Source organism: Bacillus testis (assembly GCF_001243895.1).
Taxonomy (GTDB): domain Bacteria; phylum Bacillota; class Bacilli; order Bacillales; family DSM-1321; genus Bacillus_AD; species Bacillus_AD testis.
In genome coordinates this window covers 3,685,420-3,743,090 of sequence record NZ_LN851186.1, presented here as the reverse complement: position 1 = coordinate 3,743,090, position 57,671 = coordinate 3,685,420, and the positions used below count along the sequence as shown (strand labels likewise).

At 42.8% G+C, this 57,671-nt stretch carries 41 protein-coding genes and 1 riboswitch; of the genes, 26 read left to right on the top strand and 15 right to left on the bottom strand.

Translation table 11 applies throughout. The features are described from left to right. Positions 1 to 373: 373 nt before the first annotated feature. Positions 374 to 1,018: a YflT domain-containing protein gene (locus tag BN1765_RS18530; RefSeq protein WP_050616506.1), complete on the bottom strand. Its 645-nt coding sequence runs from the start codon at positions 1,016 to 1,018 to the stop codon at positions 374 to 376. A gap of 259 nt (positions 1,019 to 1,277) precedes the next feature. Beyond that, positions 1,278 to 1,904 (bottom strand): HD domain-containing protein, encoded by a 627-nt coding sequence (locus BN1765_RS18525; protein ID WP_050616505.1) that lies wholly within the window; start codon positions 1,902 to 1,904, stop codon positions 1,278 to 1,280. Between the two features lie 383 nt (positions 1,905 to 2,287). On the opposite strand from BN1765_RS18525, the gene BN1765_RS18520 reads away from it, so the two are divergent. After that, entirely contained in the window at positions 2,288 to 4,672 is a 2,385-nt protein-coding gene (locus BN1765_RS18520) for a DUF6359 domain-containing protein (RefSeq protein WP_050616504.1), read from the top strand. Between the two features lie 24 nt (positions 4,673 to 4,696). Here BN1765_RS18520 and BN1765_RS18515 read toward each other — a convergent pair whose 3' ends face one another. Both BN1765_RS18515 and BN1765_RS18510 read right to left on the bottom strand, forming a co-directional pair. Continuing rightward, a complete protein-coding gene (locus BN1765_RS18515) occupies positions 4,697 to 5,302 on the bottom strand; it encodes a class D sortase (protein ID WP_069203051.1) in 606 nt (201 codons plus the stop codon). Beyond that, entirely contained in the window at positions 5,289 to 5,621 is a 333-nt protein-coding gene (locus tag BN1765_RS18510) for a helix-turn-helix domain-containing protein (protein ID WP_050616503.1), read from the bottom strand. The genes BN1765_RS18515 and BN1765_RS18510 overlap by 14 nt, the downstream gene beginning before the upstream one ends. 413 nt (positions 5,622 to 6,034) lie before the next feature. Between BN1765_RS18510 and BN1765_RS18505 the strand changes: the two genes are divergently transcribed. The 8 genes from BN1765_RS18505 to sinI all read left to right on the top strand — a co-directional run bounded on the left by BN1765_RS18505 (position 6,035) and on the right by sinI (position 11,089). Next, on the top strand, positions 6,035 to 6,595 hold the full coding sequence (locus tag BN1765_RS18505; protein WP_050616502.1) for a signal peptidase I: 561 nt from the start codon (positions 6,035 to 6,037) through the stop codon (positions 6,593 to 6,595). A gap of 126 nt (positions 6,596 to 6,721) precedes the next feature. Beyond that, positions 6,722 to 7,315, top strand: coding sequence for a hypothetical protein (locus BN1765_RS18500; RefSeq protein WP_050616501.1), 594 nt, complete (start codon positions 6,722 to 6,724; stop codon positions 7,313 to 7,315). Between the two features lie 80 nt (positions 7,316 to 7,395). After that, positions 7,396 to 7,977: a hypothetical protein gene (locus BN1765_RS18495; RefSeq protein WP_050616500.1), complete on the top strand. Its 582-nt coding sequence runs from the start codon at positions 7,396 to 7,398 to the stop codon at positions 7,975 to 7,977. Positions 7,978 to 8,004: 27 nt separating this feature from the next. Further along, positions 8,005 to 8,457: a hypothetical protein gene (locus BN1765_RS18490; protein ID WP_050616499.1), complete on the top strand. Its 453-nt coding sequence runs from the start codon at positions 8,005 to 8,007 to the stop codon at positions 8,455 to 8,457. Positions 8,458 to 8,716: 259 nt separating this feature from the next. Further along, entirely contained in the window at positions 8,717 to 9,436 is a 720-nt protein-coding gene (locus tag BN1765_RS18485; RefSeq protein WP_050616498.1) for a hypothetical protein, read from the top strand. 71 nt (positions 9,437 to 9,507) lie between these two features. Beyond that, a complete protein-coding gene (locus BN1765_RS18480) occupies positions 9,508 to 10,392 on the top strand; it encodes an LPXTG cell wall anchor domain-containing protein (protein ID WP_050616497.1) in 885 nt (294 codons plus the stop codon). Between the two features lie 11 nt (positions 10,393 to 10,403). Then, positions 10,404 to 10,595, top strand: coding sequence for a hypothetical protein (locus BN1765_RS18475; protein WP_050616496.1), 192 nt, complete (start codon positions 10,404 to 10,406; stop codon positions 10,593 to 10,595). Positions 10,596 to 10,803: 208 nt separating this feature from the next. Further along, positions 10,804 to 10,897: riboswitch (cyclic di-GMP riboswitch) on the top strand. 30 nt (positions 10,898 to 10,927) lie between these two features. Further along, positions 10,928 to 11,089, top strand: coding sequence for a DNA-binding anti-repressor SinI (gene sinI, locus BN1765_RS20205; RefSeq protein ID WP_147554230.1), 162 nt, complete (start codon positions 10,928 to 10,930; stop codon positions 11,087 to 11,089). Between the two features lie 48 nt (positions 11,090 to 11,137). Here the strand turns inward: sinI and BN1765_RS18470 are convergent, their stop codons facing one another. Further along, positions 11,138 to 11,467: a helix-turn-helix domain-containing protein gene (locus BN1765_RS18470; RefSeq protein ID WP_050616495.1), complete on the bottom strand. Its 330-nt coding sequence runs from the start codon at positions 11,465 to 11,467 to the stop codon at positions 11,138 to 11,140. Between the two features lie 325 nt (positions 11,468 to 11,792). Between BN1765_RS18470 and BN1765_RS18465 the strand changes: the two genes are divergently transcribed. From BN1765_RS18465 to BN1765_RS18420, 10 genes are all read left to right on the top strand, one after another. Next, complete coding sequence (locus BN1765_RS18465; protein WP_050616494.1) at positions 11,793 to 12,335, top strand: DUF2179 domain-containing protein; 543 nt, start codon at positions 11,793 to 11,795, stop codon at positions 12,333 to 12,335. Positions 12,336 to 12,891: 556 nt separating this feature from the next. Continuing rightward, on the top strand, positions 12,892 to 15,570 hold the full coding sequence (locus BN1765_RS18460; protein WP_050616493.1) for an S-layer homology domain-containing protein: 2,679 nt from the start codon (positions 12,892 to 12,894) through the stop codon (positions 15,568 to 15,570). 199 nt (positions 15,571 to 15,769) lie between these two features. Continuing rightward, entirely contained in the window at positions 15,770 to 16,186 is a 417-nt protein-coding gene (locus BN1765_RS18455) for a hypothetical protein (protein ID WP_050616492.1), read from the top strand. 343 nt (positions 16,187 to 16,529) lie between these two features. Beyond that, on the top strand, positions 16,530 to 19,076 hold the full coding sequence (locus BN1765_RS18450) for an S-layer homology domain-containing protein (protein WP_050616491.1): 2,547 nt from the start codon (positions 16,530 to 16,532) through the stop codon (positions 19,074 to 19,076). 894 nt (positions 19,077 to 19,970) lie between these two features. After that, positions 19,971 to 22,994 (top strand): S-layer homology domain-containing protein, encoded by a 3,024-nt coding sequence (locus tag BN1765_RS18445; RefSeq protein ID WP_050616490.1) that lies wholly within the window; start codon positions 19,971 to 19,973, stop codon positions 22,992 to 22,994. Between the two features lie 811 nt (positions 22,995 to 23,805). Further along, on the top strand, positions 23,806 to 24,123 hold the full coding sequence (locus tag BN1765_RS18440) for a hypothetical protein (protein WP_050616489.1): 318 nt from the start codon (positions 23,806 to 23,808) through the stop codon (positions 24,121 to 24,123). 458 nt (positions 24,124 to 24,581) lie between these two features. Continuing rightward, positions 24,582 to 27,389 (top strand): S-layer homology domain-containing protein, encoded by a 2,808-nt coding sequence (locus BN1765_RS19865; RefSeq protein ID WP_050616488.1) that lies wholly within the window; start codon positions 24,582 to 24,584, stop codon positions 27,387 to 27,389. A 186-nt stretch (positions 27,390 to 27,575) separates the two neighbouring features. Then, positions 27,576 to 28,934, top strand: coding sequence for an S-layer homology domain-containing protein (locus BN1765_RS18430; RefSeq protein WP_050616487.1), 1,359 nt, complete (start codon positions 27,576 to 27,578; stop codon positions 28,932 to 28,934). Between the two features lie 111 nt (positions 28,935 to 29,045). After that, entirely contained in the window at positions 29,046 to 29,882 is an 837-nt protein-coding gene (locus BN1765_RS18425) for a hypothetical protein (RefSeq protein WP_050616486.1), read from the top strand. 195 nt (positions 29,883 to 30,077) lie between these two features. Further along, the gene (locus BN1765_RS18420) at positions 30,078 to 33,590 is read left to right on the top strand and encodes a S8 family peptidase (RefSeq protein WP_050616485.1); all 3,513 of its coding nucleotides are present in this window, start codon (positions 30,078 to 30,080) and stop codon (positions 33,588 to 33,590) included. Between the two features lie 117 nt (positions 33,591 to 33,707). On the opposite strand, the gene BN1765_RS18415 is transcribed toward BN1765_RS18420, so the two are convergent. From BN1765_RS18415 to BN1765_RS18400, 4 genes are all read right to left on the bottom strand, one after another. Further along, positions 33,708 to 34,781, bottom strand: a complete 1,074-nt coding sequence (locus BN1765_RS18415) for a hypothetical protein (protein WP_050616484.1) — start codon at positions 34,779 to 34,781, stop codon at positions 33,708 to 33,710. 9 nt (positions 34,782 to 34,790) lie between these two features. Beyond that, the gene (locus BN1765_RS18410) at positions 34,791 to 36,230 is read right to left on the bottom strand and encodes an MBOAT family O-acyltransferase (RefSeq protein WP_050616483.1); all 1,440 of its coding nucleotides are present in this window, start codon (positions 36,228 to 36,230) and stop codon (positions 34,791 to 34,793) included. 145 nt (positions 36,231 to 36,375) lie between these two features. Further along, positions 36,376 to 37,446 (bottom strand): hypothetical protein, encoded by a 1,071-nt coding sequence (locus BN1765_RS18405; RefSeq protein ID WP_050616482.1) that lies wholly within the window; start codon positions 37,444 to 37,446, stop codon positions 36,376 to 36,378. Positions 37,447 to 37,455: 9 nt separating this feature from the next. Then, on the bottom strand, positions 37,456 to 38,892 hold the full coding sequence (locus BN1765_RS18400) for an MBOAT family O-acyltransferase (protein WP_050616481.1): 1,437 nt from the start codon (positions 38,890 to 38,892) through the stop codon (positions 37,456 to 37,458). A 546-nt stretch (positions 38,893 to 39,438) separates the two neighbouring features. On the opposite strand from BN1765_RS18400, the gene BN1765_RS18395 reads away from it, so the two are divergent. After that, on the top strand, positions 39,439 to 41,643 hold the full coding sequence (locus BN1765_RS18395) for a phosphodiester glycosidase family protein (RefSeq protein WP_050616480.1): 2,205 nt from the start codon (positions 39,439 to 39,441) through the stop codon (positions 41,641 to 41,643). A gap of 62 nt (positions 41,644 to 41,705) precedes the next feature. Here the strand turns inward: BN1765_RS18395 and BN1765_RS18390 are convergent, their stop codons facing one another. The 3 genes from BN1765_RS18390 to secA2 all read right to left on the bottom strand — a co-directional run bounded on the left by BN1765_RS18390 (position 41,706) and on the right by secA2 (position 45,975). Continuing rightward, positions 41,706 to 42,419, bottom strand: coding sequence for a TerC family protein (locus BN1765_RS18390; RefSeq protein ID WP_050616841.1), 714 nt, complete (start codon positions 42,417 to 42,419; stop codon positions 41,706 to 41,708). Between the two features lie 254 nt (positions 42,420 to 42,673). Next, positions 42,674 to 43,570, bottom strand: coding sequence for an accessory Sec system S-layer assembly protein (locus BN1765_RS18385; RefSeq protein ID WP_050616479.1), 897 nt, complete (start codon positions 43,568 to 43,570; stop codon positions 42,674 to 42,676). 56 nt (positions 43,571 to 43,626) lie between these two features. Next, complete coding sequence (gene secA2 / locus BN1765_RS18380) at positions 43,627 to 45,975, bottom strand: accessory Sec system translocase SecA2 (protein WP_050616478.1); 2,349 nt, start codon at positions 45,973 to 45,975, stop codon at positions 43,627 to 43,629. Positions 45,976 to 46,383: 408 nt separating this feature from the next. Between secA2 and BN1765_RS18375 the strand changes: the two genes are divergently transcribed. From BN1765_RS18375 to BN1765_RS18350, 6 genes are all read left to right on the top strand, one after another. After that, entirely contained in the window at positions 46,384 to 47,442 is a 1,059-nt protein-coding gene (locus BN1765_RS18375; RefSeq protein WP_050616477.1) for a glycosyltransferase family 4 protein, read from the top strand. 140 nt (positions 47,443 to 47,582) lie between these two features. Beyond that, entirely contained in the window at positions 47,583 to 48,020 is a 438-nt protein-coding gene (gene hutP, locus BN1765_RS18370) for a hut operon transcriptional regulator HutP (RefSeq protein ID WP_261797565.1), read from the top strand. A gap of 250 nt (positions 48,021 to 48,270) precedes the next feature. Further along, complete coding sequence (hutH, locus tag BN1765_RS18365) at positions 48,271 to 49,755, top strand: histidine ammonia-lyase (protein ID WP_050616839.1); 1,485 nt, start codon at positions 48,271 to 48,273, stop codon at positions 49,753 to 49,755. Positions 49,756 to 49,782: 27 nt separating this feature from the next. After that, a complete protein-coding gene (gene hutU / locus BN1765_RS18360) occupies positions 49,783 to 51,441 on the top strand; it encodes a urocanate hydratase (protein WP_050616476.1) in 1,659 nt (552 codons plus the stop codon). A 5-nt stretch (positions 51,442 to 51,446) separates the two neighbouring features. Beyond that, positions 51,447 to 52,688, top strand: coding sequence for an imidazolonepropionase (hutI, locus tag BN1765_RS18355; protein WP_050616475.1), 1,242 nt, complete (start codon positions 51,447 to 51,449; stop codon positions 52,686 to 52,688). Between the two features lie 162 nt (positions 52,689 to 52,850). After that, positions 52,851 to 54,143 carry a Na+/H+ antiporter family protein gene (locus BN1765_RS18350; protein ID WP_050616474.1) on the top strand — a complete coding sequence of 431 codons (1,293 nt, stop codon included), beginning with the start codon at positions 52,851 to 52,853 and terminating at the stop codon, positions 54,141 to 54,143. Positions 54,144 to 54,427: 284 nt separating this feature from the next. On the opposite strand, the gene BN1765_RS18345 is transcribed toward BN1765_RS18350, so the two are convergent. The 3 genes from BN1765_RS18345 to BN1765_RS18335 all read right to left on the bottom strand — a co-directional run bounded on the left by BN1765_RS18345 (position 54,428) and on the right by BN1765_RS18335 (position 57,613). Further along, positions 54,428 to 55,489 (bottom strand): LCP family protein, encoded by a 1,062-nt coding sequence (locus BN1765_RS18345; RefSeq protein ID WP_050616473.1) that lies wholly within the window; start codon positions 55,487 to 55,489, stop codon positions 54,428 to 54,430. A gap of 420 nt (positions 55,490 to 55,909) precedes the next feature. Further along, positions 55,910 to 56,887 carry an LCP family protein gene (locus BN1765_RS18340; RefSeq protein ID WP_050616472.1) on the bottom strand — a complete coding sequence of 326 codons (978 nt, stop codon included), beginning with the start codon at positions 56,885 to 56,887 and terminating at the stop codon, positions 55,910 to 55,912. A gap of 90 nt (positions 56,888 to 56,977) precedes the next feature. Continuing rightward, a complete protein-coding gene (locus BN1765_RS18335) occupies positions 56,978 to 57,613 on the bottom strand; it encodes a YigZ family protein (RefSeq protein ID WP_050616471.1) in 636 nt (211 codons plus the stop codon). Between the last annotated feature and the right edge of the window lie 58 nt (positions 57,614 to 57,671).

Genomic DNA, 57,671 nt, shown 5'->3' with positions numbered 1-57,671 from the left:
GTAAGTCAAATCTCAACATTTTGAATCAATGTTTCTGGCAGGGGCGATGTTAATCAAACGTTTGATTAATAGAAAGGGCATTGGTAGTCTTTAGCCGCCCATATGGATATTAAACCCTTTCAGGGCATTTCATAGCTGGAAAATAGAAGGGTTGAATGGTTTTTTGCAGTAGAAAAAAAGAGCTTACATCGTTATGTATGCCCTTTAAAGAAATGATTTTTACCCGTTCTAACTGACGCTAAGGCTGCCACTTCAATACAAGAATGAAGATGAACCAGTGTAAGTGAGCAATCAAGTGCCAGACAGAATCCGATTGTTTCAACTAATAATCGGCGGGGGATGAATGAAAACCCCCGCCGATTAACGTTTCACTTTATAGATGCGAGACATTTGTATTGGTTTTTAAATAAGGATCTGGCTGTTCATCCTGTTCCTCTTCATACGCCGAATCGTTCAATTGGTTGTCCCATTCTTCTTTTTTCTCTTCCATATAGGCCGGCGAATGGGAATCGACTGCATCTCGCTCTTCCTGCTCATAGGTTGATTCCTTAGTGGCCTGGTGCTGCTCTTCGTAAGGAGTTGGTTCAGGGAAATCGGCTAAGCCTAATCCGGAATTATAGCGCTCCATGGTCTGGAGGGTAGGCGATTCTTCCGGATGCAAACGTTTATTCAAAGGCGTTTTCCGGTTCAATAGAAGCAGAATTTTTCCTTCTTCCAGGTCGCGCTCATAGGATGCTTTTTCATCGTCTGTCAAATGGCAACTGCCCAGCTGGCGCTCTACCTGATGTGCACCGTCAGCGGAAAAGAAGCTCATCACCTTGTCCATGAAGGACGCATCGTCGGAAGAAGTCGTCACAGTCTTTACATCCGGCTCACGTTCCTCCGTTAGGCTGACCAGTGATTCATCCTTCGCAAGGACAGTCAGATGGCTGCCTTCGCAGCCCTGGAGCTTCAGCATCTCGATGGCACTCATTACCTCGTAATTATCCTTGTAGACACCATATACATATTTGTCCATACAGATCCTCCTCTTTATGCGGGATTAGCCTGTTTTTTACTAAAAGTATACCCGGTAGGGAGATTCTTAAACGAAGGTTTGTACGGAGCTAAACGGAGGTCTTCCGCTTTTCTTGATCCAGCTGCAGTGGCCAGGGACTAGCAAACTTCACACTTTTCTCTTCAATAAGTCAACATCGGTTCGTACCTCACCGTGTTTCCTATATTTTGAGGAAAAGTGCTCCAGTTTGTACGTCCCTAAACGTCCACCTCCGCTTTTCTTATTTCAACGCGGCTTCTGTTATTTTTCTTATATCTATGGTGGACATGATGTCTTCGTCCATTAGTTCCGGCAGTACTTCGTTGATGAAGTAGGAGACGGAGTGGAGTTTGATATGCTTGAGGACGATGAGTGCGTCGTGGTACATATCAAGGAAGACGGGTTCGGCATTTCCACGCTGTATTTCGGTGAATGCTTCATAGATTAGATCGATTTTATCGGCGGCAGAGAGAATTTGTCCTTCAACGGTGGCATCCTTGCCTTCTTTCAATTTATCCCGGTAGATGTCCTTGTACTCTTCCGGGAATTCTGTATCGATGAATTTCGCCGTCATGCCTTCTTCGACGGTGGACAGCATTTCCCTTAGTTCCGGCGTCCAATATTTGACCGGAGTTTTGATATCGCCGATGAAAATCTCCGGATAATCGTGATTGATCGCTTTTTCGTAAAGGGACTTCCAATCAATCGGCGTCCCGCTTTGTTCTTCAACTGTGCCGAGGAACTGGGCATACTGCGCAACCTTGAATGAATGGCTTGCCACTGTATGGCGTTCAAACATGAATTCCCCCGGACAGCGTTCAATTCGTTCCAATTTAGTCAGACTCTTAAAGTATGTGTGTATTCCCACGGCAGATTCTCCTTCCACTAATGATGTATTTTCTTTTACCGAGAGGGTGTAATCTTATTCTTTACCCTCGCGGAGAATTTTTTACCAAGGTTATTTTAAAAAAAATAATACTGAAAATTTAGTTTCTTGCTATCATACAACAATTAAAATCAGATTGCCAATCAGTAAAAAATGGCACTTTCATTATACCTGTATAAAGGAAAGGATAAATAATGGGTAAAGCGGCCTAGTAAAACGCTTTCACACTCCGCCTTCTTACCCTTGTTGGCTTATTTGGAAGCAGGGAGAATATAGTTAAACTGGCAAACTTTAAGAGAGCACATCTGCTAGACATACATCCTGTTTACCGGCGAATAATATTCTGAAATATGGGAGAGTGTAAAATGAACATGCATGCCATGAAAAAAATCTCTATTGTATGTATGGCCTTTCTATTGATTTTTGGCTTATCGGCCCAGTCTTTTGTCATAAAAGCAGATGCATCCTTTACAGTCAAAGAAGCCATTGCCAATAATAACGGCGATGCAACGGTGGAAGGTTATATTGTCGGATATACATCCGCCAGTAAATCGTATGTATTTAACGGACCATTTAAAGATGACAATAATTTCGCCATCGCCGATGACCCAAATGAAAAAGATCCTGCCAATATCATGCCGGTGCAGCTTACTTCCGCCTATCGTGCAGCTTATGGATTAAGCAGCAACCCGGGCAATATCGGCAAAAAAGTGAAAGTCAGCGGCAGCCTGGAAGCGTATTTCTCTTCTCCGGGATTGAAGTCGCCTACTAAGATGGAATGGGTGGAAGCAAACGCTCAGCCAGTAGCCGAACAAGCTGTTGCAAGCCCGGCGGCAGGTGCCGTCAAGAGCGGAACCCAAGTGACACTGAAGACAAATTCCGAGGGAGCCATGATCCATTACAGTATCGATGGCAGCAACCCGACAGAATCCAGCCCGGTGTATCAACAACCAATCACCATCGATAAAGATATGACAATCAAAGCAATGGTCACCAAAGAAAGCTATAAAAACAGTGATATATCGGTCTTCACTTATAAGATAGCCAAAACAGGATTGCGCATCCATGACATCCAAGGTGCTTCCCATAACTCTCCTTACCTAAACCAGTATGTCGCGGATGTCGAAGGGATTGTCACGTATGTAGACGACAGCAATAACGCCTATATCCAAGACCAAAAGCCGGATAAAGATGAGAAAACATCGGAAGGCCTTCTAATCTATAAGAAACAGCATGGGCTGCAGGTCGGCGACGTTGTAAAAGTAAATGGGCAAGTGAAGGAACAAGTGCTTCAAGGATACTCCGAAAAAATGCAGACAGATTTATCCGTTACGGAAATCAATGCATCTTCTTTAACAGTTGTAAAAAGCGGGCAATCATTGCCTAAGCCGGTAGTGATCGGCAAAGACCGTAAGCAGCCGACTGAAATCATCGATAACGATGCTTTTGTAAAATTCGATCCGCAGCAGGATGGCATTGATTTTTATGAGAGCCTGGAAGGCATGTTGATTGAAATTAAGGATGCGAAAGTAATTGCTCCGCAGAACTACGGTGAGCTGTATGTCGTTCCTGGCAATGTGAAAACCAATACAGACACAGGCGCTTTGCGTATCACAGCCAAGGATTATAATCCTGAGCGTCTGATTGTGGAAATCGGCGATAAAAACTATGTAGCTAAAACAGGCGACTATTTTAAAGGAAGCATATACGGGGTAGTCAGCTATGGATACAGCAATTTCAAAGTGAAAACGAAAAAAGAAAATCTCCCTTCATTTGTAGAGGGAAAAACGAAGCGGGAAACAACAGATCTTAAAAAGCATGATAAAAAGTTGACGGTCGCTTCCTATAATGTCGAGAACTTTTCGGCGAAAGACAGCGATGAAAAGGTGACTAAGCTGGCCATGGCAATCGTGAAAAACCTCAACCAGCCTGATATCATCGGCGTCACGGAAGTACAGGATAATGACGGTCCGGCTGACACCGGCACAACCGACGCTACTAAAAATTTCAAATTACTGGCAGATAAAATCAAGGCATTGGGCGGCCCAACCTATCAATTCACGGACATCGCCCCAGAGAACAATAAAGATGGCGGGGCGCCGGGAGGAAACATCCGTGTCGGCTTCCTATACAATAGCGACCGTGTATCTTTAGTGGAAGGCCGCAAAGGAACAGCGACGGAATCGGTCGGCTATGAAAACCGCAAGCTGACAGTCAATCCAGGACGGATCGATCCAACAAACGAAGCGTTCCGTTCTAGCAGAAAACCATTGGCCGCACAATTCCAGTTCCGCGGTAAAAAGGTGATTGTGGTAGCCAACCATTTTAATTCCAAGGGTGGAGACCAGCCTCTATTCGGGAAAAACCAGCCGCCTATCCTATCAAGTGAAATCCAACGCCTAAAGATTGCAGGCATTGTCAACTCATTCGTTAAAGACGTGAAGAAAAAAGACAAAAACGCCAACATCATTTTATTGGGCGATTTCAATGACTTTGAATTCTCAGCGCCATTGCAAAAAGTGAAGGGCAAAGAACTGACAGACATGATCGATAAGGTAAAAGAGAAAAAACGGTATACGTATTCATACCAAGGCAACGCACAGGTTCTCGACCATATCCTTGTCACGAAAAATATGGAACATGCGACAAAAGTGGATATCGTCCACATCAATTCGCAGTTCATGGAACAGCACGGACGGGCAAGCGACCATGATCCGGTATTGATCCAGACTGAATTGAAAAGCAAATAAGCATGGACAAAAGAAGCTCCCAATCTACTGGGAGCTTTTTTGCGATGGCGAAGGTTTTGCTTCGATGATATACCGGTCGGGTGCATTGCCGACAAAGTAAAAAGGATAGCAAGTGGATAACGTCAGTATTTCTTCCGGGGATGTGTCTCTAATGACGTGATTATTATTGCTTTTGACTATATACGTTCGATAGATGGTATAGTCATAGGTTGCCTCTTTGGTTTGATAGAGCAAGCGGTCGCCTATCTTCAACTCGCCTACTTTCCGGAAAACCGTATCGCGATGCCCGGAAAGCAGAATTTGATTTTTTTCGTTTGGAAGAGCAGATGCGGCGTAATGGCCGACGCCTTTGGCGAGATCATTTTCATCCGTGCCTTCGATAATAGGAAGTTCTTTATGCAAAGTTGGAAGCTTTAAAATGCCGATAACGTCTCCTGTCTGCCATTCATTGTGAGTAGGAAGGGGGCTTCGTGAAGATGTCTGTTGGTTGATCTCTGCTTTGATTTGTTTTAACGCCTGTTGCTGTTGATTGTTTTGATCTTTCATTTGGAGGAGGGAGAATCCTGTGAGAATCATTCCGGACGCAAAAAGAAGAATGCCGGCCAGTTTCCATCCCTTAGCCATTTTCATCGCGGATCGATTTTCGGTATTTGATAAAACCGAGAATGAAAGAGAACTCTTCTAATGTGATTCCCTGCTCCTGTACTTCCTTCAATAACTCAATCCATCCTGGTTCAAGGTCAATTTTAGCCGGTTTGGTTCCCAACAATTCTTCTACTTTCACATCCAGATGTTCCGCAATCTTAGATAATACATTCAGTGAGGGATTCACTTGAAGTCCTCTTTCGATATTACTTAGGTATGACTTTGATATTCCGGTGGCTGTAGCCAACTGATTCAAGGTGAGCGGTCTTTTTTTTCGGCACTTCTTAATGCGTTCTCCTATCATACAGGCAACTCCTTTATTGAACTCTTTTTCATCATTTAGGATTTGAAGGTATCTCGTGGGTCATTCTTTCACTTATATTGTTCATTATAAAGAATGGATAGTTCTTTAAAAAATACAAAAAAGAGAGTAATTGGAAGTAAATACGTTAAAAAGAACGAAAATTGGAGGTTTATTACAAATTTTGGATGAATACAGGCTTTTTCAAAAGGATATCAGCTGTAATATACTTCACCTATGAGTTCTTTACTAAGAACAAAGGCTGATGAATTTGAGCTATGAAGGGGTGATTCAAATTCGATATGTGAGTTCTGAAAAAATGAGGGTACGGTACCAATGCCCCAAAAAGAAAAACGATTCAATTATAATATCGTGAAAATAAATTGGTTTGCACGGTTATTATGAGGAGGATTTTTATGAGAGTTGTTGGGAAAATAGTTAGCTCCTTTATAGGAGTTCTATTCGTTCTTATATTGGTATTCGCACTATTCTTATTTACATCCAATAAGATGCATCCAGGTTCTATTCCCACACTATTTGGATACAAAATGATGACTGTTCTATCAGGGAGCATGCGGCCAGAATTTAATCCAGGAGATATAGTTATTGCCAAAGACGTAAATCCTACTGAGCTAAAGAAAGGCGACATCATTACATTTATCCGTAAAGATAAAAAGTATGTAACTCATAGAATTATAGATGTTAAAAAAGAGTCTTCTGGACTGTACTACACTACCAAAGGAGATGCCAATAATACTCAAGATCCTGAACTAACATTTGAAAAGAATGTAAGGGGGATTTATCTAGTCCATATACCCTATTTGGGAATGATCATCAATAAATTGAGTGGCATATACGGGTTTCTGCTATTAGTTGTGATGCCAATCATTCTTTTAGTAGGGATAGAGATAAAAGAAAAAATCACCAAAAATAAAAAAGGAAAGAACAGTTACCGCCCAAGGGATATTGAGGCATGATATATAAGCCTTTAAGGAGGGGATGCTTTTATACAAAGGGGTTATAAAGGTTAAACAATTCTGGTTATCCCGTAACTTTAGCCAATTGAACAAAAAATCAATCGAAAAGTTGGAGGAATCATACTTATGAAAGTAATGAAAAAAGCACTTATTGGTACAGCACTTGTTGGAGCACTAGCAATCGGAGCGGGCGCAAGCAACGGAACACTATCTGACTTCTATGCAGAAGGTAATGCAAACGGAAACAGTATTCAAACAGGTACAGTGAAATTGGGTGGAACTACTAATACACCAATATTTAACAACATCACTAAATTGCAACCATCTGAAACTCCAACTCAAGGAACAGACATCACAATCACAAACGCAGGTACTTTAGACGGAAAACTTTCTTTAACGTTATCTGAGTATGCTCTAACTTCAGGTTTAAAAAATGGTGCGCCATCTGATACGGATATGAAATGGGTAAAACTTCATTTTGACGTAGTTAATGCTGCAGGTAAAACAATTGCTTCTGTTGAGTCAGGCGCAACAAAAGCTGAGCTAGATAACGGGGTTAAGACTTTGAATACTCTATTGTCAGGTTACACATTCAAATCACAAGAATCTTATACGCTTAAGTCATCTGTACAGATTGTACGTGACAAAGCTGCTGACCAAAATGGCCTTCAAGATTTGACAATCGAAGGAAATCTTTCTTGGAAGCTTAACCAACTTTAATCTGTAAGGACAGAATCTACTAGTACATAAGCCGGTCCCTTAAGGGTGATCGGCTTATTCAGTAATTGAGGTGCAAAGCTATGAGGAAAGCTTATATCGGATTGGCCCTCGGCGCAGCCATCTTTATTGGTGCAAATAGTTTAGGGGGAACGGCTGCTGATTTCTATGCTGAAGATCATGCAGGGATTGATATACAAACCGGTGTGTTGAAGATAAGGCCATTCACACATCCAACTCCTCTATTTTATACATTTCAGCAAGGGGATAGGGTCAAAGATATGGATGGGTATTGGCAGCCAGGTAAAGTCTCCAAGCCGAAAAAATTCGGAATAGAAAAGGAAAAAGGTTCTCTTGATGCTGAGATATTTGCGGTTTCTATAAAAGATGTTGACTTTTCAAGCACTGAGGATCCTGCGTTGGCAAAAGCAAGCTTAGAGAAGAATCTTTACTTCACAATCATCGATACCGATGATGACATTGTATTTAATGGCACCTATGGAGAATTGTTGAAAAAACCTGAGTTGACAAAAAAACGCACATTGGACGATCAGAATTACACCGAATTGTATAGTATTAAAGCTGAATTAAAGCATGAGGCTGGCAATGAGCTTCAGGGTGTAAAGCAAGTGTTTGATATTGGTTTCCATGTGCGTGCAAAATAGAAATTTACTATCAAGGTGGGCATTAGAATGAAGCTTAGAAAAACGATGTATGCATTAGTTCCTGTAGCTGCGCTTGGCTTCTTTGTATGTACTCAGATGTACCATTCATCGACGTACGCCGATCTTTATGACGAAGACCAGTCTTCTTTCTCTATCGAAGTGAGCTGGCCTGTTCCTGAGCCAGAAGTGGTAGAAGAGAATCTTGTTGATGAAACACAGCCTGTAGAAGAGGTAAAAGTTCCAGAAGAGCAAAAACCTGCCGATGAAGCAGTTGAAGATACGGGGCCTGAAGTAGAAAAGCCAGTAGAGCCTGCTAAGCCGGCAGAACCAGAGCAGCCAAAAGAAGAACCAAAACAAGAGCAACCTAAACAGGGAGAATCAAAAGAGGAAGTGAAACAGCCTGAAGAAGAAAAGCCAGCTGTGGATCCTGTTCCTGAAGTAAAGCCTGAAGAAGAAAAAAAGGAAAACGAAGAGCAATAATCACTCTCCATTTTCCTTTTCAGATACCCGAAGGCCTAGTTTAATTAACTGCAAAAGCGCAGTGGCCCGGGTAGGTAAGCCTTCACTCTTTTGGTAAGCGAGAATCTTATTCTTGATCTTTGGAGAAATGCTTACTTCTATACGACGGTTTTCAGACAATGCAATACACCTGCCATTACTTAATTGTTGGGGAACAATTACATTTAATCAAGTGAATGGCAGGTGTCTTTAGTTAACGAATAATATTGGAGGAATAAACATGGGTTTAATATCAGCAAAAGTAGCAGGAATCGTTTTAGCAAGCTCGGTGGCAGTCAGTGGTGTAGGGTATGTCGCTTATAATGGCCATGATACGATTAGTCAAGCTAAAAAAGATTTGAATGATGCAGCCAATAAAATTGTGGGACTTTCATTTTCGCAAGGTCGATTACAGGACTACATAGCCGACTTTAAGAAATCTGTAAATGCTACTGTCGCCCAAGCGAATACGGTCATTGGCAATAAGAATGTGAGCATTGGGCAATTGCAGGATGATAATGCGAAGAAATCGAAAGAAATAGAAGAATTGCTTACTAAGATAAAGGGCCTAGAAAAAGAGCTGACTACCATAAAATCAGAATATGCCGAGCTTGAAAGTGAACATGAAAAGGTCAAACAAGAATTGTTCACCGCTATGAAGGATCTTGAAGAAACCAAGCAATTGCTATTTGATACAACTGAAGAGCTGAAAGCTGCGCTTGCTGCGAACGCTCAGTTGCAGGAAGAGAATAAGAACTTAGCTGAAACGAATGTCAAATTGGTTGGTCAAGTAAACCAAGCCAATACGGATGCTGTTGAGCTTAAAAAAGCAATGGAAGATGCAAACGCGAAAATTGATAAGGCATATGAAGGTAACTTAGATGAAGCAGCTATTAAAGCGATTGGCTGGGAAGTACCCCCGGTTGTGGATAGTGGAATAGAGACTAGCAATCAAAAATAAAAAGATATAAAGGGGGGCTTTACCTTCCTGAGCCCTCTTTATTTTTTTGTTTAAAAATGGAGGTAAAGGAATTGAAGCAAGTAAAAGTAATAAGGAATTTGTTTTATAGTGGTTTCTTATTTAGCATTTTTTATTTGCTCGTGCCATACAATATTGCGTTAGCTTCTAACAAAGCAATCACAATAGATACAGGTTCGCCAGATCGTGTATTAATAAATGTTCGTAATGCAGTTCCAGGAGATACGATAACTAGGAATATAATAATTTCTAATGAATCTAATGAGAACTTTGAATATATAACAGAACAAAAAAATGGTTCATCTACAGAAAAGCTATATTCAACATTAATTTTTACGATTAAGCAAAAAGACACTGTTTTATATAAAGGCTTACTAAAAGATTTTATTGCCTTACCTTCGAGATTTCTGGCAGGCAAAACATCAGAAAAGCTATCTTTTAAAGTTGAAATTCCCCGTGAATTAGGGAACGAATATCAGAACTCTAAAGCTAGTATGGATTTTTTATTCACTGCTAAATTCACTGAGAATGACGGGGACAGTAATTCGGGAGACGAAGTGAGCAATGGTACTAAACCAGGAGACGAAGGAAGCCACGGCAGTAAACCGGGAGACGAAGGAAGTGGTACTAACCCGGGAGACGGAGGAAACGGCGGTAGTAAGCCAGTGGACGAAGGGAACAGCGGTAATAACCTGGGAGGCGGTGGGAACAGTGGTACTAATCCAGAAGATGGAGGAAACACATTACCAGCCACAGGTACAGATGTAAATATTGCCCCTCAATTAACATCAACACAAATGGTGCAACAAACAAATGGAACATTGCCCGATACATCAACCAATATGTATAACCTGTTAATCGGCGGATTTGTCCTCATTGCTGTTGGGGGTATTATACTCGTCATTCAACAGCGGAAATCAATTAATAGAAACCGATAGGAGGAAACGATATGTATCGTAAGGATTGTCATAAATGCAAGCGGCCTTCATTTGGAAGTTGTTCAACAGACTTATGGCTCTGCCCTATATGTGGAGAAGATCTTACAAAAGCGAAAGCGATGGATGCTGAATTATTTGAGAGAGTTCGACGTAACCAACAAACGTATGTAGGTAATAATTCTTTGTTTATAGGTGTAAAGTAATAGTTATTGTTAGAATTAGTCAAATGGTGTCAGTAAATATATGATACATTTCCACTATGTTTATCTTATTTTTGCGAGAATGATTGTATAATAGATAGTAATAAAAGAGTATATGAAAAAATACATCCTTTACTGATTGATTTGTACAAACATTTAACACCACGAACCAAACTGATTAATTGTATAGCATATGATCCAACTCTATGGTTACAAGAAAAGGCACACTTATTGAAAAATAAGGCCGCAAAGTTACAGGTCTAAGGCAAATATCTACGATTTGCTATGACGGCTGGATTGCCTAAAGTACAAGGGTATTTTAGGAGGGCAAGACGATGGTGGAGGAGAGAAAAGAGAGGAATATGTATGACAGCGAATGGTTGGAGCTGATGAAGGCAGCGAGGGATACAGGGGTTACGAAAAGCCAGGTGCTTGCCTTTATAAAAGAACAGCCCCAACGCATTATGAATGAAAGAAATGAGCAGAGGCCAAAATGAATATGACTAATATGCCCTTTGTGAAGATCGCCAAGGGTCTTTTATTGTTCATTCCTTATTTTGTTTCCATTTATTGAACTCGATGAAACTTCTGAATTCCTCTTTTGAGACGCCTGATTTCATGGCTTCCTCCACAATTTCAAGCCACTCATGATCCAGTGGTTCTTCATCTTTCTGCTCATCATATAATAATGAATCTACAGGTACACCCAGAACTTTTGTGATCTTTTCTAAGAATTGGACAGAAGGATTGTTTTGTAGATTCCTCTCCAAAGAACTTAGATACGATTTAGCAACCCCCGCTTTTTCAGCAAGCTCTGACATAGACATCTTCTTCTCTACCCGTATCTTCTTAACTCGATCTCCAATTTTCAACATTATCACATCCTGGAAGTAATTTACGTTTATATATAAGTACCTTCTATATAATAAAAGCTTGAACACTTTCTGCGAAAATATGAATACTGCTATATAGTATGGGGAATAAATCTTATGTGATTCATTATAGAGTATTTATACGAATAAGTCTTACATAAATTGGGCGAGAGTGTTGATTATTGTAGCTTTATTTAACATACATGCATCCGTTCACAGCCAGGAAACCAACCCTTTCCTCTTATTATAATCTTTTTATTTGGAATTAAGTGAATTCTCGTATAGACTGGTAGAATTCCAATCTTACTAAAGGATGAGGGAGTAATCCATGAAAGATATAATACTGATTCTGATACTGCAGCTGATTTATGTTCCTTGTTTTACGTTACGGACGATTTTCTTAGTCAAACAGTTGAGGGTACCGGCCGCCCTGCTTGGGTTTGTTGAAGCGTTGATTTATGTGTTTGGCCTTTCTATTGTCTTTAATGGAGACCAATCATTCTTAGGTATGCTCGTGTATGCGATTGGCTTTGGCTTAGGGATTTTGATTGGTACAGCCATCGAACAGAAACTTGCCATCGGCTATACGACATTTAATGTGAACTTGCCGACGCGGAATCAAGACTTGATTGATCATTTGCGGGTTGAAGGATATGGGGTGACCATCATTTCTGTCGAAGGTTTCGAAAGTAAGCGGTACAAACTTGAAATTTTGACGAAGCGGAATATGGAGGACAGCTTGATCGAGCTGATCCGTGAATATGAACCTCATGCATTCATCATTTCCTATGAACCTCGGCGGTTTATTGGCGGTTATATGGTCAGCAACATGAAAAAACGCAAGAAGAAATTTGATGAGAAACAGAAATAAAGTGAAGAAAAGCTATCAGCGGCGCTGGTAGCTTTTTTTGTCCAATTCCAACCGGCGCTAAAACTCCCGGTTCAACACGGGGGGGATAAACGCCAATAAGAATCCGAATGGATCAACTAATAATTGGTGGAGTACCTACCGATTAAAGCTTCACTTTATACTTGTGTCTTTTTCACTATTGCAACACAAATTATTCGCGGGGTGTTTGCATTATTGCTAATAACTGCAAAAAGAAGGAAAAAGTTATCGGATATCGGAAGATTATATCCATATTGAGGGTGTGATTGGGACAAATGCAAGATAAAGGAATTAACTAAAAAAGAAAACAGCCTTATTTTATCCGAAAATTATTTAAATAATTAATATTATATTTTATTGATATATTTAATATAATTTGTGTTAGACGAAGGTATAGCGTTGAAACAGCTTTTTATTAGTGAAATATTTCACTAATAATTATATTGAGTTGATTTCTATACCGATGTAAAACATGTTTTTTATTCATTACTATCTATCAATTAGATAGATAAATAAAAATCTGGGGAGGATTCATTTAATGGCTTACCAACCAAAATCTTACCGCAAATTTGTAGCGACTGCCGCTACGGCAACATTAGTAGCAGGAGCTGTAGCGCCACTTGCATCTGCAGCAACATTCACAGATGTTTCTGCTAAATATAAAGAGGCAGTGGACTTTGTTGTTTCAAAAGGAGCAAAAGGTCTTACAGAAACTCAATTCGGTGTGCAAGAAAATATCAAACGTGTTGATGCAGCAGTGCTTTTGGCACAAGTGTTAGAGCTTGATCTTGAAAAAGCACCTGCTTCAGGCTTTACAGATGTTCCTGAGCGTGCTGCCAAATACGTGAATGCACTAAAAGCAGCTGGCATTACAAACGGTAAAACAGCTACTACATTCGGTTCCCAAGACTTAATCACTCGTGGAGAATTGGCGATCATGATCCAAAAAGGATTCGATCTTAAAGGTGAAGCCGATTCAAAATTCACAGATGTATCTGACCGTTACAAAGAAGCAGTTTCAGCTCTTGTAGCCAATGGCATTACAAACGGTGTAAGCGAAACTCAATTCGGTACTGAGCAAAACGCTAAACGCGGTGATTATGCAATCTTCCTATACAAAGCTGACCAAGTAAAACATAAAGTAGTTGCAACTGTAGAAAAAGTGACTGCTATCGATACAAATACAGTGGTTCTTACTGGAACACACTTAAATCAATTGAAAGCTGAAGACATCACGCTTGCCGGCAACAAAGTTGTTTCTGTTACACCAAGCACAGATGGAACTTCTGCAACAGTTGTGTTCGAATCTAAATTCGCTTCAGGCACAGGGCAAATATTAAAAGTAAACCTTAACGGAGAAACAAAAGAAGTTAAATTCACATTTGATTTCTCTATCTCTTCTATTAACTTACATGAGGGAACTTATGACGACAACAAAGACGGTCAACAATTGACTTTCTCTGTGAACGGCTCTCCAGTTCCTGCGGATACAGAGTATCTTCGCCAGGCTGGTTACAAAGTAACGTTCGTAGCAACAGATGAGTTCGGCGGACCTGCTAGAATCTTTGATGGCGACAGACATACTTGCAACACTGGATTGTTAAGCAAAACAAATAAAATCGGCGATTACACAGTTGAAGTTCAAATCGAGAAAGATGGTAAAATTGTTGCTTCTTCTCAAAAAACAATTTCCATTGTTGACGTTGAGACAGCTACAACTGCAATCAACAGCTTAGAGCTACGCAACACAAGCGGATTCACTCAACACAGCTCTACATTAGTAATCGGCGAAGCATTAGACGTGACTGATGTCATCGGTAACGCTGGCGGTAAAACAAATGTATCTTTACCAAAAGAACTTGTTGAAGTAAGTTCATCTAACGATGCTGTCATTTCTGTATCTAACAAAAATGGAGATATCAATTTCCGTGCAAATACTAAAGGTACAGCAACAATCACTGTGAAAATCGGCAAAGTAACAAAAACATTCGATTTCATTGTAACAAATGTAGAACGTGAAGTAACATCTGTTACTCCATCCGAAGAGAAATTCGACCTTGTTAAAGGTAAAAAGAGAACAATTGAAGTAACAACGATGGACCAATATGGTGACCCAATCAATGTTCCTGATTTCTGGACAGGCGATTTTGTAACAGTCGATGCACCGCAAACAGCTAACCATAAACCGATTGTTTCTGTTTCAAAAGTATGGACAAACCATGACGGCAAAACATACTGCGGACTTGATATCGTAGGTTTGACTGCAGGGGAAGGCACAATCTACTTCAAGGATCTATCAGGCAAAAAGCTTGGAAGCGTTGATGTGGGTGTAACGGTAAAAGATAACCATGTGAAAACAATCGTTGAAAAAACAGTTGGTTCTTTAGGAGAATCTGACACATTCGCTGTAGGCTCAAGTCGTGGATACCAAGTTACTCATCTAAATGAAGATGGAGCTTACAACGGCAATGTACTATTAACTGAGCATGCTGATCCAGCTAACCAAGCTGCATATACAGTGAAAGCTGTAGATCCAAGCGTAGCCAGCATCCACTTAAGCCGTGACAAGCAGTCATTTACTGTAACAGGCCAAAAAGCTGGATCCACTGATATCAAAATCTTGGATTACGCTGGAAACCTTAAACACAGCTTCACAGTGACAATTACTAAAGAAAATACTGTGACTACCAAAGTAAACTTTAAAGATACATCTGAAACAATCACTTACAATGGCAAAAAAGTAACTGTTGCTGACGTCTTGGATGTACGTGCAAGTGATCACGGTAAAGATGCAATTGTATATGGCTTAGAGCATAATGAAAATACAATTGCACCTGTACGCCTAACATCAACTTCTATTTGGGAAAATTATAATTTAGCAGATAGATACCAAGTTCATAATCCATTAAAAGCATATATCGATAAAAATGATAATGGCCACTATGATCGCGGTGAGAAAGTAATTGCACACGTGAAAGCAGAAGTTCTTACTGGTTCTTCTATTGACCGTCCAGACCATCCAAACCGTCCAGACGGAATCATCAATCCGGTTATCAAAGATATCCGTGTTGATGGAGATGGTGTATACACTACAGCATACGGTGAAAAAGGAACAATCCTATTCCGTGTCATCACTGATGCTAACGGAGATGGACATTTCACTGATCTAGAAACTCTAGCATCTACTACATTGAAAATCGATGTGCCGAATAAATAATAGATGTATTTAACGTAAAAGCCCTGCAGATTCTGCAGGGCTTTTACTAGGATCATCGAAAAGAGACCATCAAATTCAGTCTATTACCTTCCCAAGGCTCAAAGCAATACACGCTAATGATCCATCCAAGCTCTCAAAGGTAACTTTCAAAGAGACTGAGACAATCGATTACGCTGGAAAAAATGTATCTGTAAATGATGTGCTGGATGTTCGTGTAGATGGTCGAGATAAAGATCCTATCGTTTATGGTATCGAGCACGATAAGAATGTAGCTGAAAAAGTGCGTTTAGCTGAAACTCACTTTATGCAACACGGCAGCGGAAGTGGAGTATATGAAAATGCATTAAAAATTTACATTGACTTGAATAATGATGGGAATTTTGACTCCAAAGATGAACCTGTATTAGGTTATGTTGCTGCTGAAGTACTTTCTGGTTCAACAACAGTGCATCCAGGATTGCCTATCAAAAAAATCGTGGATATTAGCAATGCTGGAGGCAGCTATACCACTGCTCAAGGAGATCATGGAGAAATTTTATTCCGTGTTATCAGTGGAGAAAAACGTAGCATCGACAATACAATTGCGGTTACAACACTAAATATTAACGTGAAGTAATTATAAAGCCAATGTAAATCAAGAAGTAAAATAAAAAATACCTTACATTGAAAATAGGTTAATGAATACATAACAATTCAATGTAAGGTGTTTTTTTGTTTCATATTTAATGATGATATATGAAACGGCTAATCTGATGTGTTAGATATATCTGGAGAATAATAGCGATTTTATAAAAATGGACAAAATTTTATTTGTGTAATTTCAATTTTGAATTTCATGTATCGTAGATAAAAAGATTTACTTACATCTTATGAAAACACCACAATAGCTAATTGAATATTTTTATAATTAAGTCGAAGGGAACATGTTTGCTTCATACATCTTAAGAGGAGGTCAGCTAATGAAACTGAAGAAACTTTTTTGTGTATTAGTCAGTTTTGTATTGTTACTTGGTTTTGTGCCTGATTTCAGTAGCGTTGCAGAAGCTGCTAATAAGGTAGTGCGTATTAAGATATACGGCACGAATGTAAACGGTGGTTCTTTTAACGGGCCGACTTATAATAGCCCGAATTATATTGAAGTGGAAGTTCCATACTACTCAAATAACAGCTACAAAATCCCTACACCTGAAGAAGTCGGGTTCTCTGATTATGGTAAGCTGGATTATGTATATGTTACTTCCATAAGCTCAGGACAGTATCAGCCGGGATCCACAGCTTTAATCCATTCGTCAGGAGCTACATTAGTGTACTACTTTTCTGGCAACGGCGGAGGAGAAAGTGGTGGTGGTATCATCCCGGACGGTCCGCAAACCGGCAACTATACTTTTTGGTTAAAGTATAATCCGAATGGCGGTATTGGGGAAGAAGTCACTTATCAATATAAGAATTATGCGAGTATAAGAAATACAGAAGTAAAGACAAATATGTTTTCACCTCAGCCAGGATTTGTATTTACTGGATGGAAGGATAGTCAAGGAAATTCTTATTCTGAAAAAGGAAATATACTGTTGCAAGCCAATACCACTGCTGTTCTTTATGCCCAGTGGAAACCTGTTACAGAGAACGATAAGGTGGATTTGATTGTAGAAACAGAAATCAATGGAGAGGTAACAGACACAGAATATAAGTATGATCAAACACCAAATAGTTCTGTAAATATCAGTCCTAAGATAACCAAGGAAGACGGCTACACATACACATTTGAAGGATGGGAATTGGTGTCTGGGACAGGTGATTTTCAAGATCGAACAAAAGAAGAAACGACATTTACACTAGGCAAAGAGAATGCCATTGTAAAAGCAAAATATGAAAAAACAAAGAAAGAGGAGACTGTATACGAAATCTCCTACGATAAAGGCAAAGGTGAAGGAACAGCACCAGAGAGCCAAACAGTAGAAAAAGGCAAAGAAGTTAAATTGTCACAACCAACAAATCTAGTTCCTCCAACTGGTCAGATTTTTGACCAATGGGAAGATCAGAACGGTAAGAGATACGATGCAGGTGCAACCATTGTGCCGGAAGGAAACCTGCAATTGACAGCCATCTATAAGGATCAACCGGTGACAACCTATACGGTCACCTACGATAAAGGCAAAGGTGAAGGAACAGCACCAGAGAGCCAAACAGTAGAAAAAGGCAAAGAAGTTAAATTGTCGCAACCGGCAAATCTAGTTCCTCCAACTGGTCAGATTTTCGACCAATGGGAAGATCAGAATGGTAAGAGATATGATGCGGGTGCAACCATTGTGCCGGAAGGAAACCTGCAATTGACAGCCATCTATAAGGATCAACCGGTGACAACTTATACGGTCATCTACGATAAAGGCAAAGGTGAAGGAACAGCACCTGCCAAACAAGTAGTCGAAGCGGGAAAGTCGATAATCGTAGTTGCACCAACAACTATTATTCCGCCGGCGGGAAAAGAGTTTATCGGTTGGGAATCCAACGGAAAACTATATAAACCAGGCGAAGTATTGACGCCAATAGGTGATATGACTTTAACAGCCGTGTTCGAACAAAAGTCGACACCGCCGTCACCTCCAGTGGTGATAGAAAAACACAATGTCATTTATGATTTAAATGGCGGAGATGGCCAAACCCCGACAGAATCGCCTAAATCACCGGGGGAACAATTTAAAGCAGCAGACCTGACAAATATAATAGTGCCAGAAGGAAAAGAGTTCAAGTATTGGGCAACAGAGAAAGATGGAAGTGGTCAGCATTATAATCCTGGAGATTTGGTAACTATGCCGAAATCTGATCTTACACTTTATGCAATATGGACAGATAAAAGCGGCCAGCAGCCAGAATTGAATAAAAAAGACCATATTGCTTATGTGGTCGGCTTCAAAGACGGCTCTTTCCGCCCGGAAAAATCGGTGACAAGAGGAGAAGTTGCTGCAATCTTTGCAAGATTAATCGCTGAAAAAATGAATATGAATCAAGTGTATCCATCTACATTTAAAGATGTAAAACAGGAAAAATGGTATTCCGATTATATTGGCTATCTAGAAAAGTATAAAATTATAAGTGGATATAGCGATGGTACTTTCAGACCGGAAGCTCCTATCACACGGGCCGAGTTCACAGTGATTGCAAGCAGATTCAGCAAAGTTGAAGCCAAGGCAGAAAAAATATTTACCGATGTGCCTGCAGACCATTGGGCAAGTGCTTATATTTCAACTGCTTACAAAAATGGATGGATCAATGGATATGCGGATGGCACATTTAAGCCAGAACAGCAAATCAACCGCGCAGAAGCAGTAAAAATAGTGAATAGTATGCTTGATAGAATTATAAATGAAGACAGCATCAAGGGAACGAATGTGAAAGATTATACAGATGTAAAGAAAAATCATTGGGCATATTACCACATCACTGAAGCTAGCAATGCCCATGATTATATTAAAGAAGATAATCAGGAGATTTGGGTGGAAGTGAAATAACGGCAATTCAAACAGGGAATCCTCGCGGGATTCCCTGTTTTCATATAGAAGATGTACAGGAAAGACTTATAAATAATCAGCTGCTTAGCCTCACTCTTCGGTGACTATTTGAATGATAGGTGGGGAAAAAGAACCCGTCAAGGAAACCTCTCCATGGTCCCAACTATGTAGTTTTAAAGAAAGTGACAGTGTGAGTGGCTCCAATCTAAGCTGACTTGTTGCCAGAACTCCCCTGCATTGTTCCTATTAAAAATATCACCGATTTTTGAATTCTAATCGTAACATTTGTAATATTTAAGGTAAAATTTCTTAAAAATTTACAAATACAACCGATATATTACTTATATTAGTAAATTATCAAGACTGCTGTTCTAGTGTAATAGACCCCTATTACTAGAAGGGATAGGAAATCACTTCATTTAAAAACCAAAACCTCCATTTTTATTCCAATTTTAAAGAAAAAACATCCAAAAATAGAAAAAAGTAAAAATGGATATAAATATTTATTATATTAGTTATATTATCCAAAAATGATAATATAAAGAAAATAATAAAGGTATTTTTAATTTATTTAATTACTAAAAATGGAATTATATGTTTTACTTTTACATATTTATCTATATTTTTCTTACATTTCTCCTATTTGTGAATTTTTGTTTTTTTATTAAATAAATGTATAATCTAACAGTATATCAGTCTTACGTAATATTTGGCTTAATAGCCAATAGGTGGATTAAACTGGCAAATTCGACCAACCATTAATCTTTTCCTCATATAAGACTGTATAACTTACAATCTGTCGCCATTTGATCCAAATAACGGCAGATTGTTTCTCACTGTTTCCTATACATTGTGTGTCTTAAACAAATATTTTCACAAAACGGGAGGATCTATATGACATACCAACCAAAAAACTTCAAGAAATTTGTAGCCACTGCTGCTACTGCAACTTTAGTAGCGTCTGCTGTTGCTCCATTGGCATCAGCTGCATCATTCACTGATGTAAATGATTCTTATAAAGAAGCTGTTGATTTTGTAGTATCTAAAGGAGCTCAAGGTTTAACTCCAACTAAATTCGGCGTGGGCGAAAACATCAAACGTGTGGACGCAGCTGTTCTTTTAGTTAAAGTTCTTGGATTAGATATAGAAAAAGCACCTAAAGCAGGTTTCACTGATGTGCCTGATCGTGCAGTTAAATACGTAAATGCCCTTAAAGAAGCTGGCATTACAAATGGTAAAAACCCTACAACTTTTGGCGCTCAAGATCTAATCACACGCGGTGAATTAGCAATCTGGGTTCAAAAAGCATTTGAACTAAAAGGCACTGCTGATACAAAATATTCTGACGTATCTGACCGTTATGAATCTGCAGTAGCTGCACTAGTAGCTAACAAAATCACTAACGGTACAAGCGAAACTCAATTCGGAACAACCCAAAATGCTAAACGCGGCGACTATGCTAAATTCCTTCTAAGAGCAGCCAATGTTACACCAGTTGAAGCTGCTACAGTAACATCTGTTAAAGCTGAAAACGGCAAAGTAACAGTTGCATTGGATAAAGAAATTGAAACTGCTGACGTAAAAGACTTCACTCTTACTCAAGCAATCAACGGTAAAGAAGCAACTACTGTAACAGCAACTGCCGCTAAACTATCTGACGACAAAAAATCAGTTGTATTGACTGTACCAACAGTTGAACAAGCTGACGACGAGCAAAGCGTAGTAATCGCTGCTGCTTATAAAGAAGGAAAAGCTGTAAGTGCTGATGCTTATAAAGTGGAAGCTGCTGCACCGGCTGTTAAGTCTGTAAGTGCGATTAATCTTAGACAAGTAGAAGTTAAATTTAACAAAGAACTTGATAAAGCAACTGCTGAAACTTTAGCTAATTATGAGCTAAAAGTTGGTAATGGGAATGCTGTTAACCCTTCAGCTGCTAAAGTTACTGGAGAGAAAACTGTAGTTCTTACATTTGCTGCTCAAAACCAATCTACTGATGCAACTCTGACTGTTAAAAATGTTAAAACGGTTAAAAGTGAAGTAGTTGCTGATACTTCTAAAGACGTTCGTTTCATTGATGTCGTAGCTCCTAAAGCTGATGATGTTGAAGTGGTAGCTCCACGTGTTATCCGAGTACACTTCTCCGAGCCACTTGCTTCTGTTCCAACTTTTAAATTAAATGATGGTGCAACTGCAATTGTTTCAACGTCTTGGACTGCAGGGCAAGATTATGCGGATTTAACTATCGGTATTGATCCAACTAACAATTCTTCTCACACTTTAACTATTTCTGGTGGAACTGACTATGCTGGATTCAAAATTGATGAAGTAGCTAAAAATTTCGTTTACCAAACAGATACTTCAGCTCCAAAAGCTTCTGTATCTAAAGTAGTAGACAATAACACTGTTGAAATTCAATTTGACAAAGAAATTAACCCTAGCACATTGACGGATAACCTTGAAATTTTCCATACAGTTAAAGGTGGAAATGGTTATAAGGCAGAGTCTGTAACTAGTCTTAAAAACGGAACAAGCGACACAATCGTAGTTGATTTTGCTGGTGCTGTATTCCCTGAAGGCCAAGTGAAGTTTTTCCTAGGTTATAAAGATGAAAAAGGAACACTTTTACAAGATAAATGGGGAAATAAATTAGCAGCTCAAGAACTTACTGCTTCTTATGCGGCTGATACTACTGCTCCAGTTCTATCTACTGTAGAAGGTAAAACTAAACGTACAATTGAAGTTAAATTTAATGAAGAACTAGAATCAAACACAGTAACTGCTGCTAACTTTGTATTAACAGATGATGAAGATAATAAGGTACAAGCAGATGTTAGTCTTGGTGCTGATAACAAAACGGTGACTGTTACATCAAATACCGACCTTGCAGGTGGTAACTATAAATTAACTGTAAAAGACGTAACTGATACTTCTAATAACAAAATCAGTGAAGTGTCTCGTACGTTCTATGTGAATGATATGGTTGCTCCGACTGTTAATCCAACAGCTGACTTACTTGCTGGGGCTAAGAAAGTAAAAGTTAAATTCAGTGAAGCAATGAATGCAGCTTCAATTACTGACAAAGCCAAATATCAATATAATGATGCTGATCTTGATTCAGCCGTTACAGTTACTGCAGTAGATGGTAACAAAGCAGTCATTCTTGATTTCTCTGAAGTTAAAAATTTCACAACTGCATCTAAACAATCTATCACAGTTGGACGTGTTGCTGACGCTACTGGTAACTTAACCGAAGCATTCTCTACTAAGGTAACTGTGTCTGAAAATCAATCAACTGTTGCGGCAACTAAAGCTGAAGTTACTGGAAAACGCACAGTTAAATTGTACTTTGATGAAGTTATCACTAGTGCAGTAGCTTCAGATTTTATCGTGAAAACTGGCGAGACTGCTCATACTACTAATAATGTAGTGAACTCTATTGAAAATGGTAAATCAGTTCTTACTTTAACTGTTGGAACAGATCTTCCATACACAGCAACTGATGTAACTGTAGATTCTAATGTGGATGAGGATTACACTGTTAAGGCTAAAAATAATGATGGGCTTCTTGTAAAAGTCAATGCAGTTCAAGCGGCTGATAAGTTTGCTCCTGAAATTAGCTCAGCAACTTTTACTGATGGTACTGCTCCTACTGCTCAAGATCAATTAATTCTTACATTCTCTGAGACACTTTATGCTCAGTCTGTACAAGATGCTGATTTTACAGTCGCAGGACGTACAATCGAGTCTCTTGCAGTAAGTGATAATACTGTTACTATTAATTTAAAAGCAGACAATTCAACTTCTAGCGTAAAACCTGCTTCTGTATCAATTGTAGGTTCTGTTGAAGATGCAGCTCGTAATGCAACAACTTCACAAGTATTTGATACAATCAATGTTGTTACTTCTCAACAAAATTAAACGAAACGTTACTTTATAAGCTAGTTTTCTAGTGAAATAAGTAGAATTAACCCCATAGAACTGTACTAAGATATTTCTATGGGGTCTTTTTCTAACTATTATGCTGAATTCGTCAGGGGAGTTCTGACGCATGGTTAACAGTTTTTGAAATCATGAGCCTAATCCTCCTGCATCCAGTGAAAGCCTATCTGCTTGAAGGGGTGAAGTCAGGTGAAGTCGTACTCAAGGTACTGAGGCGGGGTTCTTTAAAAGGTGGCTATGGTTAGGATAACGAATCCATGTAGGCAGGGTGGAACAATTGGATGTGTGAATGGCTAGGAGTTCATATCCATTTCTCTCGTTTGAAATAACGAGTTGGTGATCTTGTATAATTTAAACTGTTAAACAGGTCACGTCCACACCTGAGTAGTGGAAGCCTAAGGCTACCAAAATAAGGGGGCAGCATAATGGAACGTTTGAAGTCTTACTAGAAGAGGTGGGGTAGCACCAATGAAGCTAGTAAGGTGGCAGCGGGTTCATAGTAGTGTTGATTGCTAGCCGTTTGGACTTGTATGGTAACATACGAGGAGGGGAAAACTAGATGGAGCCAAGGAACCCAGTCAGCGAAAACATAAAATGAATATCCTTTGATTATTCTAAATGATTCATCCGAGGCTGTAAGTGATCCAATGAAAATTCACTTTATGATATCATATAGGATCTCGTTTTATGAGTTGATGGCACGCCGTATGCGATGAAAGTCGCTCGTGCGGTGTAGGCCCGATTCGAAAACCACCTGAATGTGGTATAAGACGGGAATAGCGCAAAAACATTGGCGGAAGAAAATGTAAACGAACAGATTGCTGCTTTACATTTAGGTAATGATGTGGAAGTTCCAACCCTATCATTTACAAATACAGATGCTACTTCAATAGAAGTTCAAGCTGTTGCAAATGAAATTAAAAATGCCAGTGATGCTGGTTTATTTAATGGCACTGGTATGGCTAGTGCGATAAATACGTATGCACAGGATGAAGCTACGTTAAAAAGTCATCTTCAAACACTGCTAGATGAAGAAACAAATATCCCAAATGCATATAAAGGATTAGTTGATGCTTTAGTAGCTGCTTATGGCCTTAAGAAGCAATAAAACTAATTGAATATTAATTAGTGAGATTTAAACTATACCTATACCTCGAATAATAGATACTTTAAAAAGTTCTTTATTCGGGGTTTTTCTGTATTTTCATCAGCGGTTTCATTTTTAACCCATCTAGAATAGACAATTAAACCTGACTCGAAGATAATAAGAAAAAATCGTATTATTGTGTGAAAAAGTATATTATCTCTGAATATGAAAAGGCTCCTTTCACCAGAATAAGTTGGGGGAAACAGGAAGCAAGCAGAACAATCGATTTTTTCAAGATAGCTACAGCCGTACAACTGAACAGATTAAAATAATAAAAACAACTTTTAATAGAAAATGAATATTTTACAAATTAATGGGTATTACAAAAACAACCAAATGATAGACTCATAGACCTCTGTGATTCTCATTTGGTTTTTTCATTATATCTACTTCATACAAATCGGGGAGGATCAGAAAACATGCCTTACAAACCAAAGAAAATGAGTAAGTTTGTCTCTTCGGCAGCGACGGTTACATTGGTGGCTTCGGCGGTGGCGCCTCTTGCGTCTGCTTCTTCTTTTACGGATGTGAATAAAAATTATAAGGAAGCGGTCGATTTTGTTGTGTCAAAAGGGGCGGAAGGTCTCTCGTCCACACAATTCGGGGTTAGTAAAAATATTAAGCGTGTTGATGCGGCTGTTCTGTTGGCGAAGGTGCTGGACTTGGATATCGAGAAGGCTCCGGCTTCCGGTTTTACGGATGTACCGCCGCGGGCAACTAAATATGTGAATGCTTTGAAAGCGGCAGGGATTACGAACGGGAAGACCGCCAAGAAATTTGACAGTGACAGTTTGATTACGCGCGGAGAGCTGGCTATATGGATCTATAAGGGCTTTAAGATTAAGCATGCTGATACAGAAGTCTCTTTTTTGGACACGCCTGACAGATATAAAGAAGCTGTTTACGCATTGGCCAGCAATAAGATCACTACTGGTATTGACAGCAATCACTTTGGTACTTTTAATAATGCGAAACGCGGTGATTATGCGATTTTCTTGATGCGGGCTTATCAACTTAAAAATCCTCCCGAGGAAACAGTTAAACTGACAGGTGTCGACGCCTTGAACGGCAAAATCACTGTTATGTTCGATAAACCTGTAAAGGAAGCTGCTCTTGCTGACTTTAAAGTGATGCAAGCTATTAACGGGAAAGAAGCCGTTTCGGTTGTACCGACAAGCTTGAAACTGGCGGACGACAAGAAATCAGCCATACTGGCAGTGCCTGAGGTGGAACAAGGCGAGGAAGACCAGGATGTGACGGTCAATGTCGCTTTTAAGTCGACTGAATTTGTTGCAGCTAAGCCTTATAAAGTTGTGGCGGCTGTTCCAAAAGTGGAAGAAGCGAAAGCAACGAGCGCTACTCAATTGCAGATCCGTTTCAACAAAGCAGTAGATCCGAAGTCGATTTTTACGGACGGTCTCAGCGGAACGATGATAGACGGTGTGTTTTCTCTACGTTCGCTTGATCAGCCAAATGTAAGCGCTTCGTATAGTGGGAAGCTTTCTGAAGATGGCAAAACGCTCACTGTCACTTCTTCCGTGCCAATGGAAAAACGCTATGACATCAAGCTGGATAAAGTGAAAACGGTGAAAGGCGAAAACGTAGCGACGTATGAGCAGATGATTGTGATTCCAGCTGATGTCACTCCTCCGACGATCGTGGGCGTTGAAAAAATTTCTTCTGCGCAAGTGAAGGTGAAATTCTCTGAACCGATGCAGGCATTTCAGAATATCACATTCAAGATGGCGGATGGTTCAAGCGTATCCGGCATTACAGGCGAAATTGCAGCCGGCGCCACCGAAGCAGTGATCATGATGGATGCCAGTGTCCCGGCAAATAAAGAGATAATAGCCACATTTATGGGAGCGCGTGACCAGGCAGGAAATTTCCTATCGCCAAATCCATCTATGGTTACGTTCCAGCGCGGTGATAAAGATGGCACGAAGCCTACGGTGTCAGCCATCACACAAACGGGTGCCCGGACATTCACTGTTCAATTCTCCGAACAGCTGATCAAGGCGCCGACTGTCACAATCGGCGGCAAGGCTGCTTCATCTGTAGAGCGTGACAGCAACGATGTTACTAAATATAAAGTGACTACGGCTGACTTATTGGATGGTCCCAAGACAATAGGTGTCTCTTCCTTTACCGACCTTAGCGGCGAACAAGGCGACAATGTGAGTAAGGTGGTTACCTTCACGAAGGATAACGCCGCTCCTAAAGTGCTTTCTTACAACGTAGTGGCCGACCCGGCGGACCAAAAAGAATATCTGGAACTGACCTTTGATAAGGATGTCGCGCTGGATGTTAACTCCACAGTCGATGCGACTGGCACCTATAAAAGAAATTTCGTAACAAGAAATATTGGCGAAAATGACATTTCTCCCGCCAAGGTGATGTACAAGAATGCTTCTAATAAGAAGGTTATTCGGACCGAACTCGCTTCCTTCCTAGGGACAAACCTTGATATCGAGGGAACAGAGTTTGAGTTAAATCTGGCTTTTGCTGGCGTCAAAAGTGAAAGCGGCGTTTTAGCCGATGGAAAGAACGTTTCATTTACAAGAGGGAAGGATGGCATGCCTTCCAATACGGAAAAAGTGGCAATCGCGAAGGTGGAACAGTCCGCTTCCGATAACAATAAAGTAGAAGTGGTTTTTAATAAAGAAGTAGACGGCGCAACTGCAGTCAATAAAGAAAACTATACGATTGATGGAGTTGTAGTGGAAGACGTTAGACTTGAAGGCCCGGTCAATTCGGATAACGCAACTACACAAAAGGCGATTCTTACTCTGAAGGCTGATTCAAATACGTATACCGGAGACCGGGAGATGAGAATCCAGGGCATCAAAGCTAAAGGGTCTACAGTGGCAATGGATCCTTATAGAACAGCCATTTTCTTGAAGGAAAATGTAGCGCCAACCATTACCGACGCAAAGCTTTCGACAACCAACACAGTCACATTGACTTTTTCGGAAGCAGTCAAGCAATCAAGCAAAGCGAATGCCGACTTTGAAATAGTGGTGGGTGGACAACAGCAAAACCCGCCGGAACGACATGATGCCAATATAGGCACGACGGCTTCTAAATCAGCCGTATTTACAATCAAAGCGGTTTCCGCCGATACACTAAACAAGGGGCTTGGACTGAAAGCCTTACCAACCTTGGATATTACCGATGAAGCAGGCAATAAGTTAGTACTTCCGTCTGTCGTAAAGGTAGACCAATAATATAGAAGGAAAAAACCGGTTGGACCACTGAGTCTGGCCGGTTTTTTTGCGGAATAAAACATTCACTGGTACGCCATCTATTTTTCATCTGAAGTTCTCTTTTTATTTATAGTATTCAGATAAATAGATTTAAAGAGTAATTGCACTGACTACACACCACAGAAAAACAGGGAGAGACATGAGAGGATGGCTTATCAACCAAAAGCGTTTCAAAAGTTCATAGCTGGTGCAATGGCAGCAGCGCTCGTAGCGTCACCCACAGCTTCTGCGGGCACCTTCACGGATGTGGCTCCCCGATATGGAGAAGCAGTCGATTTTCTATTGGGTTATGGCATTCAAGGGATTTCCACGACAAAATTTGGTGTGCCAAATGAAATCAAACGTGTCGACGCAGCCATTATGCTGGCGAAGGTATTAGAGTTGGATATAGAAAATGCGCCTGATTCGGGATTTACGGATGTCCCAAAACGCGGTGTGAAATATATCAATGCACTGAAAGAACAAGGCATCACAGTTGGCAAGACTACTGCCACATTTGATGCGCATAGCACAATTACCCGCGGCGAGCTGGCGGTTTGGATTCAGCGCGGATTTGGGCTGGAAGGCGATACCCAGGTGTATTTCTCCGATGTAGCCCCTAAATACGTTGAAGCGGTATCTGCGCTCGTGGAAAATGGCATTACAGACGGCATCACGGAAACACAGTTTGGAACCGGAAAGAAAGCCAAACGCGGTGATTATGCGATTTTCCTGATGAGAGCGTTTGATGCTACATTCAATCGCGGTGAAGGTGTCGGCAGCTGGATCCAATTGAATGAATTGGACTCATCGGTCTATACAGAAGATAGAAATATAGAAATGCCTTATCACTTGTATGATGAATATGGTGAAGAGATCCGATTTTTTCCTCATTTGCCCAATGAAGATGGAAAAGAAGATGTGGAAGTGATTGATGGAATCGAATTTACTTCTTCTAACCCTGTAGTGATGGATGTCGATTCTCTATCTGTCGACGAAGAAGGGAAGGCTTTCTTTGATGCAGGCGTTTCAACCGGGACGGCTATTGTGACCGCTAAATCTTTGATTACGGGCCAAATAGCGCAAATGGCCATAGACGTGGCCGACAAGGATGACATCGATATCGTTCCTCCGGTTATTTCATCGGCTTCTATCAGGATGAATCCCGATTCTCAAATCATCGTGGAGTTTATAGTAGAAGAGGAAATCGATCTGTCGGTGAAACCAGGCAATCAATCCAATGTCATTCTTGAGTACCAGGTGAAGGAAAACGGAGAATATGTGACGAAGAAAACGAAAAATAAAACATGGCCTGGCTATTTGAAAGTAAAGAACGAAGATGGTATTGAAGAAAAATATGGCCCTGGCCTGTTGAATGATAGTAGATACAAAAGCATTCTGCCTGCCGGCCAAACAATCAGCACTTCGATGAGCGGCAATGACTGGCTGAATGATGAATCGCTGCGCATCATTTTAACGGTCAAGGACCGGGCGGGCAATTCTGCAGAAAAAGTTTTGGCGCTATAGTAAGGATGAACAGAATTGTCCTTTAAGGTGATTCTTTTTCGGTTTTTTGGAATAATAAACGGGTAGAGGAAAGTGAATAATTTCACAAGCGGTTAGGAGGCTCAGGATGGAATGTTTACCCCTAAGAAACGACTGTTAATCTTGACTAACTTTACTGCAGCGATGTTCCTGATGTCAGGTACTTCTTCCTTCCATGATGTGGAGGCTGCCGCTGAGGCTGATACATATCGCTTTAACGCCAAAAGTGCCGACGGTGTCCTCTCCTCCCAGACTGTTGCGTATCGTGCACCGGAAATGAAGGTTATAAATGAACAGCTATTAACGATTGAAGGGGATCAATACTTGATTATTACCTATGACCGTGAGATCAAGAGCGTAGCTGAGCATCCGACCATCCGTTTCCACACGAAAGACCAAAATGGCAAAGACCAAGTCATTTATAACGAAAATGCAATGGTAGAAAAGCATGAGGTCGTGAACGGCAGGACAAACCAAATCCGCATTAAGCTCCATAAACTGCAGGATTACACGAAGTACGATCCTATCCTCCCTGAAAATCTCACAACGGGATACAATGGCGAAATAGCGCCGGAAATATATTTGGGTGAATTTTATACCGGTGATGTGAGAGAGGGGCTGCATTCAACGATTAATGTGAGTATCGTTGCCCACAATCCCGGCAAGGTAATCGTTGCTTTTTCGGAAAAAGTCCAGCTGAAGCAGGCGTTGCAGAAAGAGTTTTATGAGGTAGATGGCGCTGAAATCGAAGCGATTAAAGAGATCAGCCAAGGTGATGACGAAACAACAGTAGAGTTAACATTAAAACCTGGCACGATTAAACAGGAAGGGACAAATGAGTTCCGAGTGAAGCCAATCGAGTCATCTGTTCCCTTGACAGAAGCGAATCCTATGATTGGCCAACGATTATTTCTCATTGAAGATGAATAGACAGAACAGAGGCTGTTTCAAAAAGGAAGCAGCCTTTTTTGTCGATTCTTGTCTTTAAAAGATTCCTATAATCCTGAAACTTTTCTCTGATTCGTTCGTCTTATAAATAGATGGTATATTTTTCTTTTTTATCATAAAATTGTAAGTGTACCATAGAGTTATAGAGTCTGTTTTTAATATACAAGGGGGAGAACTATGAAGAAAAATAGGAAGAAATGGGCGGCTGCTGGCTTCAGCACTGTGCTCGCCGCTTCGATGGCATTGCCGTCGGCTGCATTTGCGAAGGAAGAAAGCGCTAAAATAGTTTCTACAAGCGCATCTTCTATGATCCATTCGTGGAAGGAGAAAAACGAAGACCAATCGAACAAATTTCCGGTAAGCGAAGATTCCTTTGTGATTAAATATAAAACACCATTAACAGCTGCTGAGCACAAGGCTGCCGGAGGAACTGTGAAACGGCAAGTCAGCAAACTAAATTATGCAGAAATAAAGGTTAAGAATAAGGCTAACTTATCCAAAGTCATGAAAACATACAGCAAACTTGGAAAAGTAAGATCTATTTCGCCAAGTTATTTGTATAAAAAACTGGAAACAACAAGTGATCCAAAGGCAGGGCAGCAGTACCAGCATACGATGTTACATACAGACCAGGCGCAGCGTCTGGCCGGGAAAAATCAAGTGATTGTTGCCGTGGTGGATGGCGGCGTTGATATGAATCATCCTGATTTAAAGAATATCCTATTGCCGGGTTATAACGCGGCTAATCCAGCGAACCAGCCGCTTGCCGATTCTCATGGCACCCATGTGGCCGGCATCGTTGCCGCAGAAAAAGGCAACGGCATCGGCGGGCACGGCATAGCAACGAACGTAAAGATTCTGCCAGTTGATGTATTTGATGGATTTATTGCGACAGACGCCACTATTGCTGAAGGAATTATGTATGCGGTCGATCATGGGGCAAAAGTTATCAATATGAGTCTGGGCGGATATGGCGATTCACCGATCATGAGAGAGGCAGTGGCTGCTGCCATCAGCAAAGGCGTAACAGTAGTGGCTGCGGCAGGAAATGATAACAGTGATATGGTCAGCACACCGGCCGGTTATGAGGGAGTCATTTCAGTAGGCAGTTTAAACAGTGACCGCAAATTGTCTTCTTATAGCAATTACGGCCCGTCCGTCGATGTTGTTGCGCCTGGCGAGGATGTATACAGCTCGCTGTATGATCCGGATAAAAAATCGACTTACGATAAGATGAGCGGAACGTCAATGGCATCTCCTGTCGTTGCGGGAGCTGCAGCATTGTTGTTGACGAAGAATCCGAATCTCACTCCAGCACAGGTAGAATATATTCTAGAAAAGACAGCGGATGACTTAGGGGAACGAGGATATGACCTAAAGTATGCCAATGGTGTTATTAATCCGGTGAAGGCGTTATCTTACAATGTCAAATCGATTCCAGCGTACGTTAAAGGCGAGTTATCCAATCAAGAAGTCTTGAAAGAAGCGGCAGAAGTAGATGCCACGAAGAAGATTGAAAAGCAAGGAAAGCTGACTAAGCCATTTGAACAGCAATGGATTAAGTTCGACGTGAAAAAAGGCCAATATATCCAGAATGTCCTTAACGGCAGCAAGCAATATGATTATAAAATCATGGTTCGCTTCTTCGGGACAAATGGCCAAGTGCAATCTGAAGAAGTGAATGAGACCCAGGATGGCAGTGTGGAAGCTAAGTTGATTCAAGCACCGTTTGACGGCACGGTCGCCATAGGCGTAAAGGATGTCAACGGCAATTATGATGACAGCGGCAGGGAAGCATCATCCTATACATTGTCTGTGGAAACAGCCGATCAGCTTCCGGCTGATGAATCTTCTACGGACCGCATGATCGATGTAGATCCTCTCCCTTATAAAACACCGCAGCCATTCACGATAGCTGGGGAGAATGGCGATTATGATTACTTTAAACTGAAAGTAAAAGAGAAGCAGTCGGTCAAGGTTGATATGTCGGGGATCGCCGGGCTTAATACGGCGATTGAACTATATAATATAAGTGCACTGACAGAAGACCAGGAAATGACTGCTGAAGAAAAACAAGCTTTCCTGAAAGAAACATTGGAGGGCGAAGACAGTTATATGTGGGATATGATGGCTGACCGCAAAGGAATCGGCCAAGGGGAAAAACTAAACTTCACAGCTGAGCCGGACCAGGAATATATCATTAAAGTAAGGGGCGATGGCGGAGGCTCGTATGGAGGAATGTTCATCACATTTGGCTCCCTTTTCGCAGAAACAATCGGTATGAGCAACGATGAAGAGAAAAAGCCATCCTCTTTATTGCCGTATACATTATCTGTTGAATCCAAAGCAGTTACGGAAGATGAAGACGGGTTGAATGAATCTTCTCTGTACGGTGGCGAAGAGGATGAATCAGCTGAACAAGAAGCCGTACCCGAACGGCTGAAAAAGCGTAAAGGTTTGGTTAAGGCCTCAGCGGTAGATCCTTATTTTGCCGAACAAACAGAGCGGATCGACCAAATCGTCGGACAGGCTCTTCCATTCACCATAGGGGAGAAGGCTTCCGGTTATATCCAAGATAACGCGGATATCGATTTTTACCTTGTAGAGCCTGAAGAATCAAGTATCCTTGATTTCACTGTCCAAAATAAAGATGGCATTTTGCCTTTGATCGAGATTAATGAAGTAGTGGAGCAGGAAGAAGCGAATGGGGACCGTTACGTATCCCTTAATCCCATTTCAAATAATTTTGATTGGGCCAGCTATGAAAACACATTGAAAGACCGTTTTTACACGGGTCTTCAAAAAGGGAAAAAATATGTAATTGCTGTCGGCAACGATTGGAGTACAGGAAGTTCAGTGTCATATGAGCCTTATGAAATACAAGCTAGCATCGTTGCATCGAATGTCGAAGATGAATTTGAGCCAAATGATGAAACGACAGCGGTTAAGCTGCCATCCTCGTCATTCCAAGCAAACGTAGCGATGCCGAATGATGTTGATTCCTATTATTTCACTGCTGAAAAAACCGGAATTAAAGCCGTGACGTTCCAAGTAGGAAAAGCCGATTATCCAATGCAATTGAAGTATCCGCAAGAGTTATTGAGCCAATATCATCCGATAGGGCTTCTGTACGAAGATACAGATAATGACCATAAAATAGATTACGAGAAAGATGTGCCCGTTACTATTTTATTGAAAGGACCGCTTGGGTTTACTTCAGGTTCTTTCAAAGTAACGAAAGGAAAAAGCTATATTATCCAAACGGCAGGCATGATGATGGATGACACTTCTTTTTCACTGCTTCCATATACGATGACAATCACCGACATGGACCGCAAAGACGAATCGACCGGTACTAAACCAGTGGCGATGAAAAAAGAATCAGCTACTGCCTTCAGTGCATCCGGTTATTTGAATGCTGGAGTGACAGGCGGAGATACCGATTGGTTCACATTTAATCTGGCCAAGGACGCCAAAGGCACCATTTCATTGGCTACTGGGCGTGAAGGGGACGGCGTAATCGATATCTACCAGAACGGAAAACTGATTAAGCATTCCGATTCATTCATGCAGGATGATGAAGAAGTGGTCGTATTGAACCTGAAAAAAGGCAGCTATCAAGTCAAGGTAAGCGATGCTAAAGGCGTTGCTAGCATTACACCATATAAGCTAAAAGTCAATATGAAGTAAGAGTGGAGGCTGTCCGAGATCGGGCAGCCTTTTTTCGCTGATATGCCTGGCTTAGCTTGGGATTGTAATGACTACTAAAAAAGCCACTGAGAATTCTCAGTGGCTTTTGTGCATCTGTCAGCTGCCTGTTTGCTTGGCACTTTTCTCCGCTACCAAACGGTTTCCTTCTTTATTGATGATCGCCAGCTCTTTCCGATAGTTGCCGGGAGTCAGGACTTTCCCAAAATCAGCCGGGACTCCGTTCGTATCATTGCTCAGGCTCTTGGCGATGAGCGTTCCGACTTCCGGGTAATAATGGTGGCCATCGAAGTAGTTATTGATATTATTGGTAATCGAGTTAGGATACATGAAATTATGCACTTCTCCGAAGACGGACACGACATCATTGATCCAGCGGTTGTAATCCGGCAGGCGCTTGCTTTCGACAAGGGCTTGAAACAATTCGCTTGAAATAGGCGTTGTGAAGACGATGAAATTGGTGTTCGGGTTGTTTTTCTTCAACTGTCTCAGATAGCTAGCGTAATAAGGATTATATTCATAGGTCTTGCCGTAGAAGACGTGCTTGAACTTCTGGATTTTCGCTTCTGTTTGCTTTTCAGTTTTTTCCGGATCGATTTTCTTTGCGACGGCGACATTGTCGCGGTTATAATTCCGTTCGTCGACCACTTTGCCATCCAGGGACATCTTGAAGTTGCCATATGCATATTTCAGCACATCCCAGGAAAAGAAGTTCTTTGTCCGGAAGAAAGGCTTGTCTTCTTTTTCAATATAATTATCCAGTGTGCGCAAGGCCGAGCTTTGGTCCAGGCTTGTCTTGAAGAAGTCGAGCCCGATAATAACATTCTTAAATTCTTTGCCGCGGCGCTCCTTGGCATATTCGAGGAATGAGTTGTATTCCCGGACAGACATATTGCTTACCGAGAAATTATAGACATCCATCCCTTTGAAATCATGCTGGTTGATATAGGTGCTACGGCTGCTCCCCAACAGCAATGAATCATAAGGGAAAGGCTGATACTTTATGGCGATGGTTTTTTGCTCCCTTTCATCAATCACGGTCTGCACCTGATTGAACCGGTTGGAAGAGCTAAACATCCATAAAGGGTCGATTAGGTAGATGAAGGAAGAGGTCGCCGTGAGAACCACAATGACAATGAGCAATACTTTAAAAACAAAATGTTTGTAATTCATGGATTCACCCTAAAAGTTAAAGTATAAGAACGTAGATACTTTTTGGAATTGGAAAATGCAATAAATCAATAGAGCCGAGCAAAAAACAGCGTTAAATGTATTCGGTTTCAAATCATCCCGCAGTTCCAGGGAGTTTTTGGCTGTGACGGCTATAATGAATGCTGCAAGCAATGCCAGGGCAGCCGTCAGGAAACTGGGTGCCAATTTGAATGCATACACGGGAATGTCTGCTGATAGATGGAATGCCTTCTGCACCTGTTTGGGCAGGGCAAAACCGTTCAAGCCGAGCATTCCTTTAAAGACATTCTTTGCTTCGCCGAAAGTGGGCGCACGGAAAAATACCCAAGTAGCGTTAACGAACATGAATGTAATGAACCATGCGAGCCATTTGTTCATCGCGAAGCCGGCTTTTTGCCATAGACGGTTGATGACACTGGCAAAACCGTGCAGCAGCCCCCAAATGATGAATGTCCAGCCAGCTCCGTGCCACAATCCGCTGATGAAAAAGATGATCAGAATATTGACATAGGTTCGGACATTCCCTTTCCGGTTTCCTCCCAGAGGAATATAAATATAACGTGTTAGGAAGTTGGACAGCGTAATATGCCAGCGCCGCCAGAAATCCTGGATATTCAATGCCTTGTAAGGCGAATTGAAGTTCCTCGGCAAAGCGATATTAAGCAATAATCCGGCGCCGATGGCCATATCGGAGTAGCCGCTGAAATCGAAATATAATTGCAGCGTATAGGCCAGTGATGTGAACCAGGCATCGATGAATGTCAGCGATTCGGTCATGCTGTAGCCCTGATTGGCCCAGATGGCAAAATGATCGGCTATTCCGACTTTTTTGAACATCCCGATGCTAAAAATAAACAGACCCATCGCAATATTCCGATAGTTAATATTACGCTTGCTTCGGTCTTCGAATTGCTTCATCACATCGCTATGCTGAACGAGCGGGCCGGCAATCAAATGCGGGAAGAATGTAACAAACAGGCAGTAATTATAGAACTTATAATTCTTCGTTTCGAAACGATAGGAATCTACCAAGTAGGCAATCTGCTGGAATGTGTAGAAAGAAATGGCCAGCGGCAAGACAATGTTGAGCAGCGGCAGGCCCGTAGGAACCACTGAATTGACGCTTCTTACGAAGAAATCATAGTATTTGAAGAAGCTGAGAAGTGCCACATTGAAGACGATGCCGACTGTCAGGATGGATTTCCTGTATTTCCGGTTTTCTTTCCCCAAGTATGTCCCGATAGTGAAATTCACAATCAGCGAACCGACGACAAGCGGGACGTATTTCGGGTTCCAGTATCCATAGAAGAATAGTGATGACAATAACAGGAATACTTTGGACGCCACGAAATTGATTTTATTCAATACAAAATAAAGGATAAAAACAATAGGCAGGAACAAAAAAATAAATTCAAACGAGTTAAAAATCAAAGCTCATTTTCCCCTTTGTTGGTTGGTGATTTATTCATTTTTCTACATTCTACTACAAAAACCAACTTATTTATATACATACTTAGACAATCACGGTGGAAACCAAAAAAACAGCGTGCTTTTTAAGGCACGCTGTCTGAAGCAATCAGTTTATAGTTACCGATGGTTTCTCCTGAGCCAATAGTTTGCTGTGGCTGTCGATTATGGCGAGATGGTCCTCCAAATTATCGCCGGTGACAATCATCCCGAAATCGGCTGGGACCTTCTCGGGGATATTGCTCAATTTTTGGGCAATCAACGTCCCGGTTTCCGGATAAAAGTGGTGGCCGTCAAAATAATTGCCCAGATCATCCGTTACCGAATTCGGGTACATGAAGTTATGGACTTCGCCGAAGACAGAAACAATATCAGCAAGCCATCTTTTATAGTCCGGCAATCTTCCGCTTTCGACCATTGCCTGGAACAATGGCGTCGAAATAGGGGTCGTGAAAGCAACAAACTTGGTATGGGGGTTCATTTCTTTCACTTCCCGCAGATAATTGGCATACTCCGGATTGTACTGATAGCTTTCTCCGTAGAACTTTTCCTTGAACTTCTCGATTTTTTTCTCCGTTTGTTTCCTGATTTGCTCCGGTGGGACTTTTTTGGCGAATGCTACGTTTTCGCGGTTATAGTTCCGTTCCTCCATCGCAGTATCGGCAACTGACATTTTGAGGTTTGTCCATGCGTACTTCACCGAGTCCCAGGATAGCGTGTTTTTTAAACGGTAAAATGATTCATTTTGCTTTTCGATATAGTGGTCGAGCGAACGGGGAGCGGCGCTTTCTTGGATGCTGCTCTTGAAAAAGTCGAGGCCGATATAAACGGTATCGAACTCTTTTCCGTTATATTGCTTGGCATATTCAATGAACGATTTGTATTCGCGGACAGACATATTGCTTGCTGCGTAGTTATAGACTTTTTCATTGGCAAAATCATGCTGGTTGATATAGGTTGTCCGGCTGCTGCCGATCAAGAGCGCCTCGTAGTCGAATGGCTGGAAACGGATGTGGTCGCTCTTCTGCTGGCGCTCGTCAATGACCGTCTGCACGTCATTGAAAGCGTGGGAGGAGCCGAACATCCAAAGCGGGTCCATATAGTAAACAAATCCGGCCGCCAGCAAAACGATGGCAGTCACCATAGTAAATACCGTATACGCAAATGTTTTATGTGTCATATTTTCACCCTAAAAATTAAAGTAAAGAAATTCCGAAACTTTTTGCAGCTGAAAAATCGAGTAAACAAGCAGGCCGGTGCAGAAAACCGCCGTCATCCAGCTCGGCTTGAAACGGTCGCGCATCTCAATCGAGTTCTTGGCAAGGAAGGCGATCAGCATGGCGCCAGCCAACAGCACGAAGGTGTTCAGGAAATCATCCGTCAACGTATGCGCGTAAACTGGCAGGTTCAGGCCGTTCCAAAAATCGGCGATCTGTTGGGGAATTGCAAAGCCGTGCAGGCCTGCCATCCCCTTCAGGACGTCTAACGCCACTTTGAAATCCGGTGCTCTGAAGAACACCCAAGCGGCATTGACGAATTGGAAGGTGATAAACCAGGCGACAAATTTATTCAGCTTAAAGCCTGCCCGGCTCCAAAGGCGATTGACGACACTGGCCGCCCCGTGGAGCAAGCCCCAAATGATGAACGTCCATCCGGCTCCGTGCCAAAATCCGCTCGCCAGGAATACGATCATGATATTGATATATGTGCGTACAGCCCCTTTTCGGTTGCCCCCAAGCGGAAAGTAAATATAGGTTGTCAGGAAATTGGATAGTGTCATATGCCATCTGCGCCAGAAATCCTGGATGCTTGTCGCTTTGTAAGGCGAATTGAAATTCTGTGGCAGCGAGATATTGAATAGCAGGCCGATTCCGATTGCCATATCGGAATAACCGCTGAAATCAAAATACAGCTGCATGGAATAAGACAGCGATGTGATCCAGGAATCAATGAAAGTCAGAGACTCCGCCATGGAAAACCCATCGTTGGCCCAGACGGCAAACGTATCGGCAATGCAGACTTTCTTGAACATTCCGAGCGCGAAGACGAACAGTCCCATTGAAATATTGGAATAATGAATCCGGCGCTTCTTCGGATCCTGGAATTGGCCCATGACCGCGCTATGATGGACGATCGGACCAGCGATCAGCTGTGGAAAGAAGGTGACAAACAGGCCGTAATTCAGGAAATTATATTTCTTAGTCTCCAATCGATAGGAATCGACCAGATAGCCGATCTGTTGGAATGTATAGAAAGAAATAGCTAAAGGGAGCAGCAGATTCATCAGTGTAAGATTGGTAGAAAAGAGACTATTAATATTGCTGATGAAGAAATCGAAATATTTATAGAAACCGAGCATCCCTAAGTTGCATATAATCCCAAGTGTGAGAACAGTCTTTCTTAATTTCCTGCTTTCTTTGCCGAGGTAGGTTCCGACAAAAAAGTTAAACAGCAGTGAAATCAGAATTAAAGGAAGATAGCTTGGATTCCACCAACTGTAGAAAAACAGCGAGGCCAAAAAAAGCCAGAGCTTGGACAGCGCGAAACTGATTTTGTTCAGCGCGAAGTAAAGAATAAAGACAATCGGCAAGAACATAAAAATAAATTCATATGAATTATAAAGCACGGCACTTTCTCCTTAAGATGATTTTAAAGAATAGCTATGTAAAGTGTGTAAACCGCTATTATCATACTATTAATCAAGAGTGATTTCTGCCGGTTTCATGCATTTACCAAGTTGTACTAAGTTAGAGATAAAAAGGGAAGTAAACGAGAGAATTAAATAATTTAAGGAATAAAAAGATAAATTACCCAACAAAAGAAATATTTTCATATTTATCTTGTAATACGGACGCTATATGATAAAATGATTAGTGTAACACCATTTCCGTTTTGTAATACCATAAACGCAGGTCAAAGGTTGGTCGAAGGCAAAAAAGATATCTGCTGCTGAGCAGATATCTTTTTTGTGTGTCGATCAGCCTTTTTTGAGGAAGAATCAAACAATGAGTGGGTTTATAGTCTTTCAATCTTGGAAAATAGTGAAATAATCATCCGCAGTAAGACTCATTTTCGAAATAGTCCTAATGTTATTGTTTATTAGGGTTGGCACGCCTATTTTATTCCAGTAGTATGATAGATGTACTAAATCAATTAGAAGGGTTGTTGGGAATTGAAATTTTCAAAAATGGCAGCTAGTGCGATTATATGCTTCAGTGCATATTTCGCCGTCGGGGGAACAAATGGATTAGCGAAAACAGTGACACTCACACCTGGTGTCCAGTGGGATTCCAATCAAAGCGTTGTGGCCAAAAAGAATCAGTTCATTAATATGCTTCAGCTGAATATGAATGATCCTTACACATCTGTCGAAATCGGAATGTCACCGGTGCTTGAGCAAAAGAACACCGTCACGGCATTATCTAAGTTACATACAAGAGAAAACCATCACGTAGTGGGGGCGGTCAATGCTTCCATTTACCATGTAACGAGCGGGATTCCGGCTTATTTATTGGCAGTCGATCATAAGATTGTGAATTTGGGGCGCGATTTCGAGCCTTCCAATTCATTTATGAGCGTACCGGCCGCATTCGGCGTAATGAAAGACAATACAGCCAAAATCGGGCGGTTCAATATCACCATCAGCGCCTCATACAATAATCAAAGTATGAAGGTGGACAGCTTCAATAATATCCGTGAAGATCATGCGCTCAACCTTTATACAAGCAGCTACAAAGAAGACTATACAAAAACGAATCCTTACGGTCATGAAATCGTAGTGACAGGGTTAAATAAAAAAATCGATAAAGAGGCTTCCTTCGGGGAAACGGTAACAGGGAAAATTTCGGCAATCCGCTCTTATGGCACAAAGAGTTCTGCCAAAATACCGAAAGACGGCTTTGTCCTCTCCGCTTCCGGCACAAAAGCCGACGCGCTGAAAAATATGAAAGTCGGCGATTCGATTTCCGTCACGGTGGATATCGACCAGCAATGGAAGGATGCCAAGTTCATCTTGGCTAACGGCCCGCTTTTGGTCCAGAACGGAAAAGCCAATATGACGATTGCTTACAATTCCGGAAAAGCGTTGCAGCGCACGTCCAGAACGGCGATTGCCATCGACAAAACCGGCAAGAAAGTCTTCATGGTGACGGTCGATTCCAAAAAGAAAGGCAAGAGTGAAGGCATGACCATGCAAGAATTCGCCAATTATCTGGTGAGCAAGGGGGCATACCAGGCAATCAATATGGATGGCGGCGGTTCAACCACCATGGCTGCTCGAATCCCGGGCGACCGGTATGCATCACTTGTGAACTGGCCGGCGGACGGCAGCCAGCGAAGAATCTCCAACACACTGGAAGTCATCTCATCCGCGCCTTATAGCGAACCGGTGAAGATCACCGTTGCCCAGAATGGAGAGAGCAACCTGCTGGCTGGTTCTTCAACAAGTTTTACGGTCACGTCGGCCCTTGATGCCTATAACAATCTCACCCAAGCATCTTTCATTAAACCGGAGTATTCAGTAGAAGGAAATATCGGCCGTATGGAAGGGAATACATTTATTGCCGAACGTTCCGGCTCTGGATATGTTGTTATTACAAGCGGCAAAGCAGTGGTGAAAAAGCCGATCAGTGTAGAAGCGCAACCGGCAAACATGTCGGCGAATGTAGCTTCTTTACAAATTGCAAACGGCAAGACGCAAAAAATGTCCGTGACCGCCTATGGCAAGAACGGAAAAGCGATGCAGTACAGTCCGTCAGCCCTCACTTGGAGCGTGACTGGAAACATCGGAACGATTCAAGCGGACGGCACATTCACCGCTTCTGCAACAGATGCCACAGGCAGTATCATTGCCGACATCAATGGCAAGAAATTGAGCATTCCGGTTACCGTCAGCAACAAGCCTGCCGTAGTCAGCTCATTGGACAATGTGAAAGAGTGGAAAGCATCGAGCACCCGCGCTGCCACATCCTTAATCGGCAATAATAGCTCTATCCGAAAAGAGGGGAAAGGGTATATCGGCATTCAATATGATTTCCGGAAATATAAGGCTAATGTATCCGCAAGTTATATGAGCCCCGTCAAAAAACTGACTGTCCCGGGCAATCCGTCATCCCTGTCATTATGGGTATGGGGAGATGCGAAAAACCACTGGCTTCGCGGCAAAGTGAAAGACAGCAAAGGGAAAGAGTATACCATCGACTTCACCAAAGAGCATATGCTGAACTGGAAGAGTGCATGGAAACAGACGACAGCCATCCTGCCTAAAGGCATCAGCTATCCGATTTCCATCCAAAGCATTTATATCGCAGAAGGCAATGCCACTAACAAAACAAATGGCGTCGTGTATCTTGATGCACTGACTGCCAATTATAAATAAGTGAATAGGAAAGAGGCTGCCGATAGGGGCAGCCTCTTTCCTTTACTTTAGTTTGTACGGAGTTAAGCGTGCCGTCTCCGTTTGTTTTCTTTTATATAGTGCACGATGAATGTGATTGCGAATGCGGCGATCATGACTGTGAAGAAGATGCTGTTCGGGATTTCGATATCAATTAATGTGATTCCCATCTTCACGGCGATGAAGGCGATTAGGATATAGGCAGTCGTTTCAAGTTCAGGCACTTTTTGCATTAACGTGATAAATACGGTGGCAATTCCCCTCATAACAAGGATACCGAGCATTCCTCCCAGCATAACAAGCCATACTTCATCGGACACGGCGAGTGAAGCGAGGATGCTGTCCACCGAGAAACTTAAGTCCATTAATTCAATTGAAATGATGGTTGCCCAGAAGAGGCCGAATACACGGACTAAGACTCCTTTAACCTCGGCTGATTTAGGTGCATCGTCTTCTGGTTCCTTTGAAAAGAATTTCTGGCGGAAGAAGTTGATGGACAGCCATAAAAGATAAAGGGAGCCGAGTAGTTTAATGAACCATAGGTGGATCAAGTATGTCCCTAATCCGATTAAGATGAAACGGAATAGATAGGCTCCCCATAATCCATATACAAGTGCTTTCTTTTGTTGATGCTTTGGCAAACGTTGAACGAATGCAGAGAGAACCAAGGCATTATCTGCCGATAATAATATTTCCAGGACAGCTAAAGATGCGACAAGCCCCCAGCTGCTAGGCTTTGATAATTCTTCTATCCACATATGCAAATCTAATAAAGATGCATAATTTGCTAGTATGTCATGTAACAAAGTTGTTCTCCTCCTTATGGATATTATAGAACAGCGCCCGGGAAATCACTAGGGATTGCCCTGACTAGTTAGAAGATTTTGTTTTAAGTGTGTAGTAAGGTATTTTACCATAAAGTTTCGCCATCGTACTCAAAAGTTATAATAAGAAAGACGTTACAAAAAGCCCTTCTGGAAAACAGAAGGACTTTTTAGTTGGATACTATTTATTATTCTTGTACAGCGGCTACTCTCCACGTGCTGAGATCCATTTCTGGTTTCAAAAGGATGCTTGCCGGGAAGATAAATGTCCACGGTTTTGTTGTGTTTGCTTTTACTTCCAAGTCATCAAGCTGGAAGCCCCCTTTTGCGACTATTTCACCTGATGCATCCGTCACCTGCAAAGGCAGCTGTTGGATGGTAATGTTTTTCGGGCTGCCGTTGCGGATCAGGACGGTCACATGCAAATCGCCATTCTCGCGTTTGAATGCTTGCATACCCATGAAGTTGACTTCGCCCACTTTAGGCGGTGTCAGGCTATCTACAAGTTCGCGGAGTTTTTCTTTATCTTCCGTACTTAAACTGCTGTTCCAAGATTCCGCCAAGTCCAACGCATGCTTTGGCTTAATTTCAAAAGCGATGGACCAGTCAGTGGTTGAATACTGGTCCTTCATGATGATTGGATGCGGAAAGATAAACTGCCATGGGCGGCTGCTTTTGCCTGGAAGTTCTCCCAATTCAGCAAGATTGAATGCTTGACGCGCGATGGGCTGATGCTCACCGTCTAAAAGAAGCAAAGTGACTTCTTCAAATGTAATGGCCTTTTCCAACGAGTTGCGGACGAAAGCAATAGCGATCAGATCACCGTTGTCATCTCGATGCAATTCAATGGGAGCCAAAGAGATTTGGTTGGGTTTTAACGGGCTTAATTCATTGTTTAAAAAGCGGTATACATAGCCTTGTTCTTCAGATAAATCCCATGATGGGTGAAGGGATAGCTCTGTATCGATATCGGTATCTGCACTTACTGTCTCTTCACTTTCGTTTAACATGTCTGAAGCTGAAATGGTACTTTCTTTACCTTCTTTTTGTACCTTCGTATTGTTTTTACGGAAAAAGGAAAGCATCTGTGTTCCTCCTTAATGGAATGGTTGTTGGATTGTCTGTAAAAGCTGCAAGCTCTTTACGGTTGTATTTGCATCAAATAGGCCATTTCATGGGCCAATTTTTTTGTGATTTGATTATAGGATAGTTGGAACAATTCAAAGCCTTCGTTTTGGTATATCCGCATAGGATCTTCCTGTTGGTAAGAGCGGAGGCCAATGCCTTCTTTCAGGCGGGTCATCTGCTCGAGATGGTGGATCCACTGCTGGTCGATCGCAGATACCATCGCGTACTTCATGGATGTAATGAAGCCTTCGTCTTCGGTACGCTCTGCAACTCTTTCTAAATAAGCGGCTACATGCGGCTCTACTAGATCTTCAATATCTTGTTTATTGGCGATGGATTCAGGGAATTTGATTTCCTCGCCGGCTACTAAGCTGTTCAATTCCAACTGCAGTTTGTGCAATGGCCATTCTTCCGGAATGATTTCCTCCCGGCATAAGTCATCGATGACATGCTTGACGGCAAGCGGAATCATTTGTTGGACAAGTTCCGTCATCTCTCTGCCTTCGATAATGCGATTGCGCAATGAGTAGATGATGTTCCGCTGTTCGTTGATCACATCATCCAATTTTAGATTGTATTCACGCATGGAGAAGTGGGATCCTTCTACGATCTTTTGAGTCCGGTCGATAAAGTCGTACATGTTCTTATTGGTTACAAGGCCGTCTTCGTCGCTTTTGATTTTTTTGCTGAGTTTTTCCAGTTCTTCGTATGCATAACGGCTGAACATATCATCTTCCAATGATAAATAGAAGCAGCTGTCGCCGGGATCGCCTTGGCGGCCAGCACGTCCGCGGAGCTGGTTGTCGACACGGCGGCTTTCATGTTTTTCCGTTCCCAGGACGAATAATCCGCCTGTTTCAGCCACTCCTTCCCCGAGAAGGATGTCTGTTCCGCGTCCTGCCATGTTCGTGGCGATGGTGACATGGCCTTTTTGCCCTGCTACGGAAATGAGGGCAGCTTCCTGTTCGACACTTTTGGCATTCAACAGGCTGTAAGGGATGTTAGCCTTATCCAGATATTCAGCCACCGTTTCCGATTGGAGAATGGAAGTTGTACCGATCAGGACAGGCTGTTCTTTTTCGTGGCATTCCTTTACCTGCTTAACCATTGCTTTGTATTTATCATCTTTCGTCCGGTATAGCTTATCAGGATGGTCCACACGCAACTTAGGTCGGTTTGTCGGAATAGGGATGACATCCATGTTATAAACTTGAAGGAATTCTTTTTCCTCTGTTTTGGCCGTACCAGTCATGCCGGAAAGATTAGGATACATCCGGAAATAGTTCTGGATGGTGATCGATGCCTGTGTCTTGTTTTCGTCTGTAACGACCAGGCCTTCCTTGGCTTCAATCGCTTGATGCAACCCATCACTTAGGGAGCGGCCATCCATGATCCGGCCGGTGAATACGTCGACAAGTTCAATTTTTCCTTCTTTGACGATATAGTCGACATCCCGTTGGAACATGACATGGGCACGGACACTTTGGATCACATAATGGTAGAGCGTTTGGTGTTCGAGGTCATACAAGTTGTCGACGCCAAATGCTCTTTCAACCATTTCGATTCCTTTATCCGTTAAGCTGGTCGCTTTCGTTTCCGGATCGAATGTATAGTGTTCTTCTTTCTTAAAGCGCTTGGCCAACTTGGCAGAAATATAATGCAAATCAGAATTTGATTGCGTTTTTCCTGCGATAATCAAAGGTGTTTTGGCTTCGTCGATCAAGACGCTATCGACTTCATCAATAATGGCGAAATGGTATGGGCGCTGAACTTTATCGTTTTGGTTAACGACCATATTGTCACGCAGATAATCGAAACCGAATTCGGTGCCGACACCATACGTAATATCAGCTGCATAGGCTTGCTGTTTTTCATGCGGCTGCATTTGCGGAAGATTCAATCCGACTGTCAGGCCAAGGAATTCATGGATTTGCCCGATGATTTCACGGTCCCGGCCGGCAAGATAATCGTTGACAGTGATGACATGAACGCCTTTGCCTTCCAATGCCCGTACATAACTAGGCAGGGAAGCGACAAGCGTTTTCCCTTCACCAGTGGCCATTTCGGCAATGTTTCCATCGGTGAGGACAAGTCCACCAATCAATTGGACGTCAAAATGGCGCATGCCCAAAACACGTTTGGATGCTTCCCGTACAACGGCAAAAGCATCGGGAATAACATCATCAAGCTTTTTGCCGTTTGCAAGCTGGTCCTTGAACGTTTGGGTCATGGCTTTTAATTGGTCATCCGTCATATCCTGGTAGGTTGCTTCCAGAGCATTGATTTTTTGGACGGTTTTTTTGTATTTTTTTAACTTTTTCTGGCTGGAATCTGTGAGAGTAGTCTTTAAAAAGGTTAACATAAGTATTGTTTGCCCCTTATTTCTAAGTGAATTTTCTTTCATTTATTAGTAATCTCTATTTTAACAAAAGATAAAATAGAATACTATATGGTAGAGATATAAAGTAAATGAAATATTTACCTTATGCATTATACATCAATATGTACCAGATATTAAGGAAATTGGGTTTTCTATAGGAATAAAAGTGGATATATATTTATAGAAGGTATAAAGTCCTTTTTCTAGCAATAAGACAAAAATAGTTTGAAAGTTTTTGAAGGATTAAGTAAAATATCCTAGAGTGATGTTTGATTACGAAGATATCGGGAATTAAAAAGATGGGCATTACCCATTCTCTGCAAAGATAAGTTACAATTAACAATTTATTTCAAAAAAATTTGGTTATGATACTAATTGAGGAGGTACATCATGGTTTACCTTACCTTGTTAATATGTTTCTTCGCATCGCTGATTATTACACCCTTGGTAAAAAAACTGGCTTTCTTGATTGGGGCTACAGACAAGCCTAATCAACGGAAAGTGCACACGAAAATTATGCCGCGTCTTGGCGGCTTAGCGATATTTATATCCTTCTTGATCGGCCTTGCAGTACTGCGGCCAGAGCAGGAACATACAATGGCTATCTTGATCGGTGCTTGCATCATCGTCATCATTGGCGTTATTGACGATATGATGGAATTATCAGCTAAAGTAAAATTTATCGGGCAAACTGCAGCGGCGTTGATCGTCGTTCTTAGTGGTGTGCAAGTGGAATACATCAACTTGCCGTTTGACGGCGGCATCCACTTAGGCATGCTTAGCGTTCCTTTAACGATCCTTTGGATTGTCGGCATCACCAATGCCATCAACCTAATCGACGGGCTGGACGGCTTAGCTGCCGGCGTATCCACAATCGCGTTGATCACCATCTCTGCGATGGCTATGCTGAAAGGCGATCTATTTGTTATGAGTATTGGCGCTATATTGATCGGTAGCACGCTTGGTTTTCTTAAGTATAATTTCCACCCGGCGAAAATATTCATGGGTGATACAGGGGCATTGTTCTTAGGTTTTATGATTTCAGTCTTATCATTGCTCGGATTTAAAAATGTCACTATGCTTTCATTAATTGTTCCTGTAATCATTCTTGGTGTTCCGATTTCGGATACTTTCTTTGCGATTATCCGAAGAATCGTTCACAAAAAACCATTGTCTGCACCTGATAAATCGCATTTGCACCATTGCATGCTACGTCTAGGCTATTCACACCGCCAGACAGTCCTTCTTATTTATGCAATGGCAGCAAGTTTTGGATTGGCAGCCATTATTTTCTCCATGTCAACTGTCTGGGGCGCTATGATCATCGGTGTCATCCTGCTGTTGGCCATTGAGATATTCGTGGAAAAAGTAGGGCTGGTGGGAAGCGAGTATAAACCGTTGCTCCGCTTCTTGTCTACGAAAGACGCAGGCAACTCATCGGATAAATAAAAAGCGAATAAATGTGAAAAAAAACTGGCCTTTGGGCCAGTTTTTTTTGTAAGCAAATAATTGGTAACGAAAGAAATTGACAATTATTAGATTGAAATTTTACAATATATAGAAAATATCCCTTTGAAGGTGGTGCGGATTTGGCAGATCACCATAAGATTGGAAAATTGGCCGTGTTGGCGGCTATGCTTTCTGAAGAAGAAGCGGCCATGTTTCAGGAGCCGCTAAATCAAGTGCACATCTGCAGCGGAAAAGTCGGCAGCATGAATATGTCTAAAATTATTGCGGCTGTGGAAACGGCCGCCAAAAGAACAGAATTGATCTCGTCTCACTTATACAGAGAAACGCATGCCTTGTACCATGCGATCTTAGAAGCGCTCGAAGGGGTGACGAGAGGCCAATTGGCAATCGGTGAAACCATGAGGACAGTGGGGCTGCGATTCGCGGTCGTCAGGGGCGCCGCATATAATGACCCTAGAGAAGGCGAATGGCTTGCCGTCTGCTTTTACGGAACCATCGGAGCGCCGGTGAAAGGGCTGGAGCATGAAGCGATTGGGCTTGGCATTAATCATATTTAAAGGATTGTTTTGTTGAAATTTGGAGTGGAATAAGGCTGCTGGAGAGTTTGTACGCCGCTAAACGGGTGTTCTCCGCTTTTCCTAAAGATAGCTGATATCGGTTTCTAGTGATATCGACCTTTTGGGGGAGGGAGTTGCTCTGTTAGTTCATTTAATAATCTTACCTATAGTGATTAGCAATCAGGAGGTAATGATGGCTTTTTTGTTGGCCATTGTTGCCTCTTTTTGCTGTTTAAAAGGAGGAATGTGCATGGTTGAGTTGAACGGCCATGGTCTGACGATTGAGCAAGTGAAGCGGATTTGTTTGGATGATGAACCCATCCAATTAGCCCCTGATGCTGTGGAACGGGTGAGAAACAGCAGAAAAGCGGTTGAGGGAATGGTAGATAAAGGAGCAATCGTTTATGGCATTACGACAGGATTCGGCAAGCTAAGTGATGTTGGTATTAATGGATGTGACGTCGAGGCGCTCCAGCTCAATCTTATTCGTTCCCACGCATGCGGGGTGGGTTCCCCTTTTCCTGAGGTTGTCTCACGCACCATGATGGTCTTGCGCCTGAATGCTTTGTTAAAGGGGTATTCAGGCGTGCGGGAAGAGGTTGTCCGTTTATTGGAGACGTTCATCAATCGACGCATCCATCCGGTGATTCCCCAACAAGGTTCTTTGGGGGCATCGGGTGACTTGGCGCCTCTCTCGCATTTGGCACTAGCACTAATTGGAGAAGGGAAGGTGTTTGGGGACAATGGAGAAACAGCAGATACGGCAACAGTGCTGGTGAAGAACAACATCAATCCGTTGGTGCTCCAGGCGAAGGAGGGATTGGCGCTGATTAATGGCACACAAGCCATGACGGCGGTTGCTCTGCTTAACTATGTGGAAGCGGAACAATTGGCGTATGACAGCGAATGGATCGCTTCGTTGACGTTTGAGGGGCTAAGGGGTGTTGTGGATGCTTTTCATCCGCTGCTCCATGAAGCAAGAGGCTATCCCCAGCAGTCGGCAGTAGCCGAACGAATGCGCAATTGGCTGCAGGGAAGCTCTTTGGTATCCAGGCAGGGAGAAATACGCGTGCAGGATGCCTATTCTTTGCGCTGCATCCCACAGGTCCACGGCGCCTCTTGGCAGGTGTTGGATTATGTGAAGGAAAAAATCGAGATTGAAATCAACGGAGCGACAGATAATCCATTAGTATTCGGTGAACAGCTTGTCCTTTCGGGAGGCAATTTTCATGGGCAGCCGATTGCGTTCAGTATGGATTTTCTGAAAATCGGCGTGGCAGAGCTGGCCAATATGTCTGAAAGGAGAATCGAAAGGCTCGTGAATCCGCAATTGAACGATGGCTTGCCGGCTTTTTTGAGCCCGGAGCCCGGCCTTCAATCGGGAGCGATGATCATGCAATATGCGGCGGCTTCACTGGTCTCGGAAAACAAAACATTGGCCCATCCTGCCAGCGTTGATTCCATTCCTTCCTCTGCCAATCAGGAAGACCATGTGAGCATGGGGACAATCGCTGCCCGGCATGCGGGGCTTATTATTGAGAATGCCCGCCGCGTCCTGGCCATAGAATGTATATGTGCCATGCAGGCAGTAGAATATCGGGGAATCGATCAAAGTTCGCCTGCACTTCAGAAAAAGTGGAAAGAAATGCGCCGCCATATCCCGGCTATTGCACAAGACCGGGTTTTTTCATACGACATCGAGGCCATGGATCGTTTATTGCGGGTTATTCAATAATAAAGAGCAGAAAGGGGCGGAGAAAAGATGGTTGATCGAACGGTAGGGGCGAAAAGAGGCACAGAATTGGAATGCAAAGGCTGGGAACAGGAAGCGGCATTGAGGATGCTGCGCAATAATCTGGATCCGGAGGTGGCGGAAAAGCCGGAAGAGTTAATTGTGTATGGGGGAATCGGCAAGGCAGCGCGGAATTGGGAAGCGTTCCATGCCTTGGAGGCTACACTAAAACGGCTGGAAAATGATGAAACGATGCTCGTGCAATCAGGAAAGCCGGTTGCCGTATTTAAGACACATGAAATGGCGCCGCGTGTGTTGCTGTCGAATTCGGTGTTGGTGCCAAAGTGGGCCAATTGGGAGCATTTCCACGAGCTAGATCAAAAAGGTTTGATGATGTACGGCCAAATGACAGCAGGTAGCTGGATTTATATTGGCACTCAGGGCATTCTGCAAGGGACGTTCGAAACCTTCGCCGCATTGGCAGACCAGCACTTCAATGGTTCGCTGCGGGGCACTATTACCCTGACGGCCGGCATGGGAGGGATGGGCGGCGCCCAGCCGCTGGCAGTCACGATGAATGGCGGAGTGGCGATTGTAGTGGAGGCCGATCCTTTGCGAATCGAGAAACGGCTTTCGACCAAGTACTGCGACTGTATGACGGATCGTGTCGATGAAGCGCTCCAGTGGGCGATGGAGGCAAAAGAGGCGGGGATTCCCCGGTCGATTGCTCTATTGGGCAACGCAGCCCAGATCCACCATGAAATTCTGGATAAGGATGTCTACATCGATATCGTGACGGATCAGACTTCGGCCCATGACCCGCTGAACGGATATATCCCCGCAGGGCTCAGCTTGGATGAAAGTGCAAAAATGCGCCGGGAACACCCGGAACGCTATGTGGAAATGGCGAAGAAATCAATGGCCGACCATGTAAAAGCCATGCTCCGTTTTGCCGAAAAAGGAGCAGTTGTCTTTGATTACGGCAACAACATCAGACAGGTTGCCAAAGACGAAGGGGTTGAAGAGGTTTTTTCGTTTCCTGGATTTGTCCCTGCCTATATCCGCCCTTTGTTCTGCGAAGGAAAAGGGCCGTTCCGCTGGGCAGCCCTATCAGGGGAAGCAGAGGATATTTACCGCACCGACCGGCTCATCAAGGAGCTTTTTCCCGAAAATGAACATCTTCAGCGCTGGATTGCATTGGCTGCTGAAAAGGTTGAATTCCAGGGGCTGCCGGCACGGATTTGCTGGTTGGGCTATGGTGAACGGCTGAAAATGGGTCTTGCCATTAATGATTTGGTGAGAAAAGGCGAATTGAAGGCTCCGATTGTCATTGGGCGAGATCATTTGGATTGCGGATCGGTTGCATCGCCTAACCGCGAGACGGAGAATATGCGGGATGGAAGCGATGCGGTCGGCGACTGGGCCATCCTGAACGCGCTGGTGAATACAGCGGCCGGCGGTTCCTGGATTTCCGTGCATCATGGAGGCGGCGTGGGAATGGGCTATTCCCTTCATGCCGGCATGGTGGTCGTGGCGGACGGATCAGAACAAGCAGAGAAAAAGTTGAAAAGGGTACTGACGACAGATCCGGGCATGGGAATTGTCCGCCACGCGGATGCCGGCTATCCAAAGGCGATTCAAGAAGCGCATGATAAGGGAATCGATATGCCGATGCTGGGGAGGGACTAGCGGCCATGCATGATACATTAGTGATGAATATAGGAGAGTTGCTGCTTCCGATGAAGAGTCCCGTTCCATTAAAAGGCGAACGGATGAAAGAGTTGGCGGTCAAGCGCCGGGCCGCATTCGCTGTCAAAGACGGGCATGTGTCCTGGATAGGGGCAGATGATCCGGCGTTTTTTCCAGACGCGGCTGAAACGATAGACGTTGGCGGAAAAGTCGTTTCACCGGGCCTTGTCGATTGTCATACCCATTTAGTCCATGGAGGCTCGAGGGAAAATGAGCTGGCATTGAAGCAGAGTGGCTTGGATTACTTGGAAATCCTCAAACAAGGAGGAGGCATTCTTTCAACGGTAAAAGCAACGAGGGAAGCCGGAGCTGATGAATTATTCGAAAAAGCGGCAAAGCATCTGCGGCGGATGATGAGCCATGGGACGACTACAGTCGAAAGCAAGAGCGGTTACGGTTTGGATCGGGAAACAGAATTGAAACAGCTCCTGGTGGCTAAAAGGCTATCTGAGCACTTTCCTCTCAGAATGGTTTCCACGTTTCTTGGCCCCCATGCATTGCCGCCTGCATTCAGCGGAAAAGAAGATGATTTCATTGCGTACATGTGCCGGCTGGCTGCCGAGGTTGCAGACAAGAAACTGGCGTCTTTTGCTGATATATTCTGTGAGCATGGGGTCTTTACCACCGAGCAGGCAAAGACATTCCTGCAGCATGCAAAAGCTTGCGGGCTTGGCGTTAAGATCCATTGCGATGAAATCGTTTCGCTTGGCGGTACGGAGTTGGCCGTTGAACTGAATGCGGCAAGTGCCGACCATGCGGTAGCCGCGTCCGATCGGGCGATTGGTCTGCTGGCGCAATCAGAGACAGTGGCCGTATTGCTGCCGGGGACTACCTTTTATCTCGGGAAAAATGAGTATGCCCGAGCCCGAACGATTATAGACTGTGGAGGAGCGGTTGCCCTCGCCACTGATTTTAATCCGGGAAGCTGTGTGACAGAAAATCTGCAGATGATTATGTCCTTGGCAGCCCTGCGCTTAAAGATGACAGCAGAAGAAATATGGAATGCCGTGACTGTGAACGCCGCCCATGCAATTGGCTTGGGGGAAAGCGCCGGATCGCTTGCCATTGGTGCTCAGGCCGATTTTGTGGTTTGGGATATACCGAATTATGCTTATCTGCCATACCATTTCGCCGTGAATCACGCTGATGCAGTTTATATTAAAGGGAAGAGAATACTAGACTGTTAATATGGTGATAGAAGGGTGCATAGACTACATGCATCTTTTTTTTGTGAGCTTAAATGGCTGATGAAAGTGGTAGATTAGTACTAGATAAACTTTTTGCTGTACTTTATTATATTAGTTAGGTAAAGTAATAAAGTAATAGAAACGAAATGTGGGGTGCATCATATGTTCAATGCCGTTCTGATCAGTGTGATTGCTTTAATGGCACTTAGTTTATTAAGGGTAAATGTTTTATTTTCGATTATTGTTGCCGCCATCGTGGCTGGAGCCGTTTCCGGCATGGGCATTGTCGATACGGTCAATGTCTTGATTTCCGGGATGGGCGGGCAGTCAAATACAGCATTAAGTTATGTGTTATTGGGAATCTTCGCTGTCATGATCGGGATGTCTGGAATTACCACCATCCTTGTGAATAAAATGCTGAAGGTTTTTAAAGGGAAAAAGACGCTCCTTGTTTTATCAATTGCAGGTTTGGCCTGTCTTTCACAAAACGTCATTCCTGTACATATTGCCTTTATCCCTATTCTGATTCCGCCGTTACTGGCTTTGTTCGATCGTTTGAAATTGGACAGAAGAAGCGTTGCAACAGCATTGACATTCGGTCTGCAAGCGCCGTATATGGTGATTCCGGCTGGTTTCGGATTGATTTTCCAAGGGATTGTCCGCGATGAAATGGTATCTAATGGGATGTCCGTTTCCTTGCATGACGTTACATTATCCATGTTAATACCGGGAGCTGGGATGATTGTCGGCTTACTGTTTGCCGTTTTCGTATCGTACCGGAAACCCCGTGAATATAAAGTACTTGAAGTAAAACAGCAAACAGATGAAATCATCAAATGGAATCTCTCTCATACTTTCACGGTCATCAGCATCGTGGCAGCATTGGTCATTCAGCTATGGACAGAATCACTTGTATTGGGCGCCATTGCCGGAATTATTGTCTTGTTCGTTACGAGAGTGGTTGATTTCAACGAAGGAGATGCAGTGGTACAAAAAGGGATCGGCATGATGGGGATGATTGCGTTTGTCATGCTTGTCGCTTCAGGCTATGCAGCCGTATTGAAAGAAACTGGAGCTGTGAATAGCCTCGTGAACGCAACAACGGATATCATCGGCACGTCTCCGATGATGATTGCATTCATCATGCTATTGGTTGGCCTGATCATTACAATGGGCATCGGTTCGTCCTTCGGTACAGTGCCAATCTTGGCGGCGTTATATGTGCCAATCTGCGCAGCGGCAGGGCTATCGCCATTAGCGACAGCTGCATTGATCGGAACAGCCGGCGCACTTGGCGATGCGGGTTCTCCAGCATCAGACAGCACCTTGGGACCGACAGCAGGACTAAGCGCAGACGGACAGCACCACCACATCTGGGACACATGCGTACCAACATTCCTACACTACAACATCCCGCTATTCATCTTTGGGATGATAGCAGCCGTAGTTTTATAACGAAAAGCGGAGACGGCCGTTGCAGCTAGACACCAAGAAAAGCGGAGAACACCCGTTTAGCTGCGTAGGGACTGGAGCCCTTTCTCTTTGAGATAAAGGAAACACAGTGAGCATAGCGAACTGATGTTGACTTATCGTAGAAGAAAAGGGTGAAGTCCCCTAGCCGCTGGTTGTTCGGAGCTAGACAGAGAGAAAAGCGGAAGGGCAGTAGCCCCTACAACCTAATAACCGAAAACACCCCCTTCACCAGAATAGGCGAAGGGGGTGTTTGATTATGCGCTGATTTATTCTTCCTCTGAAGAATCACTGTTTGCCGGCATTTGATTCTTCAACGTTTCTTGTGGTGCCGTTTCTTGCGCTACTTTTGAGGAAGCGGTTGTTTCGAGGTGCTCTTTCAAGGTGTCTGAAATTTCTTCTACGTTCTCATCATCCAATTGGTAATAATAGACGCCGTCGATCGTGGCATCTTGGCCCTGAAGCTGCAGATTTTCGATTTCCATGTCGTTGTTTTTAAGGGCGAAGGCCATCAATGATTTGATTTGAGAGAAGGTAAAGTTGGTTTTCATATTCTCGCCGACTGTTTCCATCACATCTGTATACTTGGTGAGTGCTTGAGCGGTAGCTGCTTTTTTGACGATGGCCTGGATAACCTCCTGTTGGCGCTTGCCGCGTTCCATATCGTTATCTTGCTTGCGGGTACGCGTGAATGCCAATGCTTCTTCACCGTTGACCACTTGCACCCCTTTCTCTAGATGGATGGCTTTTCCGCGGTCTTTGGAATCCTTTTCGTACATTTCGTAAGGCACGTTCACTTCTATGCCGCCAAGTGCATCCACAATGTCGATCAGTGCGTAGAAGTTCATGCGCACATAGTAGTCAACCGGAATGTCCAATAGCTTCTCGACGGTTTCGACGGAGCCCCTTGCACCGCCTAAAGCATAGGCGTGGTTAATTTTTGTATAATCTCCTTTGTCAGGGACATATACGTAGGAGTCACGCGGAATACTGAGAAGCTTGACGGTTTTCAGTTTCTTATTGAAGGTTGCCAACAGCAATGCGTCAGAACGGGTACTGTCTTTGTAATTTCTTGATTGGCTGTCGTCCACGCCTATGAAGAGGATGGACATATTATCGACATGATTGGACAGATCAGCAACCGCTTTTGATGATCGGTCCAAAGGTTCATATGATTGATCGGCCACTTGCTCTGCTTTCGTGTAAAGAGTGGCCACATAGCCGACTGTGCCAAATAAGAGCACTAGGATAGGCGTTAAAATAAACATAGCTAATTTTTTGCGGCTTTTCTTTCGTTTGGTTACAACATACACTTTGCGATTCGACGCCATTTAGATACTTCTCCTTTTCCGTTTCTATCATCCGTGCTTTTTCTTTTTTTGCAATAATATTCTAACTATTAAAATGTATTTCCACTTTTGGTAGTTTAACATAATGAAGGAAGCAATAGTGCTTTGTGAAATATTCGTAATATAAAATTTACCGAAAAGTAATGTAATTTCCTGTTAATTTCCACGTTGTGGGTGATGATTGTTCTGGAAAAGTTTCTTGCCAAACGTAGTGCTGTCCGTACAGCCGGCCAGGCACTTCATGAAGGCTGAGAATCCCTTTTTTTTTTTACCTGCAGGTGCAAAGATATAAAAGGTATATGCCGTATGTTAATGGCACATTCACAAAAAATAGTGGATGGCCGGGGCTTACAAGCAGGCATAATAAAAAAACATCCGGCAACGTGCGCCGGATGTGATCTTTTATTTACCGTGGTAATCCAATTCTTCCTGCAGTTCTTTTTTGATTTTATCGATATGATCTTCATCTGGGATGAAGTAATAAATGCCTGTTGACGTATCGTTGGAACCTTCTATCTTCAATGTTTGGATACTGTCGGAAGAAAGGCTCTTGAATTTGGTGATGAATGAAAGGCCGTCTGTCGCTTTCAGATTTGTTTCCATATTTTTGCCGACATGGTCGGAAATTTCATCAACCTTCATCAAATTTTTCGGTTTCAGCATCGCGTCAAACGCTGCTTTGACAATTTCTTTCTGGCGGTCGTTTCGGCCGAAGTCACCGTTAGGATCGCGTTTTCTCATGCGGGCATAAGCAAGTGCTTCTTCGCCGTTCAGATGGGCCGGCCCTTTTTCGAAGTAAATCTTTTCACGCGGGAAGGTGTCTGTATATTCCCAGAAATCAAATGGAACATCGACATCGACGCCGCCGATTTCATCGATCACGCTTTTGAATCCTTCGAAGTTAATCGTTGCATAATAATCGATCGGAATCTCTAGGAAATTCTCTACCGTTTCGATGGTCGAGTCTTTGCCTTTATTGAATGAGGCATTTATTTTATCCTTGCGCCCTTTTGACGGGATATATACTTTTGTATCACGAGGAATACTTAAGAGCTTCATGGATTTTGTATCCGGATTGAATGTGGCTACCATGATGGTATCGGCACGTCCGTTTTTGCCTCCTGTTGCATAATCCTCGACCCCCATCAGCAGGATGGAAACAGGATCTTTGCCGAAGTGTACGGCTTTGTCGCGGAGATCGGATTTTTCGCCGCGCCCCAACTGGCTGTATGAATCATCGGCCGCCTGCATCGTTTGGTAGACAACATAGGCGCCGTAGCTGCCTGCCACTAAAACCAAAAGGATTACGATCAGAAGAAGTTTACGCAAAATCCTTCTCTTCTTTTTTCTTTTCTTGACGATGTATCGTTTCTGTTCCATTCTGTTTTCTCCCTTATGTTTGTATACGAGTAGGCTGCTATTTGCTTTCCAATGAAGGAATCGTCGTTATATAGACGTAAGCGGCGCCTATTAGGTTTCAAGCTCTTCGTGGTAGAGAAGTTCGCCTTCTGTAACGGTGGCTTGCCCATTCGTCAATTCCGTCATCCACTTGATGAACTGTTCTTTTTCCGGAACAGCCACAAATGTCTCAATATCCACTTGTTCAAGGTAGGTGATATCCTTGAGGGAGTAATGAGAGGACCGTAGTTCATTCTCTAATTTGCCAAGCCATGTATAATCGATGGTCGTATGCATGACACACATCAATGTGCGTTTCACGACCCCAGTGGCATTTATGCCTTCTGAAGCGGATTTGCCGTATGCTCTGATCAGCCCGCCGCCTCCAAGCTTGATGCCTCCGAAGTACCTTGTCACGACGACCACTGTATCCTTGAGGTTTTTCTTCTTAAGTACCTCAAGCATCGGTACGCCGGCGGTTCCGCTTGGTTCACCGTCGTCATTGGCCTTTTGTATGGAATCATGCTCGCCGATCATATAGGCGGAGCAGTTGTGGGTGGCATCCCAATGCTTTTTTTTGATTTCCTGGATGAAGGAAAGGGCGGCTTCTTCTGTTTCTGCACGATTGACGTATGTGATGAAGCGAGACTTTTGGATGACTATCTCATTTTCGCCGTATCCCTTCACAGTCCGGTATTGTTGAAGCATTCTTTTCCTCCTTCAATAAGTAATCTTTCATATATACATATACTTAGTAAAAGACATT

Coding starts and splice junctions, on each gene's coding strand:
- BN1765_RS18530 (WP_050616506.1), bottom strand. CDS start 1,018: ATGGACAAATATGTATATGGTGTCTACAAGGATAATTACGAGGTAATG.
- BN1765_RS18520 (WP_050616504.1), top strand. CDS start 2,288: ATGAACATGCATGCCATGAAAAAAATCTCTATTGTATGTATGGCCTTT.
- BN1765_RS18515 (WP_069203051.1), bottom strand. CDS start 5,302: ATGAAAATGGCTAAGGGATGGAAACTGGCCGGCATTCTTCTTTTTGCG.
- BN1765_RS18510 (WP_050616503.1), bottom strand. CDS start 5,621: ATGATAGGAGAACGCATTAAGAAGTGCCGAAAAAAAAGACCGCTCACC.
- BN1765_RS18505 (WP_050616502.1), top strand. CDS start 6,035: ATGAGAGTTGTTGGGAAAATAGTTAGCTCCTTTATAGGAGTTCTATTC.
- BN1765_RS18500 (WP_050616501.1), top strand. CDS start 6,722: ATGAAAGTAATGAAAAAAGCACTTATTGGTACAGCACTTGTTGGAGCA.
- BN1765_RS18495 (WP_050616500.1), top strand. CDS start 7,396: ATGAGGAAAGCTTATATCGGATTGGCCCTCGGCGCAGCCATCTTTATT.
- BN1765_RS18490 (WP_050616499.1), top strand. CDS start 8,005: ATGAAGCTTAGAAAAACGATGTATGCATTAGTTCCTGTAGCTGCGCTT.
- BN1765_RS18485 (WP_050616498.1), top strand. CDS start 8,717: ATGGGTTTAATATCAGCAAAAGTAGCAGGAATCGTTTTAGCAAGCTCG.
- BN1765_RS18475 (WP_050616496.1), top strand. CDS start 10,404: ATGTATCGTAAGGATTGTCATAAATGCAAGCGGCCTTCATTTGGAAGT.
- sinI (WP_147554230.1), top strand. CDS start 10,928: ATGGTGGAGGAGAGAAAAGAGAGGAATATGTATGACAGCGAATGGTTG.
- BN1765_RS18470 (WP_050616495.1), bottom strand. CDS start 11,467: ATGTTGAAAATTGGAGATCGAGTTAAGAAGATACGGGTAGAGAAGAAG.
- BN1765_RS18465 (WP_050616494.1), top strand. CDS start 11,793: ATGAAAGATATAATACTGATTCTGATACTGCAGCTGATTTATGTTCCT.
- BN1765_RS18460 (WP_050616493.1), top strand. CDS start 12,892: ATGGCTTACCAACCAAAATCTTACCGCAAATTTGTAGCGACTGCCGCT.
- BN1765_RS18450 (WP_050616491.1), top strand. CDS start 16,530: ATGAAACTGAAGAAACTTTTTTGTGTATTAGTCAGTTTTGTATTGTTA.
- BN1765_RS18445 (WP_050616490.1), top strand. CDS start 19,971: ATGACATACCAACCAAAAAACTTCAAGAAATTTGTAGCCACTGCTGCT.
- BN1765_RS19865 (WP_050616488.1), top strand. CDS start 24,582: ATGCCTTACAAACCAAAGAAAATGAGTAAGTTTGTCTCTTCGGCAGCG.
- BN1765_RS18430 (WP_050616487.1), top strand. CDS start 27,576: ATGGCTTATCAACCAAAAGCGTTTCAAAAGTTCATAGCTGGTGCAATG.
- BN1765_RS18425 (WP_050616486.1), top strand. CDS start 29,046: ATGTTTACCCCTAAGAAACGACTGTTAATCTTGACTAACTTTACTGCA.
- BN1765_RS18420 (WP_050616485.1), top strand. CDS start 30,078: ATGAAGAAAAATAGGAAGAAATGGGCGGCTGCTGGCTTCAGCACTGTG.
- BN1765_RS18415 (WP_050616484.1), bottom strand. CDS start 34,781: ATGAATTACAAACATTTTGTTTTTAAAGTATTGCTCATTGTCATTGTG.
- BN1765_RS18405 (WP_050616482.1), bottom strand. CDS start 37,446: ATGACACATAAAACATTTGCGTATACGGTATTTACTATGGTGACTGCC.
- BN1765_RS18390 (WP_050616841.1), bottom strand. CDS start 42,419: ATGTGGATAGAAGAATTATCAAAGCCTAGCAGCTGGGGGCTTGTCGCA.
- BN1765_RS18385 (WP_050616479.1), bottom strand. CDS start 43,570: ATGCTTTCCTTTTTCCGTAAAAACAATACGAAGGTACAAAAAGAAGGT.
- secA2 (WP_050616478.1), bottom strand. CDS start 45,975: ATGTTAACCTTTTTAAAGACTACTCTCACAGATTCCAGCCAGAAAAAG.
- BN1765_RS18375 (WP_050616477.1), top strand. CDS start 46,384: ATGGTTTACCTTACCTTGTTAATATGTTTCTTCGCATCGCTGATTATT.
- hutH (WP_050616839.1), top strand. CDS start 48,271: ATGGTTGAGTTGAACGGCCATGGTCTGACGATTGAGCAAGTGAAGCGG.
- hutU (WP_050616476.1), top strand. CDS start 49,783: ATGGTTGATCGAACGGTAGGGGCGAAAAGAGGCACAGAATTGGAATGC.
- hutI (WP_050616475.1), top strand. CDS start 51,447: ATGCATGATACATTAGTGATGAATATAGGAGAGTTGCTGCTTCCGATG.
- BN1765_RS18350 (WP_050616474.1), top strand. CDS start 52,851: ATGTTCAATGCCGTTCTGATCAGTGTGATTGCTTTAATGGCACTTAGT.
- BN1765_RS18345 (WP_050616473.1), bottom strand. CDS start 55,489: ATGGCGTCGAATCGCAAAGTGTATGTTGTAACCAAACGAAAGAAAAGC.
- BN1765_RS18340 (WP_050616472.1), bottom strand. CDS start 56,887: ATGGAACAGAAACGATACATCGTCAAGAAAAGAAAAAAGAAGAGAAGG.
- BN1765_RS18335 (WP_050616471.1), bottom strand. CDS start 57,613: ATGCTTCAACAATACCGGACTGTGAAGGGATACGGCGAAAATGAGATA.